Genomic DNA, 57,671 nt, shown 5'->3' with positions numbered 1-57,671 from the left:
AACGATGGATTTTCTTTATAAAATCTATTTAATACCTTAAAATAATTATGAACTTGCTTGTGGATTTCATATTGGTCAATTATCTGCCATTGTAACTGTTCATACTCTCTCCACTCTATGAATTGCCCAAATTCACTTCCCATAAATAATAGTTTTTTACCTGGGTGAGCCATCATAAAAGCTGCATACAATCTTAATCCAGCATACTTGCACCAATTATCTCCAAACATCTTATTTACTAATGATTTTTTACCATGTACAACTTCATCATGAGATATAGGTAAAATGAAATTTTCTGAGTACTGATACATCATTGAAAAATTCATCTTATTATGATGATATTTTCTATATATAGAGTCAAGCTCCACATAGCTCAATGTATCATTCATCCATCCCATATTCCATTTAAAATCGAAACCTATTCCCCCTTCACTTACAGGATGTGTTATCTTAGGCCATGTAGATGATTCTTCTGCCACAGTTACTATCCCTGGAAAGTTTTTATGAACAACTTCATTAAATTCCTTTAAAAAACTAATGGCTTCTAAATTTCCATTACCTCCATAAATATTAGGAATCCATTCACCATCATTACGTCCATAGCTAAGATAAAGCATATTTGATACAGCATCAACTCTTAATCCATCAACGTGGAACTCTTTTATCCAATACATAGCATTTGATATTAAAAAGCTTTTTACTTCATATCTGCCTAAATCAAAATTCCAAGCTCCCCAGCCTTCATTATTTGCCTTCCAATAATCTTGATACTCATAAGTTGCAGTTCCATCAAAATAGCTCAATCCATGTGAATCTTTACAATAATGTCCTGGAACCCAATCTAAAATCACTCCGATATCATTTTTATGCAATTTATTTATTAATTCCTTAAGTTCTGTAGAATCTCCATGTCTTGATGTTGGTGAATAATATCCTGTTGCTTGATATCCCCAAGATTTATCTAATGGATGTTCATGTAATGGCATAATCTCAACATGAGTATATCCCATTTCTTGTATATATTCTGGTAATACTTCACTTATTTCCCTATAAGTCATGAACTCTCCATCTTTTCTTCTCCATGAACCTAAATGTAATTCATAAATATTCATAGGACTACTTTGAATATCACTTTTCTCTCTTTTATTTAACCATCTTTTATCTGACCATCTAAATTTATTTTCCTTTACTAATATAGATGCTGTATTTGGCCTTAATTCAGACTTAAAAGCATATGGGTCTGATTTTAGAACTGTATTACTACCATCATAATTTGTAACTGCTAACTTATATCTTTCGCCTGGCTTTAATCCTGTTATAAAGGTTGTCCATAATCCAAGCTGATTATATCTTTTCATTTCATTTTCTTTTCTAATTTCCCAATTTGAAAAATCACCAACTACAGTTATTTTACTAGCTCTTGGTGCCCAAGTTGTAAATCTAACTCCATTTTTTCCTTTATATTTTACAAAGTGTGCTCCCATAAACTCATAACAACTTGTATGAGTTCCTTCGTGAAATAAATGCTCATCCAACTCAAAAATCTCTTTTTCTTCTTCTGTTTGAATTTTCTCCATTATTTTTCTGGAATCGGTGCCAAAAATCTTCTCACTTTTACATTCTATAATTTCTTTTGGCAATATTTCTTCGCTAATAATAGCTTTACTACTTTTTTTCGTGCTTTTTTCAATTTTACTAACCATACTCTTCTCTCCCTATGTTAACCTTTCTTTATTATCTTTTTGTATAATTATATATATTAATTGTACCATTTTTTGTACAAATAATCCATTTAAGTAAATATTATAATTTTACTCCAATTATTCTTAATATTAATATATCATATTATAATATCTTTCAAAATTATTTTTTAGTTCTAATAAATTAACATTTCTTCCTACTCTTAAAAATTCCTTTCCTTCTATAAAAAGTAGCATTATAGGTAAAGAAAATATACCATACTTAGCTGCTAAATCAATATGCTTTTCGCCATTAACCTCTCTACACTCTATTTTAGGAAATTCATTTAATATACTCTCAAGCTTTTCCTTTATGACTTCACATGCTCCACATGCACTACCAGTAAAATAAATAATACTCATTTTATTATTTTCAATTACTTCTTCTACTTCTTTTGGATTTTCTATATTAATCACTATTATTCACCTCTATATTTGTATATTAAATCTATTATATATAATTTTAACTCTCCCCTTCTCTTTTATACAAATAGAATTTTTCTATATAAAAAAAGAGCTTTAATATATAGCTCTTAATTTTATGTTAGACAATTATATATAAAATTTTTGATTTTTATCTTAAGAATACACATTTCCTTGCTCATAAAAATTAAATATTCTATCTAAATAGGAATGTAGTATAGAATCTCTTTCAAAATATAATTCATGTTTACCTTCATTTATATAAACTATTGCACAATCCTTAGCTATTGCTTTAAATTCATTATGAGCCTCATTTACTACAAAAGTATCATTTCCAGCTTGAAAAAGTAATATTGGAATATCTATTTTCTTAATATTCTCCTCTTTTAGTAGCTTCCTAGTTGCTTTTAGCCCTTCATTTACCCATCTAAAAGATCCACCACCTCTTTGACACTCTTTATTTTCTTTTAAATACGATAAATGATGCATATATCTGTATTTATCAGAAGTTCCTGACCCTTCTAAGTCATCTATACCATCAAAATCTTTATGTCCAAATATATAATTATCACCTTTTCCTATGGCAATATAGAACTTGGCTAACAATTCTGCTATAAAATTCGAATATTTTCCTGTATTTATTTGCATCATAGGAGCATTAAGTACAGCTTTTTTAAAGTAACCAGGATATGTTTCTAGAAATAATGTACCTATAGCCCCTCCCATAGAATGTGCATAAAGATATAAATCTTTTCCCTTTTCTTTAACAATTTGATCTAAAAAACGTTTTAAATCTTCAATGTAATAATCGAACTTTTCTACATTTACTTGACTTTTATATTTTTTACTTAAGTGTCCTGACCTTCCATGTCCACGATGCTCAATACCAAATACTGAATATCCTTCTTCTATAAAATAATAAATTATTTCTTTATATTTTTCTAAGCATTCACAAAATCCATGACTTATTACTATTCTTCCTTTTTCTCTTTCAACTATATAAGTTTCATAGTAAATATCTAAGTCATTTTCCCCTTTAAAATACCCCATTTTTTTGATTCTATTTAATCTTTCTTCTACTCTATTTATATTTTCTAAATCTCTTCCAAAATTATAGAAATACCCTCTCTCTAAATTATTAATCATATTTCACCCACATTAATATAAATTTTTTATATTTCTAGCATTTTTTACAAATTAGTAATGAAACTATTATAAACAAAAAAAGAGAATTATTGCAAAAGCACTAACTCTCTTTTTTCACTTATTTTTCTCTAAAATTATAGATTATCTATTGATATTACGTCATATCCTGCATCATCTATTTTTTCTTTAATTTCTTCATCATCTGAAGTTGTATCTACTTTAGCATACTTCTCTTGTAGATTTACCTCTATTGATTTTGCATCTTTAAGTTCTTCTAAAGCCTCCTTTACATGTGCAACACATTTATTACAGCTCATTCCTTCAATTAATATTTTCTTTAACATAAAATCTACTCTCCTTAATATATTTTTAAGCTTTAAATCTTTTTAGTCTTAAAGCATTTGTAAGCACAGATACTGAACTTAAACTCATAGCAGCAGCTGCTATCATTGGATTTAATAATGGTCCTCCGAATATATGAAGTACTCCCATAGCTACTGGAATGCCTAATACATTATATCCAAATGCCCAGAATAAATTTTGTTTTATATTTCTTATAGTAGCTTTACTTAACTTAATAGCTGTTGAAACATCTCTTAAGTCACCCTTCATTAAAACTATATCTGCTGACTCTATAGCTACATCAGTTCCAGTACCGATTGCTATCCCTATATCAGCTTGAGCAAGTGCTGGAGCATCATTAATACCATCCCCAACCATAGCAACTTTTCTGTTTTCTCCTTGAAGTTTCTTAACCTCATTAGCTTTATCTTCTGGTAAAACTTCTGATAATACTATATCAATTCCAACTTGTTTAGCTATAGCATCAGCAGTCTTTTTGTTATCCCCTGTAATCATTGCAACCTTAATCCCCATATTATGAAGATTTTCTATTGCTTCTTTACTACTTGATTTTACTGTATCTGCAACAGCAACAATTCCCTCTAACTTATTATCTATAGCTATATACATAGGTGTTTTACCTTCTTGAGCTAATTTATCTGACTCTGTTCCTAGTGTTCCGACTTCTATAGAATTTTCATTCATTAATTTTAAATTACCAAGCAATATAGTTTTACCTTCTATATCAACCTTTATTCCATGTCCAGGAATAGCGCTAAAGTTTTCAATACCCTTAAATTCTAGATTCTTTTCTTCAGCTTCTCTTACTATCGCTTCTCCAAGAGGATGCTCTGAACCCTTCTCTGCACTAGCTGCAATAACTAAAAGCTCATCTTTAGAATAATTAGTTGTTATGATATCAGTAACCTTTGGTTTTCCTTCTGTAATAGTACCTGTCTTATCAAATACTATAGTGTCTACCTTATGAGTGATTTCTAAAGCTTCTCCACCTTTAATAAGAACTCCATTTTCAGCTCCCTTACCTGTACCAACCATAATAGCAGTTGGAGTTGCTAGTCCTAAAGCGCATGGACAAGCTATTACGAGAACTGAAATAAATATTGTTAAAGCAAATACAGGAGTTTCTCCTGCTATAAGCCACCCTATAGCTGCAAATATTGCAAGTCCTATTACTATAGGAACGAAGTATGAAGATATTACGTCAGCCATTTTAGCAATTGGCGCTTTTGAACCTTGGGCATCTTCTACAAGCTTGATTATTTGTGCTAAAGCTGTATCTTTTCCAACCTTTGTTGCTTTATATTTAATAAAACCTGTTTTATTAATACTTGCTCCAACTACTTTACTTCCAATAGTTTTTTCTACAGGTATACTTTCCCCTGTAAGCATAGATTCATCAACAGCCGTACTACCTTCTATTACTTCTCCATCTACTGGTAGCTTTTCTCCTGGTTTAACTAATACAGTATCTCCAACAATAACTTCATCTATCGGAATAACTAATTCCTTATCATCTCTAATTATAGTTGCTGTCTTTGGAACTAGTCCCATAAGCTTTTTAATAGCTTCTGAAGTTTTACCTTTTGAAACAGCTTCTAAATATTTACCTAAAGTTATTAATGTAAGAATAGTAACAGCAGCTTCATAATATAAATGCATAGCATATGAACTATCTCCAGTATATATCTTATAAGTACCAAATAAACTATATATAAAAGCGGCTATAGTACCTACTGTAATTAAAGAATCCATATTAGGAGATAATTTAATTAAATTCTTTGTCCCTACATAATAAAATCTATATCCTATTATCATAACTGGAACTGTTAAAACAAGCTGTACCAATGCAAAATTCATCGGATTCATCATAGGATCAATAATATGAGGTAGTGGCATTCCTACCATATGCCCCATAGTTATTATAAGTAATGGTAGAGTAAATACAGTTGATGCTATAAATCTTATAAAAAGTTTCTCTTTATCAGTTTTCTTTTTCTTATCATCTTTTATTTCTTCTTCTCTTATAAGTTTATATCCAGCCTTTTCTACTGTTCGCTTTATATCACCATAGGTAACTAAATCTTCATCAACAGTAATTGTTAATTTTTCAGTTGTTAAATTAACTACTGAGTCAATTACCCCATCCATCTTTTTAGTAACTCTTTCCACTCTATTTGAACATGCAGAGCATGTCATTCCTTCAACTTTATAGGTATGAACCTTAGTATTTTTAATTACTGTATACCCTAGATCATTAACCTTCTTTTCTATATCTTGTTCACTTAATTTATTTTCATCAAAATTAACCGTTAAAGTTTCCGTTGTTAAATTAACATTTGCATCTATTATACCATCCATCTTTTTAACTCCCCTTTCTACTCTATTAGAGCATGCAGAGCAAGTCATTTCGCCTATTTTATATTTCTTATTCATTTTTTATATCACCTCTTATCATTACTTTGATATTTTCTCAAATATTTTCATAATTTCATCTATCTTTTCTTCACCTTTATTTTCTAATATTGCATCGGAAACACAGTGATTTATATGTCTTCTTAGGATTTGCATATTAGCTTTTTTTAATAATGATTGTACTGCTATTATTTGGTTTGAAATATCAACACAATATCTCTCATCTTCAATCATATTTATTATTCCTTCAATTTGTCCTTTAGCTACTTTTAAACTTTGAATAGCATTCTTTCTTTCGTCCATATTTCCTCCTTACCCCCTCCCAGGTGGGGGGTGTGTTTTAACCTCATTATACTCTTTTTTTTCTAACTGTCAATAATAGTTTTTCAACTTTTCAAATTTAAATTCAAATAAAAATAGAGTTATACAAAAATCTGTATAGCTCTATTTTTTATATAGTAATGATATTCTTATTAAACTGTGTGAATTAAAGTTAATCTATCTTCTAAGTATAATTCTTTATTTTTATGAAGCAGATTTTCTCTCATTTTTTATTGTTATAGTTAATGTAGTGATTAAACCACCCCAAAGGACTACTGCTCCTAATGCGAAAAATATTATTGATGTTCCTGTCATATTAAATCGCAACCTCCTCTTCTTCATCTACTTTATTCAAATCTTTATTTTTCCAAGGTTTCTTACTAATTAATAATCCTAATATTATTCCAAAGCCAATAACTGCCCATCCATATAGAAGCGTTGCCGCAAGTGGATATCCTGCATATGGATTCTTAAATTCAGCAGTTAAACTCTGTACTAGCATTATTATTAACATCATTGGTGTTACAAACTTAACTATAAAATCCCACCATTTTCCGATTCTAAAATATGATATTTTATTTACATGATTTCTTATAACTTCTGGTTTAATTATCCATCCTATTAATATAGCTTCAAGTAAGCCTACTCCAACTATAGCATAGCAATTTACAAAGTTATCAATTATATCTAATAAGTATAAACCTGCACCTGTAGCAAAAATAGCACTCATTGCCACACCTAAAATACAAATTCCTGAAACTACCTTTTTACGCTCCCAATTTGTTTTATCTATCACCGATGATGCTATAGCTTCGACTAATGATACTACTGAAGTTAATCCTGCAAAAACTAAACAAGCAAAGAATAAAACTGCTAATATAGTTCCCCATGAACCCATAGCTGTAAATACTTCTGGGAATACTACAAAGGCAAGTCCAACTCCACTTGAAACAACCTCATCTATTCCAACACCTTGACTTGTTGCCATAAATCCTAAAATAGCAAATACACCTATAGCACATAAGAACTCAAATCCACAATTTGCAAAAGCAGTCATGAAAGCACTATTATTTATATCTGTTTTCTTAGGTAAGTAACTTGAATAAGTCATCATTATTCCCATTGCTAAGCTTAATGAATAGAATACTTGTCCATAAGCTGATATCCAAACCTTCGGATCTGTAAGCCTGCTCCAATCTGGAGTAAATAATTTATTTAATCCTAAAGTAGCTCCTTCTAAAGTTACTCCTCTAACAACTATAATAACCATTATCCCTATTAATATCGGTAATAATACTTTATTTAATTTCTCAATTCCACCTTTAACACCTTTATAACATATAAACCAACCTATTCCCCAAACTAAAAATATTCCTATAAGAACAGCCCATATAATATTTCCTAGCTCAAACGGTGAACTAGTAAGCTGTAAAAAGTCATTATGGAAAAATGCATCTGTATTACTTCCCCAGCCTTTATTAAAGCTTAGTGTAAAATATTTCATAGCCCAACTTAATATCATTGAATAATAACTTAAAATAAAAAATGCTGTAACCACTGGCCACCATCCAAGCCATTCCCACTTTTTATTTGCTCTAGCAATTGAAAGAGGTGTTGATCCTCTAAATTTATGCCCCATTCCATATTCAAGTATTAATATAGGTATACCTGCTGTAAATATAGCAACAAAGTATGGAACTAAAAAAGCTCCTCCTCCATTTTCATAAACTACATATGGAAATCTCCATATGTTTCCTAATCCTACTGCCGATCCTACTGCAGCCAAAATAAATCCTAATTTCGATCCCCATTGTTCTCTTGAGTTATCCACTATTCGTCCTCCTTCGGTTAATAACTGGTTTTTTACCTCTTATTTCTCTTGTCTATATATTATATCATTTTGATAGTTTTTTCAAGAACTTTATGGTAAATTTATATATATCAGCATTTATATTTATCATTTTATTAATTATAGTTTATTTATTTAACCATTTTGTTAATTCGAATATCAAAAAAACTCTTTAAATTGAAGATTTATCAATTAAGTTTTATTTTTTATATACCTAACTTTTTTCTTTTTAAAATCATAAAAGAATACTACTTAAAATTGCTTAAAAAGTTTTTCAATAATATTAAAAACAAATAAAAAACTAGTAGAATTAAAATTAATCTACTAGTTTTTTTATTCCTATTTAACTTTTACCTAGTGCAACTCATCACTTTCAACGTCATTAAAAATATCCTGTGTATTATTTAAGAAAAATATTGCTACTTTATCAATATTTGAATCAGTTACATACTTCTCATAAATATCATACATTAACTCTGAATTACTTTTATCTGGCTGGTATTTAAGTAGTATATTTCCTATACTGGTTCCTTCTATATTAAAATCTTTATATATCTTATACTTTCTATCTGTTGGTATAGCTGTTATTCTTAAAACCTCATTTCCTGGATAAAAGAATATCTTAACCTTTTCAAAAACAACAACTCCATATCCATTATCAAAGTTTATATTATTATATCCTCTTTTATCTAAATAACTTTTTGTAATATTAATTATATTTGTTCTTCCCATATAAACCCTCCCAATTTTTTCATACCATTCATTTGTTCCTTATAAAATTCTACATATAAATTATATCATAAGCTATAAAAAAGAAGAACATTTAATATGTTCCTCTTTCTTTATCAACCTATTTTATATCTTTTATACATAGATACTTTTTACACGATACTTGTCCAACATTTAGCCTTATGCTTTATTTTGACAACCACAAACTTTTATCTTTTCTATTACAAACTTTTTAACTTCATCAATTCCTGCTTTATTATATTTCTTAGGATCTATTGTATCAGGATTTTCTTTAAGATACGTATTTACTCCATGCGTATAAGCAATTCTTAATTCTGTTGCATAATTAACTTTACAAATTCCTCTCTTAATTGCCTCTTGTACCTTCCAATCTGGAATACCTGATCCTCCATGTAATACAAGTGGAACTGATACAACTTTTCTTATTTCTGAAAGTCTTTCTAAATCTAACTTAGGTTCACCTTTATACATCCCATGAGCTGTTCCTATTGCAATAGCTAATGAGTCAACACCTGTTCTTTCAACAAACTCTTTAGCTTCTAATGGATCTGTATATAAATCTCCATCTCCACCATCTAAATCATCTTCTTTGCCTCCAACTTTTCCAAGCTCAGCTTCAACCGCTACTCCTGAAGGTTTACACATATCTACAACTGCCTTTGATATTTCTATATTACTCTCAAAATCACTATGAGATCCATCTATCATAATTGAAGTATATCCTGCTCTAAGTGCTTGAGCTGCTAACTCAAAGCTTGACCCATGATCTAGATGCATAACTACTGGAACCTTCGCTTTACTAGCAGCAACTTTTGCATTTGCTAAAAAGTAATCAAGACCTGCATATTTTACTGTAGATGGAGTAGTTTGCATTATAACAGGAGCATTCATCTCCTCAGCTGCACTAATAACAGCCATAACCATCTCCATATTTTCAACATTAAATGCGCCTATAGCATAATTCCCTTCTTGAGCTTGCTTTAAAATTTGTTTAGTTGTAATTAATTCCATAATACCTCTTCTCCCTCGATTTTTACTTTGTATATGCTAACTTTATATTTTTTTCATTTTATTAACAGCTACTATATTAAGAACTCCTGAATAGATACTATATATAGCTACTATTCCACTTAAAATCATAAAAACTATATTAAAGTTTTGTTGTATTGCATTTAGTACGATTAATATACTTAATAGCATATATGCACATGCTTTCATCACTATTTTTTCTTTTTCTTTGCTTCTAACAATAACTTCTAACTTAGAAACCTTTTTATCTCTCTTAAAATCCTTTATTGATTTTAGCTTTTTTAGATATATTCCTCTAAAATATAGTTCTACTAAAACTACAGCTCCAACTCCTATAATAAGAGTATTCTGTAATGACTTAAAATAGTCTCCTAATAAGATTAAAACTATAACAATAATTGAATATCTGTAATATAACAATCTAAACTTTTGCTCTACTTCTTTTGATATAATATAGCCTTTCTTATCAAAGATATTGTAATAAACCGTATTTCCATATACGTCTAAATACAAATTATTTCCTGCCAAATTAGTAACATGTTTCTTCATTACAACATCGCCTTTCCTAAACAATATGTTTGATGTACGGAATAGTCATGATTAAGAACTACCAAATCGCTATCATACCCGACCCCTATTCTTCCCTTACGGTTGTCAATTCCTAAACATCTTGCAGGATTTACAGTACATGCATTAATTGCATAATTAAATGGTACCATCGCTTCTTCAACTAATATTCTAAGACCTTCATTCATCCTTAATGTAGATCCAGCCAATCCTTTAGTATCAACTAAATGAGCACTACCATCTTCATATATTTCTATTTCATTTCCACCAAAAATAAATTTAGTTCCAGGCTCATACCCTTTAGCCATTAATGCATCTGTAACCATAATTCCGTAATCTGGTCCCTTAGCATTGAAAAAATTATATAGAGCTGCTAAACTTGAATGATTTCCATCACAAATAACTTCACCATACATTCCTTTAATTCTATAAGCTGCTCCAACTAGTCCATTTTTTCTATGATTAAATGGAGTCATTCCATTATATACATGGGTTTGTGATCTAGCTCCATGTGCAAAAGCAAGTACAGCTTCTTCATAAGTTGCTGCAGAATGTCCTATACTTGCAACTATTCCATTTTTAAACAAGTACTCTGTAAGCTCATAATCCTCATCCGTTTCAGTTGCCAAAGTTACATATTTTATTAATCCTTTTGCTGCTCTTTGATAAGCTTGAAATTCTCTTACTGTAGGTTTAGTAATAAACTGCTTCGGTTGAGCTCCTTTATACTCCATATCAAGATATGGTCCCTCAAAATGTATTCCTAATATTTCGGCTCCATCATATCCTTCCTCTACAACCTTAGCTACATTAGCCACAGCTTTAGTAAGAACTTCATTACTTTGAGTTATAGTTGTTGGTAGTATTGATGTAACTCCCTCACTAACTATACCCTTTGTCCAATTTCTAAGACCTTGTTCATTAGCATCATTTGTATCAAAGCCATATGCTCCATGACAATGAACATCTATAAATCCTGGAACAATTCTCCTATCACCATAATCTAGAGCTCCGCTCTTTTCATTATAGTTATAAATATTAATTATTTTATTATAATCAATCTCAATTTGAGCTGGAATAAATTGATCTGCTATCCAAACTTTTTTACTTTGTATTAACATAGTCATCCTCCTTGTATATCATTACTTTAATTATACATAAGTTTATTTTTCTAATATTTGCACTTTTTAACATACATATTATATCTTTCAGCACTTCCATTGTATTTAAATAGCTCTTCATTATAATTAAAATTAATAAAGCTCAGCTTAAAATTTATAAAGTTTAAAATACAGTGGAGGGGATATTTTTATGAATATATTTAATATTAATGAAGAGCAAATGAAGAAAACACTTTCCTCATTTACTTTAAAAGAAATTTACCAACAACCTAAAACATGGTTAAAAACATTAAATCAAATTAAAGAAAGCAAACAAGCTATACAATCTTTTATAGATAAAGTTATCAAATGTGATGACTTTGATGTTATCTTAACCGGTGCTGGTACTAGTGAGTTTATTGGTAACTCATTATATTCTTACTTAAATAAGGAATTAAATTACAAGGTTAAATCTTATGGAACAACAGATATAGTTGCTACACCTGAAAATTATCTTTCAAAAACTAAGCCAACATTATTAGTAAGTTTTGGCCGTTCAGGTAATTCTCCAGAATCAATAGGTGCTGTTGAAGCTGCTTCTGTAGTTTGTAATAATTTATATAATTTATTTATTACTTGCAATAAAGATGGTGCACTTTCTAAAATGGCAGATGAACTTGATAATTGCTATGCAATAAATCTTACTGATGAAACTCATGATCAATCATTTGCTATGACTTCTAGTTTTTCAAATATGTATCTAGCTGCATATCTTTGCTTTAACCTAGATGAACTAGAGCAAAAAGAATCCATGTTAAATAAAGTTTGCTCTTCTACTCAAAATTTCTTAGATAATAATTATGAAATTGCATCTAAAATAATTGATGAATTTAATTTTGAAAGAATAGTTTATTTAGGTAGCAATACATTAAAAGGTATATCACAAGAATCTTCATTAAAGATGCTTGAATTAACTGCTGGAAAAACAGTTGCAGTGTTTGATACTCCATTAGGGTTCAGACATGGTCCAAAATCTATCATTGATGATTCTACATTAACAGTCATTTATGTTAGTAACGATGAATATACTTATAAATATGAATTAGATTTAATTAGAGAGATCAGTTCTCAAAGAAAGAATAATAAGTTAGTAGTTGTATCAGACAAGCATTCAGAAGAATTAGACACTTTAGCTGATTACACAGTATCTTATAATATTAATTCAAATGCAAATAATGCTGAGTTAGGTTTAGCATATATTACATTTGCACAAACTTTAGCAGTATTAAAATCTTTATCAATGGATTTAACACCAGATAACCCTTGCCCATCTGGAGAAGTAAACCGTGTTGTTAAAGGTGTTACATTATATCAATATACATGTAAATAAAAATAACTTATAAGGAATTGAGAGAGGATGAATAAATATGGTTGGATTAATAATTAGTGGTCATGGAAACTTTGCATCAGGTTTACGTTCTTCTTTAAAACTAATTGCAGGGGAATCAATTAATGTTGAATATGTAGATTTTGAAGAAACAGACTCAACAGAAACTCTTAAAGAAAAATACTATACTTCTTTAAAATCTTTAGATAATTGTGATAGTATCTTAGCTCTTGCTGATTTAGCTGGAGGTTCACCTTTTAAAACTCTAGTTGAAGTGAAAACAGAAATTAATAAACCTATGGAAGTAATAGGTGGAACAAATTTACCTATGGCCCTTGAAATATCTATGACTAAAGATATGATAGATGATTTATCTTTATTATCAGAAAGTGCTTTAGAAGTTGGAAGAAGCGGAATTTTAAAATTTGAATTTATTGTACATGAAGATGTTGAATGCGAGGATGGTATCTAATATGATAAATTGGGAAGTTGTTATGTGGACATGTATCACAGTAGCAGTATTAGTAGGAATAGCAGCTATGATATTATTATTTATCTCAGCAAAAAACCTTAAAAAAAGAACATCTGAAATTAAAGAATTTCATATTGAATTAAAACCTGGAACTAAAGTTATGTTCTGTGGTGGCGTTTATGGTAAAGTAGTTAAAGTAGGAAATGATACTGTAGATGTAGAAGTTGCTAAAAATGTAGTAGTTACTGTATCTAGATATGCTATTCAAAGTGTTGCTTAAAAAATAAAGTGCGAGCGAAATTCACTGGTGAAAGGTCGACTTCACGAAGTGAAAAGGCTACTAGCGTAGCAGGGAAAAGTTAACTTAACTTAAAGTGAAAGGTACTAATGTAGACACTTTTTACTATTGCCATAGGCAATATTTTCACTGTCACGTCAGTGACATTTTCCCCTTTTACGAAGTCAAACTTTTCACCAAAGTGCCTCGCACTTTATTTCAATTGCTTAATTAAGACTTAAATACAGTTTGTGCATATTCACTAGGACTTATCTCAAAGTGTTGAGTAAAAGCTCTTGAAAAGTAATGAATTGAACTAAATCCTAACATAAATGCTATTTCACTAATAGTATATTTATTTTCTTTTATTAATAGTTTACTTTTAGCTAACTTTAAATCATTAATATACTTTTTAGGCGAAGTATTTAAATTATTTTTAAATAATGTTTGTAATGAAGACCTAGATACTGAAAACTTACCACAAAGTTCTTCAATTGTAATAGGTTCACAGACCATCTTATCAATATAAGCTAAAATTCCTTCTAATAGTTCGTCTTGAAAATATTGCTGAGTTTCAGTGGGTAATTTATCTGACTCTGTACCTAAATAATCATACTGGAATAATCTAATAATTATTTCATGAAAATTACTTAATATTAAATTCTGCGTATAAGGCAACGTAGATGATATATTTTTTGCAAAGGTTCTTATTGCCTTGTATAACTCTTTTCTACAGTGAAATACTCTATTGCAAATTAAACTATCATCTTTACATTCCATATCAAACATAACAGTTAAGTATGAACATGATGAATCGCTATTTACATTCTGAGTATGAAGCTGATTTTTTCCATAAATAATCAAGTCATAAGAATTCAAAGTATAACTTACATTATCAATTGATGTTTCTAATGTTCCGTTATCTACAAAGGTTAATTCATATATATTATGTCTTTCACCTTTAAACTTATAGTTTGGACTTTTTATTGTATAATAATATGCCATTATTTCTGGTATATTAATTGTTGGTAAAATTCTATTATACTCATATGGTGGATTTAGAAATTCAATGTTTAAATTATAGTTAGGTGGAATTATTAAATTAAATTTTACCTGATCCATCATAGGAATTATATTGAAATACATATTAGCCTTAATTTCTAAATTCCTATGTATTCCAAATAATTTAAATTCTCCATCACTTGAATCACCAATTAATATATAAGCCATTCCATCCTTGACCTCTACATACACTGGTTCTGAAAAATGATACAAACTAGAAATTACTCTATCAGTAGTTACCACTTCCCTTTGTATCAATTCATCACTATGCAGATCCTTTGGTTCATCATAAATAGAACCGTATTTTTTAAATTGAGCGCTTGATGTTTTATCATACATAGCAAATCCCCTCTCTCATTTTAAATATTTATCATATTGGAACTCGAAAATCTTCTCAACGGAAGGTTGTCCTAACATAATATATTCATAATTTCACTTCATTATGATATACATAATATTTTTAATAAAAACCCTTACGATAAATATATAAATACCCTATTTAATTCTATTCTTTTATACAACTATATTGTAATATAATTATAATCTTTGTCAATTATTTACTATCATTACAATAATGCCTATTTTTCGCGTTTTATGCTTTGAAATTATATTTAACATAAAAAAATCATCGTATTTTTAACCTTTTTGTAAACGTTGTTAAAAAACATAAAACAATTATTAAAAAATCCAAAGATTCCATCTTTTGTTAGTTTTATAATAAATATAAAGAGTTAATAACTTTTTACAATTTGTTAATAAAGGAGGTGAAAATATGCCAAATATCGTTTTAACAAGAATAGATAACAGATTAATTCATGGACAAGTTGCAACTCAATGGTGTAGTTCCATCGGAGCAAACCTAATTCTAGTTGCTAACGATGTTGTTGCTGGGGACAAGCTTAGACAAGGTTTAATGGATATGGCTGCTCCATCTTATGCTTCAACTCGTTACTGGACTCTTGAAAAAACTATAAGCACAATTCACAAAGCTAGCGCAAAGCAATTTATCTTCATAGTTTGCGAAACTCCTTCTGATGTATTAAAGCTAGTTGAAGGCGGTGTTCCAATAAAGAAAGTTAATATTGGAAATATGCATATGGCTCAAGGTAAGAGACAAGTTGCTGGTTCTGTCGCGGTAGATGATAAGGACGTAGAAGCATTTAGAAAATTAAAAGACTTAGGTGTAGAACTTGAAATTAGAAGAGTTCCTACTGAAAGTGCAGAAAGCCTTGATAAACTATTCAAATAATACCTTTTTAAGGTCATTATAAAAAAAACTAAATATTAAATAAGGGGGATTACAATAATGGATTTTAATGTAGTACAAATCTTATTGGTTGCAGTATTTGCATTTATTGCAGGTATAGACCAATTCAGTTTCTTAGAATCATTATACCAACCAATTGTATCTGGTGCTGTTGTCGGTGCAATTCTTGGTGATTTACAAACCGGTCTTATAGTAGGTGGTACTTATCAATTAATGACAATCGGAAATATGCCAATCGGAGGAGCTCAACCTCCAAATGCTGTTATTGGTGGAATAATGGCAGTTGTATTTGCTATTTCTTCTAAACTAGATCCAGCTGCAGCTGTTGGACTAGCTGTTCCATTCGCATTAATCGGCCAATATTGTGTAACTTTACTATTCACAATCATGTCTCCATTAATGTCAAAAGCTGATAAATATGCTGAAGATGCGAATACAAAAGGAATTGAAAATCTTAACTATCTAGCAATGGGTGCTTTAGGATTATTCTTTGCTTTAGTAGTTGTTATCGGTTTAATCGGTGGTGCTGCTGCTGGTAAAACATTAACTGCATTATCTGAACAATTTGCTTGGTTCATGAGCGGACTTAGTGCTGCTGGTGGAATGATGCGTTATGTTGGATTTGCAATACTTTTACGTATCATGTTATCAAACGATTTATGGGGTATTTACTTCGCTGGTTTTGCTCTAGCAACAATAATTGGAAAGATAGACGGATTAAGTGGTTCAGCTCTATTAATTATCGCATTTATCGGAATCGCTGTTGCTATCTATGACTTCCAAACTAATGTAAAAATGAAGAGCAGTGCAGCTTATGCACCAGTAGGGGGAGGAGATGACGAAGATGGAATTTAATTCAACTCAATATAAAGATTTAACTCCAGCTAAACAACTTGACAAGAAAACTTTAAACAAAATGGTTTGGCGTTCATTATTCCTACAAGCTTCTTTTAACTATGAAAGAATGCAAGCTGCAGGATGGTTATATGGTATATTACCTGGATTAAAAGAAATTCATACTAATAAAGATGATTTATCTAAATCTATGAAACACAACCTAGAATTCTTTAATACTCACCCATTCTTAGTAACTTTCGTTATGGGTATAATTCTTTCTTTAGAGCAACAAAAAGCAGATACAAATACTATCAGAGCCGTAAGAGTTGCTGCTATGGGACCTTTAGGTGGAATCGGAGATGCTATCTTCTGGTTTACACTAGTTCCAATTACTGCTGGTATCACTGCTAATATGGCAATCAATGGTTCACTAGCTGGTCCAATATTATTCTTATTAATCTTCAATGCTGTTCAATTTGGTGTAAGATATTGGTTAATGCACTGGTCTTACAACCTAGGTTCTAAGGCAATTGATATTTTAACTAAGAATGCTAAAGAATTTACACGTGCTGCTTCTATGCTAGGTGTATTCATAGTTGGTGCTTTAACTTCTAACTATGGTGCAACTAAATTAGGAATCGTAATACCAAATGGTGAAGCTCCAATCGATATTCAAGCTATATTAGATGGTGTATTACCTCAAATGATTCCTCTAGCTTTAACATTATTATTATTCTTCTTACTTAAGAAGAAAGGTTGGAAGCCAGTTACTTGTATAGCTCTTTTACTTGTAATCGGAATCGTTGGTGCATTTATTGGTCACTTAGGTGGCTTCACAATGTGGGGATAAAATAATATCTTTTTAACACTTAAAAGGAGTTGTTAATAACAACTCCTTTTATTTGTACATACTATAATTTTTTTACTATTTCAATAAACTCATCATCGCTTTCAGCTTGGATAAATGTTCTTTTAGTATATCCAAGTACTATTCCATCTCGTCCTCCACATTCTCCAATACATCTATAATCAATATTATCTTTTCCAAATTCCTTTTCTAATCTATCTATATTTATTCCTGAACATTCTGGACATACACTTATCATACTACACACCTCTTTTTATATTTCCTTCTTTATTATAAGAATATACTGTTTAAATAGAAAAGTAAAATTAAATATAATTAAGTCACAAGTGTTCATTTTAAATTGTAGATTTATATAGCAATTCTTTTTAATGAAGAAACTACTATTTTAAATAAGAATATACCTGCTATTGAGTTTATTATTACTGCTGGCAATACTACAGTTGTAAATAGTATTCCAAAATTCATAGGAAGTCCAACTAAAATTTGTGCTGATACTAAAAATGTTGTGCCACTAATTAAAGTTCCTAAACTAAATATTATTGCTATTATACTTAACTTCATATTATTAATTTCAAATCCTCTTTTTACGAATTGTTTCATAAATATCATTAAGATATATATTAGATTTACTGTAACTATCTTATCTATTATATTAGGAACTTGTCCTAAAGGAAACTTTGTGGTTAAAGCAGTAAAAATTCCAGTTACTATTCCAGCAATTAATGATGTTTTATAATCTCCAAAATTTATAATCATTACAATAAACAACATAGCTAATGCAAAATCTGGTTGCATAGGTATTCCTAAAGCAGGTGTAATTTGATGTAAAATCGCTCCTATTCCTAAAAGTAAAGCATTGATAACTATTTTTTTTGTATTACTATTTCTTTTCATTTTATTATTCCTCCAAATATATTTATATTCTTTTTTAATTACTTCCAAGTCTTCTTTACTTGATAAGAAACTTCAAACCATAAACTCACCTCCAAAATAAACACCTATAATTAAATATAGAATAAAAAAACTCCGTCCTATAAAAATAGGACGGAGTTATAATCCGCGGTACCACCTAAATTGCTATTATAAAAATATAATAAGCCTCTCAATTTCGAATACTAACATATTCTATCTGCTATAACGTGCAGCTCACGGTGCCAGTACTTTACAAAACTGTATTTCCCTTTACTTCTAAGAGGCCCATTCACAAAATTTCTTCTTGTTAGGATCTCACCATCCCTAACTCTCTTTAATGAAGCTTGATTTCGCTACTCTCCCTCATCTCTGAATTTGTAATATATTATATATTATATTTGAAATTCTTTATTTTGTCACAATAAATTTTATAAATAGTATAAATGCTACACTTTCCTATTTAGTGTGCAATTACTTAAAATTATACTTTGTCATTATACTTTCTCTATTTTTAGCTATATCATTATAATATTCATAATAAGATAATGCTAAATAACTTCCTGTAATATTTACTACATTGCCAAACCCTAAATTTTGTAAGGCTAATACTGCATTATAACTTCTTTGTCCTGTTCTACAGTGTAAATATACAGGTCTATCTTTAGGTATTTCGTTTACTCTATCTCGTAATTCACTTAATGGAATATTAATCGCTCCTTTTATATGACCATTTTCATATTCCATTCTTTCCCTAACATCAATTATATAAGCTTCTTCCTCAACCAGTTCTCTTACTTTATCAACATTAACTTGTTTAAATTCTCCATTTAAAAGATTTGATGCTACATAGCCAGCATAATTAACTACATCTTTTGCTGTTCCAAATGGTGGTGCATAGCATAATTCTAAATCTTTTAAATCTTCTACTGTAGCACCAAACTTAATAGCTGTAGCTATGACATCAATTCTTTTTATTGCATCGCCTTTACCTATAGCTTGAGCTCCTAACACTCTTCCTGTAGGAACTTCAAATATAAGCTTAAAATGCATTGGTGATGAGTCAGGCATTATTCCTACTTTATCTGACGGAATAATTCTAACTATATCATATTTTATCTTCATATCTAAAACTTTAATTAAAGATTCATTTAATCCAGTTGATGCTGCATTATAATCAAAGACTTTAATGGCAGATGATCCAATGTATCCTTTATTAGCAGTTGTTTTACCATTTATATGATCTGCTACTGTTCTAGCAGCTTTTTGTGCAGGACCCGCTAATGATAATTTTGTGCTCATGCAAGTTAATGCATTATATACTTCTATTACATCTCCTACTGCATATATATCTTCATCATTAGTTCTATAATTACTATTTACTTTTATTGCTCCAGTTTCTCCAATTTCTAATCCAGCAGCTTTTGCTAATTCAACTTCTGGAGTTACACCGATTGCCATAACTACAGCTTTTGCATCTATCTTCTTTCCTGAAGCTAAAACGATCTTATCCTTTTCAAAACTCATAACCTTATCTTCAATTATTAAATTTATCCCATGATCCATTATCTCTTTATGAAGAATTTGAACCATATCATAATCAAAAGGTTTTAATATTTGAGATGTTGCTTCTATTAATGAAACGTTATATCCGCCTTCAATTAAATTTTCAGCAGCTTCAACTCCTATATATCCACCACCAATTACAGCAACATCCTTAACTTCTATTTCCTTAATAAATCTATTTAATTTATCAATATCAATAACGTTTCTTATAGTAAATACATTAACATTTTCTATACCTGGAATATTAGGCACTATTGGTCTTGCTCCTGGTGAAAGAATAAGTTTGTCATATTTCTCTCTATATACCTCTCCAGTAAGTATATTTTTCACTTCAATCTCTTTATTTTGTCTATCTATTGATACAACTTCACTATTTACCCTCGCCTCAATATTATATTGAGCCTTAAATTTTTCTGGACTCATAAGCACTAATCTATTTGGTGCTTCTATAGTTCCACTTAAATGATATGGAAGTGCACAGTTTGAAAATGATACATGAGGCCCCTTTTCAAACATTATGATTTTATCTTTTTCACTATTTCTTCTTAACCTAGCCGCTGCAGATGCCCCACCAGCAACTCCACCTACAATTAAAATTTTTTTATTCATCTCAATATCACCTCTTTAATTTCTATTTTTTCCTAAATATGACCCAATACCACCAGATACATTAATAACATCATATCCCATCTTAGCTAGCTCACTACATGCCATAGAACTTCTTCCTCCTGATTGACACATTATATAGTACTCTTTATCCTTAGATAAATATTTTGATGGATTTCCTAAAAGGGTTTTCATCGGAATATTCTTTGCACTAACAATTGAACCACTATTATATTCATAAGGCTCTCTTATATCTATAAGTTCAACCTTTCCTACTAAACTATCAATATCATTTACATTTATTGATTTTCCTGTATTTCTATTAAAAAATCCAAACATAACTTTTCCTCCTAAAATGTTGTTATTTATGTTTTTGAAATTTATTTATCTCTTGTATATCTATAGTTTACTCATAAATTTTTAAAACTTTTGTGACTTGATTACATTAATTCATTTAAATCTTTTATTATTTGTATTTTTCCTCTTGTAAGTTTTACATATCCCTCTTTTTCTAATTCCTTAAGCCGTCTGCTAATAACCTCTCTAGCTGAATCTAATTCAAAAGCTATCTCAGCATGTGTTGCATAAATATTTTTACTTTTTTTACTTATTAATAACTTTACCAACCTTTTTTGTAATGATTCATGCTTCACTTCTTCCTTAGTCCCAATTATTAAATTAAATTTAGAATGTAAGTCTCTATACATTTCTTTTAAAAAATCCACATTATTCAAAAGGTAATTTTCAACTATATCAAATGGTATAATACAAATTCTAGAATCTTGTGTTGCTTTTCCTATTATATTTAATGGTTCACACTTCAAAAAGCAACTTAATGCCTCATGGCAAAGCTCCCCTCTTCCAATATTATAAAGATTAGTTTCTTCACCATCATATCCTATCCTTTGAATCTTAATATCTCCACTTAAAACAAATAAAAAGCCTGTACAACTAGTTCCATTGGTAGTTAAATGTTCACTGGCTAATAACTCTTTATAAATTACTTTTTTACTTATTACTCCATTAAAACTTCTATCAACTTTTTTTAAAACTGGATAAGCTTCATATAAATCTTCTATATTATAAGTCATTTTTCTCTATCACCTCATATTAAAAATATACCCTTTTTCTACTTATACTCTTAGTGATTAAATCACATACAATATATATATTATAACCGTATACTTATATTAAATTTTGTGAAATTTTATTTTTATGAAGGGAGATTTAATTGTGGAAAAAAAATTTATTAGAAAAAAAGCTTATGTAGATAAAACATACTGTGTTGCTTGTGGAATTTGTGAAAAAGCTTGTCCTTTTAATGCGATTACAATATATAAAGGAATTTACTCTAAAGTAGATTTTGATAAATGTGTAGGATGTAGTAAATGTGCAAAAGCTTGTCCTGCATCTACTATAGAAGTTAAATAGGAGGTTTTATACATTATGAAGAAAAATAAGAAAAAACATTGGTCTGAATATATGTGGATTTTATCTACCGTGTATTTATTTTTAGGACTTTTTAATATTTTATTTGCTTGGCTTGGTTTATTATGCTTCTCTATTCCATTGTTAATATCAATATTCGGTGGTGGAAAAACATATTGCAATAGCTACTGTGGTAGAGGTCAGCTTTTAAACATGCTAGGAAATAAATATAAACTTTCTAGAAATAAACCTATGCCTAAGTTTTTGAAGCATAAATACTTTAGATACGGATTCTTAATCTTCTTTTTATCCATGTTTATTAATATGATATTTAACACTTACTTAGTGTTTAATGGTACCAACACACTAAAAGAAGTTATAACACTTCTATGGGCCTTTAAGTTACCTTGGAATTTTGCCGATTATTCTCATGTAACTCCATGGATTGCTCAATTTGCATTTGGATTTTATAGTATAATGATAACTTCAACAATTCTTGGAATAGTTACTATGCTTATTTATAAGCCTAACTCCTGGTGTGTGTATTGTCCTATGGGAACTATGACTCAAGGAATATGTATAATTAAAGATAAAATTGAATTCTAAAAAAGAAGTGAAGGGCTTAAAATTATAGCCCTTCACTTTTTTTCTATTTTAATATTCAATTTCGTTAGTTTCAGATACTTCTTTTATCCATCTTCCTGATTTCTTTACAGTTCTTTTTCCTGATTCTAAGTCTAAAGCTACAAATCCATATCTATTCTTAAATGAATTTGCCCATGACCAACAATCTATAAATGTCCATAAATGGTATCCGAAGCAGTTTGACCCTTCTTGTATTCCTTTATGAAGATATGTTAAGTGTTCTTTTACGAAATCTATTCTGTAATCATCATTTATTACACCATTCTCATCTCTAAATCTTTCTTCACCTTCAACTCCCATACCATTTTCTGAAATATACCATGGAATATTATTATAATTATCTTTTATGTTAACAGCTACATCATACATTACTTGTGGTGCTATTTCCCATCCTCTATATGGATTCATTCTTTTTCCTGGCATATCATAATAATCAAAGAAAGTTTCTGGCATTATAGGTGCATTAACGTCTACTTCTGTTTCCTTAGCCTTTACTCTTCTTGGTTGATAATAGTTAACTCCTAAGAAATCTATTGGATTATTCTTAATTACTTCTAATTCTTCCTCAGTATATTCAGGCATTAAATTATTTTCTTTAAGTAATTCTACTAAATCACTTGGGAATGTACCATGAACTACTGGATCTAAGAACGATCTATTAAATATTCCATCTGCAATTCTTGATGCCTCTAAATCTTTTTCATCTTGAGATCTTGGATATGATGGAGTAAGATTTAAAACTATTGTTATTTCTCCACCTGTATTTAACTTTCTAAAAGCTTCAACTGCTTTTGAATGAGCTACTATAGTGTTATATCCAACTTGAATAGCTCTCTTGAAATCTACTATATTAGGATACATAAATTTATAAAGATATCCACCTTCAGCTGGAACTATTGGTTCATTAAAAGTACACCATTTCTTAACTCTATCCCCAAATAGCTCAAAACATTTAGTCGCATACTTAACATATAAATCTATAACCTCTTTATTTTCCCATCCACCTCTATTTTGTAATTCTATAGGCATATCAAAATGGAAAAGATTTATATACGGTTCTATTCCTGCTTCTATTATTTCATTAATATAATTATTGTAAAACTCTACTGCAACTGGATCTACTTCACATGTATCAAAATCTTTTATAAGTCTTGTCCATTGTATTGATGTTCTAAAGCTAGTTAAACCGATTTCTTTCATAAGCTCAACATCTTCTTTATATTTTCTATAAGTATCACAATTTATCTCTGGACCTACACCATTATGAAATTTTTCTGGTTCAATTTGGAACCAATAATCATATATACTAAAGTTCTTTTTATCTGTCCATCCTTCAGTTTGTGGGCCTGAAGTTGCTGCTCCCCAAGTAAAATTTTCTGGAAATTTATATTTAGCCATAATCGTACCTCCAAATCTATTTTATTATCCTAATTCTAATATTTATCATAAAGATTTTCAGCATTTGTCTATACAAAATGAAATATAAATAACCTCTCACTGATTTATTGAAAATATTTTCTTACTGTAATATTATTAAAATATACTAAGCTAAAGGAGAAGTTAAATTTTGAAAAGTAAAGATATATTAAAAGATTTAATAGAAAGCATAGTTTGTGGTGAATTAGAAGTAAATTCAAAATTTCCTTCTGAAAGTAATCTTGCTCAAAAATATGAATGTAATAGACATACTATAAGAAAAGTAATGGATGTGTTAATAGAAAGAGGTTATGCTAGGAAATCTCATGGTGGCCCAACTTTTGTAAATGAATTACCTTGCACATATTCTTTAAATTTAAGTTCTCAATATGATCTTTATTCTGCTAAAGATATACATACTAAGGTTCTAAATTTAAAACAAATAGTTGCTGATGATAATATTTGTGAAAAATTACAAATAGATAAAGGGTCAAAGGTTTGGTATATAACTCGATTAAGATGTATTAATACAAAAATAGATCATATTGAATATATATATATGCCTATATCACTTTTTCCTAATCTTACAAAACAAAATTGTGAAGCAAGTCTTCTTTCATATATTGAATATGATAATGATTATGAAATTTCTCATGGCATAAAAAATATCTCTGCAGTAATCCTTACTAACGAAGAGATGGAGCTTTCTAATAAGCAAGATTCAAATCTAGCCATTCAAGTTGAAAATATAGGATATCTTACTAACGGACGAGTTTATGAATACTCTATAAATAAGCATTTTAATAATTCTATAGTTTATTATGCTAAAAGATAGTTTTTTCACTTCATATAGTTATTGAACAAATTAAGTAAGTAAATTATACCATATAAAAAATGATAAAATTAATAGTGTAAGAAACATAGGCTTTAAAACTTTAACTCCTCGATTGATTTCTATAGCTATTAATTTTATCATTTATAATATCATATTAGTTCACGTTTCGTTTAACTTGTAGTTATACTATGCACTTTTTTCTTCTTTCTCTAAGTCACAATTTCTCTTATCTAATGCCATTAAGAATGGGAACCATATAACTAATACTATTGCCATCTGTACTAATTGAAGTATTGAACCTGCAATAGAATTTGTAGCTAGGAATCCACTTATTAATACTGGTGTTGTCCAAGGAACTGCAACTCCTGTTGTTGCTGGTACTAATCCTGATGCCATTGCAAAATATGCTACTAAAGTTGCTACAACTGGTGCTATTATCCAAGGAATAGCTATTATTGGATTTAAAACTATTGGTAATCCAAATGTAACTGGTTCATTTACATTAAATAATCCTGCTGGTGCTGCTAGTCGTGCTATTTCTTTTAATTGTCTACTCTTCATAAATATTAATATAGCTAATATTACTATAAGAGTCATCCCAGTTCCACCAAGCCCAACTGTAAAAGTTTCTATAAATTGCTTTGTTATTATATTTGGCATTTCTGCTCCAGCTTGGAAAGCATTTAAATTTTCAAGTGATAAAGTATTCCATATAGGATCCATTACTGAATTTACTATAATTTGTCCATGTAATCCAAAGAACCATAGAATTTGAACTGCAAATATTGCTACTACTGTTGCTGCAATTCCACTACCTAATTTAGTTAAAGGTGTTTGTATTATTTCATATATAAAATCATGTGGATTTCCCCATGGAGTAAATGTAAATATTATATTTATTACTAAAAAAGTTGATAATGTAAAAACTGCTGGTATTAAAGCTGCAAAAGACTTAGATACCGCCGGTGGTACTGTATCTGGCATTTTTATTGTCCAATTTTTCTTTACAAAGAATGTATACATATATGCAGATAAAAATGCTGCTATCATACCTATAAACATTCCCTTAGCACCTAATCTATCTATTTGTAATACACTTCCTAAGTCTCCACCATCAGCAGTAGGAGTTAAAAGTAAGAAAGATACTAAAGAAATTGCTGCTCCGAATATAGGATCTACCCCTTCTTCTTTACTAAAGTAATATCCAATACCTAAAGTAACAAAGATTGTTGTTATTGACATAGTTGTCATTGATGCTGGTCCTAAGAAAGTTTTTAAAGAGTTTAATGTTTCTGGACTTAATATTTTATCTAAAAATGGTAAGTTAGCTATAACTAACATTATTGATCCAAATATTATTAATGGAAATGATATCATAAATGAATCACGTAAAACCCTTAATACCTTTAGATTATTAAGCTTTGTCCCAAATTCCATTATTTTACCTTCAAATTTTTGATAAAAGTTCATTTCGTCCCCTCCATATTGTAAACGTTGTTTTGATGAAACAAATATACCAAATACTTTTAGTAATAAAAATAATTGTATAGACAGATACATAATAAACATTGTCTATACAATCATTAAATTAATCTTAATTAACTTCTAATTTTTCAGTTTTTACATTCTCTTTAACTACCTTCATTAATACTCCTAATATCATTCCAACTGCCGCTGGAACTATCCATCCTAATCCTTGAGAGTAAAGTGGTAATCTTTCAAATAACTTTGTAAGCGCCTCCACTCCAACTCCAACTTGACCTAATGCATCTACTACACTAACAACACCAGTAAATATAATTGTTAATCTATACGCCATTGCATTTCCTGTAAACACTCTGTTCATCATTCCTAAAACTATCAGCATAATAGCTATTGGATAAATTGCATTTAATACCGGTACTGATATAGAAAGTATTTGTGTTAATCCCATATTTGCAATTCCCATACTTAATAATGCTAATATTCTAACAAAGCCTTTATAACTAACCTTAGACGTTAAAGTTGCAAAGTATTGGCTACAAGAAGTTATTAATCCTACACAAGTTGTTAAACAAGCAAGTGTAAATATTATTGCTAACAACACAGCTCCCGGTTTTCCAAATATATATGTTATTACATTAGTTAATGTTTGTGCACCATTTGCAGTTGTTCCAAATCTACCTCCGCTAGTTGCTCCTAAGTGACCTAAAACTGCATATATAGCTATTAATAAACTTCCAGCAATCACTCCGGCTTTTATGGAATTTGACACAACTAACTTCTCATCAGATACTCCTCTAGACTTTATAGCTAATGATATTACTATTCCAAAGTTTAATGCTGCTATAGTATCCATTGTTAAATATCCTTCTAGGAACCCTTTTACAAACGGAGATGTCACATACTCTCCTGTTGCTTCTCCATATGCTCCAATAGGTCTAAAAATACTAGCTATAAATATTAGTGAAATTAATACTAATAATGTAGGAGTTAAAACCTTCCCCATACGGTCTACAAGCTTAGCTGGTGATAAAGAAAGCCAATAAGCAACTGAAAAAAATATTAAAGTAAATAAAAATAGTGCTAATGTTGTTGATATACTTTCTGGCAAATATGGCGCAACTGCCATTTCAAAAGGTAAACTTCCAGCTCTAGGTATTCCAAGTCCCGGTCCTATTGATAAATATATTAAAACTGTAAATACTGCAGCAAATACAGGATGAACCCTTTTAGCTAATGAATATAATCCTCCAGATTTTGCAACTGCCACAACTCCTAAAATAGGAAATCCTACTGCCGTTATAAAGAATCCTGCCATTGCCACCCAAGTAGCGCTACCTGCTGCTTGTCCTAAAAAGGGTGGAAATATTAAATTTCCTGCTCCAAAAAATAATGAAAAAAGCATTAAGCTTACTAATACTAAATCTTTTCTTGATAAATTCTTCATGATAATTCCCCCAATAATCTAATCTATTATTCTTTATATATATTACCTATTTTTATAATATCAATGTCTGTCTCCATTCGACCGCCCCCTTTTTCAGTTATCTAAATCACATTTGCCAATATAGGTATATATTTAGAGTTTCACTTAAATATAAAAAACCCGTCCCTTAATACAAAGGGACGGGGTTAACCGCGTTACCACCCTAATTCTATAAAATTAGCTTATAAAAAATAAACCTATTATAGCACTTAGTAAACGTACATTATAATACGCCTCTCTTTTAACGGTGAGCCTCCGGTAAAGATTACTCAATAACTTTTCACCTTTACTTCTCAGAGATGATTTTTCAGCTATATTTTGAACATTGGCTTGCAGCAAAATGCCAACTCTCTGTAGAACAAATCTATACTTACTTTTTCTCTTCAACGAATTTATTAAAATCAATTTCTAAATATAGAATATATTACCATTAAATCAATGTCAATACTATTTTTACATTTTTTAATCATTATTTATGTTATTTTATTATAATATTAAATATTTTTTAATTAATATATTCACTATAACTCATTTTTAATATCATTTTATTATATATAGCTTTATCGATTTTTAAGTGTTAAACCTTTTAAGCAATCCTATAAATATTTTTAAGTTATTTATAGTGATTCTTAATAATTATTATATATATCCTCATAAGTAAAATCTAATATCATTACTGGATTACTATTCGGATCTAACCATGTTAACAAATTTACTAAATTATTTTGTGGTATAGCTACACATCCATAGGTGTAAATTCCCATATCACAATGAAGGAATATAGCTGAACTTTTTCCTGGTATTACTGGCCATCTATTATAATCTATTACAAGAGAATAATTGTAGTACCCCGGAAAATCTACTAGCTTTTCTGCAGAGTTCCATCTTCCATTTGGATCACCAAATTGCATTGTATTATAATATTCTGAATCTACATCATCAACCCAATATTCAGAACCATCTAATTCTCTATAAGGCACTCCACTTCCCGGATTACCATTAATTCCAAAAGCCTCTGTAACAGTATAAATACCTGTCGGTGTACATTTGTCCATTTCATATACTTCACTTGCATACTTCATTCCATTTTGACCTAATCTTGCAGCCACTCTATCTACTTCAAACCAATTGCCATTTCCATCCTTTTGCCACATAACTAGTTCTCCATATGACCCTCCATTACTTACTACAGTAATGATTTGACTTGAATTTTGCGCTGCTACTGTATTAGCTATACCTAATTTATTTTCTTGAATACCAGTAGAATTATTTATATCTTTTTCATACTCTACTTCTTCTATTACAGTTTCATCTTCCTTTAAAAGTTCTTTTTCTTTTTCGATATTACCAATTTTTTCTTTTAATTTATTTTCTAATGCCAAAATATCTTCATCTGGATAATCTCTTTTAAAAATCTCTATTAATGTTTTAGCCTCTTCAATATCCCTATCTATAGCTTCCTCGATTTGCACTTTAAAAATATTGATATTTTCCATTTCTTTTATATGATTATCTATATCACTCTGTTTTTGTAATAAACTTTCATTTAATTTTATAAATATATTATCCTTTAGCAATTCACTATAATCTTCTTTTAATAATTCTATAATTTCTTTTATTTCTATGCTATCTTTACATGAATCAATGTATCTATATGTTTCTAATATACTTCGATAATCTGTAATCTTCTTATCTAATTTATAACTATACTTTTCAGTAAGTTCATCTATTTTTTCAATTGCATCATCATAACTACCTTCAGATATCAAATCTTCAATTATAGAAATTCTTTTTCTTTCTTCAGCTTTAGCTACCCCAACATTAATTATACCAACTCCAGCTACTATGATTACTAACAGTATAATTATTAATAGTCTTCTCTTAATAATATAATCTTTTATTCTCCCCATATTCCCTCCACTTTTTGTATTTGTGTATAACTAACTTTATTTTAACATCTTATTATTATGTTAACCATAACCTAATAAATTTTAAAGGAGTTACTTTACGTAACCCCTCAAAACTTTTTAACTTTATATAATATTATCATTTTTTAATAAATTATATAAAGTTGGACTCAAATTAAATTGTTTCATAAGATTCTCAACTTCAACTAATACTTTCTCTTTTTTCTCCATAGATATATTACCCTTAGAAGCTCTTATTAAAATATTCTTTGGAGAATGAGCAATATCTATAAACTCTAATAATTGAGTTTTATAACCTAAAGCTTCTAAAATATTGGCTCTAACTGAATCTGTCATAAGTGCAGCTATTCTTTCTTGAACTATTCCATATCTAGTTAAAATAGATAATTCCTCTGTTTTCATTTGAGCATTAAACTCATGCTGACAGCAAGGAACGGAGAATATCATCTTTGCATTCCACTTTACTGCATTATATAAAGCATAATCTGTAGCCGTATCACAAGCATGTAAAGTTATTACCATATCAACTTTATTATTATATTTAAATCCATTTATATCCCCAATTTCGAAGTGAAGATTTTCATAATTATATCTTTTAGCAATATCATTACATTTTTTTATTACATCTTCTTTAAGATCTAATCCTATCATCTTAACATTAATCTTTTTAATTTCAACAAAGTAATAATATAAAACAAATGTTAAATAAGATTTACCACATCCAAAATCTAAAATAGTAAGTTCCTTTTGATCAATCTTTTTAATTTCATCATCTATGATTTCTACAAATCTATTTATTTGTTTATACTTATCATATTTCGAATTTACAACCTTACCTTCTTTAGTAAATACTCCTAAATCTATAAGTGGCTGAATTAACATTCCTTCTTTTAAAATATAATTTTTTTCTTTATTATGAGATTTATTAGCAACTTTTTTATTATCAGCACTTTTCTTACCTAAAAATACTTTTCCCTTTTTAGAAATTTTCATATCAAAAGTAGAATTTTCACTCCAAGCATTTACCTGCTTATATCTAGATTCTATATTTTCAAAAAGACTTTCTTCCAATTTTTCTTTATCTATATTTTCATGGAATACTTGTTTATCAGTATATCTTTCTATTTGATAATACTCTCTTCCCTTTTTCTCCTTTAATAAAAATACTATTTTATTATATTGAACATCACTTTTCATCTTGTTACTTATTACTACTTTAACGATATTTTCAGATACCATATCACAAATAGCTTTTCTTAAATCGTTCATATTAACACACCTTATCACTTCTAAATTTCTTATAATCTATACGATATATTATATCGTTATTTCTCTAAAAAGAAAGAGTATTCTTAACTAAAAAAGGTGCTTTCGCACCTTTTAATGACTTATCTCTATTTTGTGATGTGCATCAACAGTAGCTTCTCCTGCTTTGAAGATTGCTATCTTTGTGCACAATGGTCCTATAAGCTCATATATAACCGTACCTGCTAGTATTATAGCTCTTATTGATGCTCCACAACTTGGCAATGCTTCTTGGACTATCATTGTAAGTCCTATTGCAACCCCTGCTTGAGGTACAAGCGTTAATCCTAAATACTTCTTAACTACAGGTTGACTATTAGCAAGTTGTGCTCCTATATAAGCACCTAAAACTTTACCTATTACTCTAAATACAACATATCCTATACCAATTAACCCAACAGTAAGTAATACTGATAAGTCAAGCTCTAATCCTGATATGGTAAAGAACATTATAAATATTGGCGACGTAATATTATCAATTGATGATAATAACTTTGATTTACTTAACACTAAATTACTTACAGTAGCACCTAGTGCCATACATGCTAATAAATTTGAAAGATCTAATAAATCTGCTAATCCTATAACTAAAAATATAGCTGCAATTACAAGATTCATAGCATTTTCTTTTTGCTTAGAAAGTTTATTAAAATAAGTTAATGCAAATCCAACTGCACATCCTAATACTATAGAGAAGAATATTTCTATAAATGGATTTAAAAATGCCATTATTGAAACACCATCTGATCCTTTAGAAATAATTTGTGCAATAGCTATTGAAATACCAAATGCTATAACTGCAATAGCGTCATCTATAGCAACTACAGGAATTAATGTATCTACTAATGGCCCCTTTGCCTTGTATTGCTTTAAAACCATAATAGTTGCTGCCGGTGCAGTAGCTGATGCTATTGCTCCAATTGCTAAACTAAATTCCCATGTTTGTCCAAATATAAACTTCATTGCAAGCGTTACTACAAAAGTTGCCATTAACGCTTCAAATAAAGCAATTATTATTACGCCTTTACCTATATTTTTCAATTTATTATAATTTAATGAACTACCAATGTTATAAGCTATAAACCCTAATGCAGCTTCAGAAATTATAGTTAAACTTTCTATAGCCTCATGTGGTACTAGCTTTAAAACAAAAGGTCCTATTAATACCCCAGCTATTAAGTATCCTGTAACTCTAGGTAATTTTAAATAAGAAACTACCTTTCCCATTAGTAATCCAAAAATTAATATTATTGCTAGGTAATAAAACCAACTCATTCTGTTTTCCTCCTTTATTATTACATAATCCTCTCACTCAATTACTGCAATTATAAAGGTATACCCTCAACTCTTCCTACAGGAACTGTAAATATTATTCCACTTCCTGGCGAATCAATATCTACAAATTTCTTAATTGCTGATATTGCACTATCTACCATATTACTCTTCAAAACAGTTAAAATTGTTTTCTTTTGAGCTCGTCCATCATTCATTAACAACTTTAATGAACTAAATAGACTAAACTCTTCACATTCACTTAAAATATTTGCCATTCCTTGAGAATCAATTATCGTAGAGCCTTTAATTCCAAGTTTATTGAACTCTAACATTATATCCTCAATATTTTCATTTTCTTCTAAAATAGTTACAAGCAATTCCAATTCTATCCCTCCTAAAAATATACACTATTTTAAATTATATAATTGCAAGTATGATTTTTCAAACTTGCAAATTTGCTAATTAATTCGATTTAAAGTCATATTTACCTATAATAACGATATCATTTCATTTTAAGTAATATTCATAAAAAACTTGAATGTATTTCTATATTGTATTAATAAAAAATGCGCGTATCTATAATTTTATGATACACGCATTTTTATTATTAAGATATCTTATTAAATTTTATACTAACCTTAAATAAGTCGCCGTCTACACTTATGTTAAAGCTTCCACCTTGAAGCTCTACAAAGCTCTTTGCTATAGCAAGACCTAATCCTGATCCTTCAGTATTTCTAGATTCATCTCCACGAACAAATCTTTCTGCTATAGTTTCTACATTAAAGTTAATTTCCTCCGCTGCCATATTTTTAAGAACAATTTCTACATAAGTATCATTTTCAAATATATCAATATATACTCTTGTTCCTCTCATAGCATACTTAGTCATATTTATTACTAAATTTTCAAATACTCTAAATGTACGCTGACTATCAAGAGGTAAGATTACTTTTCCTTCTGGAAAGTTATTTCTGACTGTTAATCCTGCTTCAAGAAGCTTATCATCTAATTCAAGTATAGTCTGCTTCATCAGTGATACTACATCAACATTTTCTATATTTAAAGTTATATTTCCACTGCTTGCCTTACTCATTTCAAATAAATCTTCTATAAGAGCTTGAAGTCTTTGAGCTTTTTTATCTAAGGTATCTAAATATTGTCTACGTTTTTCTTCTTCTAGATTTTCATCCTTTAAAAGATCGGTATAAGTTATTATAGCTGTTAAAGGAGTTTTTAAATCATGAGATACATTAGATATAAGGTCAGTCTTCATCTTCTGACTCTTAACCTCTTCATCTACAGCCTTTTTAAATCCTGATTGAATCTTTTCTAAATCTTCTTTAAAAGGCTCAAATAATCCTAAATCCTCTTCAATAGTTACATCCAGTTTTCCTTCAGCAATTTTATTTGTAGCTTTCTTTAGTATCTTATACTTCTCACTTATTTTATCAACATATTTTCTTATTACAAAGAACAATATTACCGAGTAAAGTATCACTACAGGTATTCCAAATAACCATATTGATGTTATACCTATTAATATTGCAGCATTTATTAAAACAACTTTAATTATAAGTTTACTATTATTATCACTTAAATCTATACTAGTTACAGCATCTAAAGTTTTTCTGATATATCTAACGATTAATGTAATAACTCTACCAACTATAGTTCTTCTCTTAAAGTATTCCTTTATTCCAATATTAAAAATATACTTTATAACTAATATAGCAAAAAATACAACGCCAAAACATATAAACCAATTTACAAAGTTAAGGAACCATATTGTATTATTAGATAATGTAATTCCATTTACAAAGAATCCAAATAAATACTCTAAATTTCCTTCTAAAGTTGGTTTTACAATATATCTAGGAGATACAGCCATAAGCATTGCTGCAAATGTACATATTACTATCCATATTTCAAACGGTATTTTTGATAATCCATTGAATAGGGCCATTTTTTTAGCCTTTTTAATTGGGAATATTAATGCAGCTAGCAATATAACTGCCGAAATTATCATTACTGCTGTAGTACCAGCCATTTCATATCCTATCATATTTGAATCTTTTATTCCCCAAGATATCGAATCATCATAAGTTAATGACTTAGGCACTGCATACACAAAAGACATATTTTTAATAGGCTTCATTGTAATATCATAATATCCATCTAAGTCACTTAAATTTTCTTTTAAGATATATTCAAAATTTTGCTTATCTGCACCTTTAATATCTGATACAGTCAGGACTCCATTTTCATCAAAATTCAAAAGTACAAAAAACTGAAATTGCTCCTTATCTAATGAAGATATATCCATATTCTTCTCTTTGATAGTTATGCCTTCACCTATATTAGTTTTCTTTATATCATTTTCTTTATCGTATGAATAATATAGTAAATTTCTATAGCTTTCATTTATATTCCTACTCCAACTGCTAAACCTTGAATTAAATCCATTAGCATACGAATCTTCATAATACTCTTCATCATTACTGTATATATTGTTACCAAAATCCAACAAACTCTCTGCTGGATTAAGATTCCCACCTGCTTTTTCTGATAATGAATTAAAATAATTTACATAGCTTGTTTCTGCTATAATGTCTGCAAATCTATAATCATCAAAATAATTATCTCTTATATTTTGTGCATTCCTATCTATTATAGGGTATGATTTGCACATCGCTATTGCTGCCATTGATATAATTAATATAGCTACTATAGTAGCAATTATCCCTTTGCTAGTATTATTGTTTTTCAATTTTGTATCCAACTCCCCACACCACCTTCAAATATTTTGGATTTTTCGGATTAACTTCAATCTTTTCTCTTATTTTTCTTACATGAACCATTATTGTATCAGTATTTATAGCCTGCTCATTCCAAACTCTTTCATATATTTCCTCTGCTGAAAACACTCTTCCTGGATTTTTCATAAGCAAAGCTAATATTTTAAATTCAATTGGAGTGAGTTTCACAGCTTTTTCATCTACTGTTACCTCTTTAGTCTCAATATTTAATTCAAGACCTCCAACTGAATATATATTTTCATTTATCTCTTTATTGCTTACCATATTTAGAAATTTAGAATATCTTCTAAGTTGTGAATTAACTCTAGCTAAAAGTTCTAATGGTCTAAATGGCTTTGTTACATAATCATCAGCACCTATATTTAATCCCATTATCTTATCTACCTCTTCTGATTTCGCTGATAACATTATTACAGGAAAATCATGTTTCTCTCTAAGCTTCATAACAAAAGTTATCCCATCCATTCTGGGCATCATTACATCTACTATAGCGAGATGTATAGTTTCTTTCTCTAGAACTTCTAATCCCTCTATTCCGTTATTAGCTATAAAAACTTTATATCCTTGATTTGTTAAATAAGCCTCTATCGCTACTGCTATATCATTTTCATCTTCAACTACTAAAACACTATATAAATCCATCTTAATACCTCTTTCTATAAGTGAGTCATGAAATCTTAACCTTAGCAAAAACAAACTACGTTTATGAATATAAGTAACTATTTTTCCTATTCTTACTCACTAAATTCTTTTATTATATACTAACATGGAAAGTATTATTTTCCATAATTCATTTTCTTATTTTCTCTTGTTCTAAACTACCTTTTATATAGACTGATTATTTAATGATATTTCTATTTAAGATAATATCTTTATAACCCCATCCCCTAATATATATCCAGAACATATAAGAGTTGAATCCCATATTAAAATTCCTATAGCAGAATATGCAGTATATTTAAGAAAATTAAGTTTCAGTACCCCTGCTGGTACAGGTATTATAGTTCTTGCCATTGGAATCATTCTGCTTATCATCACTCCAACATTCCCTTTTCTTCTTAAGTATTCTAGTTTTTCATCTATATATTCACTTTGCTTTGGAAACCTCTTTGTATACTTATCTAGTATATAATTTCCTCCATAAAAACCTATAAAATATAATATCCAGCTTGCTAATAATGATGCTATTACTGATAGTATCACTATAAAAATAATATTTTCATTATGCTTAGATGCCCAAAGACCTACTATCGGCATTATTACACCTGCTGGAAACCCTGGCATATTTAAATTTTCTAAGAATATTATCAAAAATATAACTATAGTTCCATATTGAGTTATATTATTCATAATACTGTTCCCATCCATATTTTCTCCATCCCCCTTTCTTTACTATACTTCAATGATATCTTTTAAAAGTTAAGAAGAAGCTAATACATTTCTAAAGAAATTCTTAAGATTAAAAAAACGGCTAATTTAGAATTAACCGTTTTTTATTATATTTATATTTAATTATTAGGCTTCTAGCTTTAATGGCACAAAGAAAGTTTCATCATTAGTCTCATTTATAAATCCACCTATATTATATACCTTATTTAGCATATCCATAGTTATAACCTTCTTAGCATTACCTTCATTTATTATCTTACCATTTTTCATTATTATAATATTATGACTATACTTAAGAGCCTGATTAATATCATGAAGAACCATAACTACTGTTAATTCTTCTTCTCTATTTAACTCTTCTACAAGTTCTAATATTTCTATCTGATGATAAATATCTAAATATGTAGTTGGTTCATCTAAAAATAATATTTTACTCTTTTGAGCTAAAGCCATAGCTATGAAGGCTCTTTGTCTCTCTCCACCTGACATACTCATAACTGTCTTATCTTTTAAATTAGTAAGCCCAGTTTTTTCAAGTGCCCATTCTACTATATCTTCATCACTTTCATTATTTCCTCGGAAATACTTTTTATGAGGTATTCTCCCATAAGATACTAATTCTTTTACAGTAATATCTCCTGGTACTGTATTTTGCTGATGTACTGTTGCAATTTCCCTTGCGATATTTTTATATTTAAGTTTTTTTATAGACTTTCCATTTATTATAACATCTCCAGATGTAGGTTTATTAAGTCCTGTAAAAATACTTAATAATGTAGATTTACCGCTTCCATTAGGTCCTAATATAGTAGTTATCTTACCTTTTTCAATTTCAACACTTAAATTTTCTATAAGTTTTTTATCTTTTTCATAAGAGAACTCTAGATTTTTTACTTTTATCATTACTTTAAGTCACTCCTTCTTAAAAGATATAAGAAGAATGGTGCTCCAAAAATACATGTTACTACACCAACTGGTATTTCATTAGGTCTCATGGCCATTCTTCCAACTGTATCCGCAAATAATACTAATAATGCACCGATAATCCCACTGCAAGGAATAAGATATTTATGGTCAGAACCTATTATCATTCTGCATATATGTGGAACTACTAATCCTACGAAAGATATTACCCCAGCTATAGCAGTTGATATACCTGCTAAAAATACAGCTACTGCAGTAACTACAATCATATATACATCTGCATTAAATCCTAAACTCTTAGCATTCTTGCTTCCTAAAGCTAATACATTACATATTTTACTTAACATAAATGCTGCAGCAATTCCTATTACTGAATATATAGCTAATACATATACATTACTCCAATTTACAGTAGCAAGACTTCCCATCATCCATTTTTGAATATTGCTTGAACCTAATCCTGCACTTACTGTAATCATAGATGAGAAACCACCTAATAATGCATTGCAAGCTGCTCCTGCTAAAACTATTCTTATAGGAGAAAGTCCTTTTTTATATGCCATAAAATAAACTAAACCACATGATACTAATCCTCCTAAAAAACCAAATATAGGTCTTGAATTAGTAACTCCAGGCATGAATACCATTAAAAATACAGTTACTAAGCATGCACCTGTAGATATACCTGTTATATATGGATCTGCTAATGGGTTTCTTATTACTGACTGTAATAGTACACCTGAAATAGCTAAGTTAGCTCCAACAAGAACAGCTATTATAACTCTAGGCATTCTTAAATCTTTTATTATTCCTATATTACCATCTGTTTGCCCTGTGAATAATCCTTTTATAAGCTCACCAAATGTAATATTTATACTTCCTAATTTTAATGAGATTAATATACCTGCTACTAATATTATAAGAGCAACAGCTATAAATAATCCTCTAAATTTTTTATCTAAAGTTTTCATAATTACTCTCCATTACCGTGGACTATATCACTTAAAATATCTAATCCTTCTATAGCTTTAAGATTTGCACTCATTCCAAAATATGAAGTGTCTAAGTATACAACATCACCATTTCTTACAGCTTCAATGTTTTGCCATGCAGCATCAGTTGCCATTTCTTTTTCTAATGCAGCTTGTGTTTCTTCTGGAAGGGCATGTACCATTACTAAAATCTTATCTGGATTAAGCATTGATAAATCTTCTTTATTATAAGTAGTAAATGACGTACTGTTATCAGCTATTATATTTTTACCTCCAACCATTTCAACTAAGCTACCAACATAAGATTTTGATGTTGCAATCATAGTTGATCCTGGTGCTGCAAATAAAACTAATATTTCAGGACTCTCTAATTGTGCTGCTTTTTCAGCAACCTCTTTTTCCTTAGCTTCTAAGTTTGCTAATAAACTTTCAGCTTCTGTTTCTTTATCGAATCTTTTTCCTAAAGTATTTATTGCTTCTTTTAATCCATTTAAACTTTCTAAAGATACGAATTCACTTGGTATGTTATTTTGAGTAAAAAGTTCCATATAATCTGACCCTAAAGTATCAACTGAAACTACAACTGTAGGATTTAAAGATTTAATAATTTCTAAATCTGGGCTCATAGGGCTTCCAACCTCTACTGCACCTTTTGTGCTTTCAGGAAGCTCATATGATGTTTGAGGAATTCCAGAAACCTTTACCCCTAAAGCATCTAAAATTTCTGTAACTGCAACAGATGTTGCTACAACTACTTCTTCGCTATCAGCTTCCACAGCTACTTCTCCACCATTAGCTTCAACTACAACATTTTCTTCAGCAGCTTTAGAACCACAGCTAATTAAACCTAAAGACATAATTCCAGCTGCTATTATTGACATAATTCTTTTATATTTCATAATAAATAACCTTCCTAACTACTATTTCTTTTTCTTAGCCTTAATTACTAAAACTGCAACTATACCTGCTATAACTACAACTGCTACTCCACCAGCTACAGCCATAGTTTTATAATTTTCTGAAGCTCCTGATGTTGCATCTACTTCTGTAACAACTTCTTCTATTAAATCTTCTGCAACTACTTCTTCTATAACCTCTTCTGCTTCTTCTATAGCTTCAATTAAAGTTAAAGTTTCCATCTTAGGAATTACCTTAAACTGTACATCTCTTCCCATTGGTGCTACATAAATTAAAGCATCCATATCTGCATCTACTTTATCTACTTCAACTTTAAGTTTAACTATACCTTCTTCAGTTACCTCGTCTACCATTTCAACTGCAGTATCTTCACCATTAACTAACATTCTGTAGTTTTCCATATAGTCACTTCCTGAGAAACCTATAGTATAAACTATTCCGTCCTTAGTCACTTCTACTTCCATTGTAGGTAGTAAGTAACTTCTTGACATTGCCATCCCTGTTTCTGATTCATGATAAACCTCATTTTCAACTTCATAAATACCACTTGCTATGTCAGCATCTGCTGCATATGCACTCTTAGTTCCCATAGCGAAAAATACCCTTAAAACCATTACGGCTGTTAATATACTATTAAATTTATTTAATATTTTCATATCTATTTCTCCTTTATAGCAAATATGAGGTAAATAAATAGTATTACTATTTTATTTACCCCGCACATTATTTTATTTTTTCTTTTTAGTTAAAACTGCACCTGCAGATGTCATTAGTAACCCTAATCCTGCTACTACTGCTGAGCTTGCTGCAGCTCCTGTATTTGGTAATGTTTCTACTGTATATTCTTTAATGAAAGTTAATGTATCTGTTAGTAATTCCACACCAAATTCAACATCTCTTTGCATTGGTACAACATACATTTTTACTTTTATAGAATCATTTAAGCTTCCAACTGCAAATCTAACATAAGTTTCATCACCACTTGTACTCTTGCTTACGCTTACCTTGCTTCCATTTACATAGATTTCATGATTTTGCATGAATTCTGCCCCTGTAAATGTCAGAGTAACATAGTATTGTCCTTCAACTTCTTCAACTCTTGAAGTAGCACTTAAGTACATTCTTGCCATAGCTACTCCTGTTTCACTTTCATGAGTAACGTTATTTTGAATAGAATACAACTTTCCAACTATTATTTGTGGTTCTTCTTCTTTTTCAGTTTCTTCTGTTGTTCCTGAAGTTTGTTCATCTTGTGTAGTTCCTCCAGTTGTACCACCAGTCGTTCCTCCAGTAGTACCATTAGTTGTACCACCTTGTGTAGTTCCACCTGTTATTCCTTCATCATCATTCTCAACTTCAACTAAAGTATCTTGTAATACTTTAAGACCAAATGAAATTCTTCTTCCACCCATAGCATTAATTTTAGTAGATATTTCTATTGAATCATCTAAGCTATCTAATTCAAAGCTTAATCCAGCTAGAGTTGTTCTTATCTCTTTAGTTTCAACTTCTTTACCATTTACATAAACTATAACATCGCTCATTTGCGCTGCACCAAATTCAGTAAAGTTTATAGTTACACGGTATTTTTCACCTATCTTTTCTATCTTCATATCTTCTGATAATGCTTGTCTAGCCATTGCCTTACCAGCTTCGCTATCAGAAACTATTTCATTTTTACCTGTATAAGTTTTATCTGTTTGAGTTTCTTCAGTAGATCCTGAACCTGTACCTTCTGAAGGCTTTTGAGTTGCTCCTGTACTTCCATCAATGTCTCCGTTTCCAGAATTATCATTGTCAGGTATTTCTGGAGTCTCCGGAGTCTCTGGAGTTTCTACTGTATCATCTTCTACCTTTACTAATTCTCCCTTATGTAATATCTCCATATCTACTGTGTGCATTCCACCTGGAGCGATAAATTCAGGGATAAATTCATTATAATAAGTTAGGTTAACTTTAATTCTTGAATTTAATACATCTGTTGATTCGATTTCAAAACTTATTTCTTCCTCATTTGCTATAAATTCTACTTCTTCTCCATCTATAGTAATAGAACTTATTGTTCTTACTGTATCAGTTTCTAATTCTAAATTAGTATATTTAAGAGTTACAGTTATCTTTCCATCTTCTACTGTTACAATAGATGTTGTATCTATATAATCTCTAATTCCGCTATCTTCAGTACTTCCTACTTTAAACGCATCATTTTCTATTTTATAAGTTCCATTTTCTAAAGTATTAACTTCTTCTTTATCATCTTCAACCTTTGATAATTCTCCAATGTGTAATATCTCCATATCTACTGTATGCATTCCACCTGGTGCAATAAATTCTGGAATAAATTCATTGTAATAAGTTAGGTTAACAGTAATTCTTGATGTTAATACATCTTTTGATTCAATTTCAAAACTTATTTCTTCTTCATTTGCATTAAATTCTACTTCTTCTCCATCTATAGTAATAGAATTAATTGTTCTTACTGTATCAGTTTCTAATTCTAAATCAGTATATTTAAGAGTTAAAGTTATCTTTCCACCTTCTACTGTTACAATAGATGTTGTATCTATATAATCTCTAATCCCGCTATTATCAGTAGTTCCTACTTTATATGCACCATTTTCTATTACATAAGTTCCATCTTCTAAAACTTCTGGTGCAGTAGTTGACGCCTTAGTCACAGTATCTACATTATTTAAAGTTGATGCACTAGCTGTTACAGTTTGTCCACCAACACTTAAAACCATTGCTCCTAAAACAAAAGTAGCAATAATTTTTTCTATCTTTTTCTTTAACATAATTACTTCCCCCTATAAAAACATATTTATTTGACATTCTTTAATTTATATTCCATAATAATTGATATTGATTCTCACTCTCTGCAATTATAATAACATATATTTTTTTAATATGTTTTAACGATATTTATATTTTTTTTAAATATATTTTGTTAGTGTTATAAATTTTAAATAATAGTATATCTCAACTAAAAAGGCGGTCTAATTATGAATACTTATAATGTATTAAATGATTTTTTTACTTGCTTATCACTACCAACTTTAGTTTTAAATAACAGCTTTAAAATTGTTCATTCACATAAATATAACGCTGAATTAAAAAATAGCTTTTATACATCCAAAGCAATTGATATTTTAAAAAATAGTCTTTCATATTCGAATCCAATTGCTATAAATATACCTAATAATATTTCATATTCAGCTATTGCTTTTTATCATTATGACAATATGCCTGCATATATCTTGATAGGTCCTTATATTATCCAAGATAATAAAAATACTAAAGTTAACACTTGTGATTCTAGTATATTAACTATAAATAAATCTCTATTAGATGATGTTATAAACCTATATTCAAATCTAATAGTAAATAAATATAAAACTACGACTCCAAACGGAACTCTTTCTCCCTTTGTAAAAAGAGCCATTGAATATATAGAAAAAAATTATAGTAAAGAAATTTCTATAGATGACCTTTGCTCAGAGCTTAATATAAATAAATGCTATTTCTGCTGTGTCTTTAAAAATGAAACTGGTCAAACATTTATAAATTATTTAAATAATTATAAAGTAGAAAAAAGCAAAGAACTCCTTGCTAACACGGATTATTCTTTGCTCGATATAGCTTTATCTGTGGGATTTAATAATCAAAGCTACTATAGTACAGTTTTTAAAAAATTGACCAACCAAACTCCTATTAAATATAGAGAAAGTTTAAAAGAGTAACTCCTCTTGTTATTTTAAATCATTCACCCGTAATCGGGTGATTATGATTTAAAATAAAATAAAAAGATGCTTTGAACCACTTCAAAACATCTTTAAATAAAATTTAATTATTCAATTAAATATTAGTCAAATTTTTTTATAAATCTTTCTATTCTCTTTAGAGCTTCTACTATATTTTCCATAGAAGATGCATAACAACATCTTATAAATCCTTCTCCACATTCCCCAAAGGCATTTCCTGGTACAGCTAGTACCTTTTCTTCCATAAGTAACATCTCGCAGAACTCATCTGAAGTCATTCCGGTAGATTTAATACATGGAAATACATAAAGTGCTCCCATTGGTTCAAAGCAATCTAATCCCATCTTTCTAAAGCCATTAACCATAACTCTTCTTCTTCTGTTATATTCTTTTGCCATATGTCTTACATCATCATCACCATTTTTTAATGCTTCTATTGCTGCAAACTGTGCAGTTGTCGGTGAACACATTATTCCATATTGATGTATCTTCTTCATAGCATCTAATATAATAGGATGAGCGCAAGCATATCCCAATCTCCATCCAGTCATTGCATAAGCTTTAGAAAATCCATTTATGACTATAGTTTTTTCCTTAACCTCTGGGAAGCTTGCAATAGATACATGTGGCTTGTCATATGATAATTCTGAATATATCTCATCAGAAAGTATTATTACATTTTTATTTTTTAAAACTTCAACTATTCCTGCTAACTCCTCTTTAGTCATAATTGCTCCTGTAGGATTATTAGGAAATGGAATTATAACAACTTTGGTCTTATCTGTTATTGCATCCTCTAATTGTTTTGGAGTAAGCTTAAAATCATCTTCAGCTTTTAAATCAATAATCTTTGCTGTCGCTCCTGTAAAGGCTGTACATCCTTTATAAGCTACGAAACTTGGCTCTGGAATAATTACTTCATCTCCAGGCCCTACTAAAGCTCTTAGTGCAAGATCTATACCTTCACTTCCACCAACTGTTACTAATATTTCATCTTTAGGATTATATTTTAAGTCGTATTTTCTATCTAAATACTTAGCTATTTCTTCTCTTAATTCTATAAATCCAGCATTTGCTGAATAATGAGTTTCTCCCATCTCTAAAGAATATATACCAGCCTCTCTAACATTCCAAGGGGTAACAAAGTCTGGCTCTCCTACCCCTAAAGATATTACATCTTCCATCTCATTTATTAAGTCAAAATATTTTCTAATTCCTGATGGAGGCATATTTTTAACATCATCTCTAATCATATTTTCTAATATCATATAAATATAGCCTCCCTTGTATCAACTTTCTTTTCTTTAAATATAGTTCCATGATCTTTATATTTCTTTAAAACAAAGTGTGTTGCTGTTCCATTAACAAACTCTTGTACTGCAAGTTTATCTGATACAAACATAGCAACTTCCTTCATTGTCTTTCCTTCTATTATTACAGTTAAGTCAAATCCACCTGAAGACATTAAATAACATGCCTTAACTTGAGGGAATTTATATATTCTTTCTGCAACCTTATCAAAGCCTACTCCTCTTTGTGGTGTAATCTTAACTTCAATTAATGCTGTTACAGTTTCCTTACCTGTATTCTCCCAATTAATTAATGTTGTATATCCTGCAATTATGCTCTTTTCTTCATAATCTCTTATTGCTTCTCTTACTTCTTCAACAGTTTTTCCTGCCATTACAGCTATCTCTTCATCAGTATATCTACTGTTTTGTTCTAAAATTTCTAAAATTTCTTCCATATAAACTATTCCTCCCCATATTAATTAATAATTAATAGTTTTAATTTAATAATTAAATATGAAAATTCTATAACTTTTCTTTAATTATTTTTAAAATACAAGCAAGAATTCTTCATAAATTATTAATTGCTAATTTTTCATTATAAATAAAAAAAGCCTCATCCCTAGAAAGGGACGAAGCTAAAAATTTCGCGGTACCACCCTAATAAGTAAAAAAATTTACTCACTCAGTAGGAATACATCAGCATTCCATTCCTTATAACGTTAGGATATCCGGCTTTACCTACATTAAGATAACTCTTAGTTCTCAGCAAGCAATTCAAAGGCTGCTTCTAAAAAGTATTATTACTAAGTCTCACCATCCCTTAGCTCTCTATAAATAATATCTTTAAATACTCTTCCTCATCATAATCTTTTCACATATTAAAATTTGAATTTTCAGTTAATCTTACAAATATTATCTATCATAAATAATATTTAGTCAATAAAAAATATTTCAATTAAAGTCAATTTCAAATTTTCAAATTTAGAAAATGCGTAATATATTCTTTAATTTTTAAAACTAATAAGATAATATAATACTATGATTACGCTTAGAAGGGATGGACACAAAATGATGAATATAGAACTAGTTATATTTGATATGGATGGATTAATGTTTGATACCGAAACTGTTTCTAGAGAAGCTTGGAAAATTGCTGGTGAAAAAGTAAATATGCCTGTAGATGATGAACTTTTTTCAGAATTTTTAGGTACAAACAGTAAATATATCACTAATCTTCTAATTAACAAATTCGGTGAAAAAAGTCCTTATAAGGAGCTTATTTCTGAAAGAAATATTATGGCTGATAAACTTATTGATATGAATGGTTTAAGAGTAAAAAAAGGATTAAAAGAATTACTTGCTTATCTAAAAGAAAATAATATCAAAAGAGCTGTTGCGACTTCTACATCAAGAGCTAGGGCATTAAAACTATTAACTCTTGGTGAGGTAGTTAATGAGTTTGATTATATAATTTGTGGTGATGAAGTAACTAAATCAAAGCCAGATCCTGAAATATTCTTAAAAGTAGCGGAAAAGCTTAATGTTCTTCCTGAAAATTGTATAGTTCTTGAAGATTCAAGATTTGGTGTGTATGCTGCTAAAAATGCTGGAATGTATCCAATTATGGTACCAGACTTATTAACACCAGATGAAGAACTATTAGGGATGATTTATAAAAAGGCAGATGATTTAGGACAAGTTATAGAACTACTTAAATAAAGTGCCGAACACTTTAGTGAAAAGTTTGACTTCGTCAAAAGAGAAAGGGTCACTAACATAACAATGGAAATATTACCTTTAGTAATAATGAAAAGTCTTCTCAATAGTACCTTTCACTTTAACTTAAGTTAGCTTTTCACTGCTATGCTATAGCCATTTCACTTCGACAAAGTCGATCTTTCACCTGTGAGCTTCGTGGACAATTTATTTCAGTCATTAATTAAAGAACTTCTATTTGAAGCTTTCCTAAAGACTTCTCTCTTCCATCATTACCTACTCTAGTCATAGCATATATTTCATAGAAATCACCTTTTACTTTAATATTATTTTCTCGTATATAATTCATAATTTTCGTATAATACTTTTTAGTATCCTTATAATCATCATCAAAATTTATAGTTAAATATTTTCCTTTTGGAATTATAAACTTCTCTTTCTCATCTATACTTATCATATCAGTAAAGCTTAACATCATTGCTTTATATATAGTTTTATCATCTCTTCTAAAATCATTAAATGATGTTACAAAAGCTAATTCCTTATTGAAATTATTATATTTTCTTTCTGCATCTGCTAATGCTTTACTTAGGTTTATTTCAAATTCTACAGTAAATCTATTTGTGTTATTATACTTTATAAATTCCCTTTTAGGATATTCCTTTATAAATATTACGTTTATGCCTTCCTCTAATGATTCATTAATTCTTTTTTCTAAAAAAGATATATTATTTTTTATGGTATTTAATTCGTTTATCTTTTTATCTATTATATCTTTTTGTTTTTTCATTATATCCAATATAGAATCTAATGATGTGTAGTTATGAATTATATCTTTTATTTCATCTAAAGATAATCCCATAGATTTACATTGTTTTATAAGGTCAATTATTACAAAATCTTTTGATGAATAATATCTATAACCAGTTTCTTTATTTATATAAGAAGGTGTTAATAATCCAATCTTATCATAATGTCTTAATGTTTGAACTGAAACATTATGAATTTTTGCTATTTCTCCTATGGAAAATTTTGATTCCATAAATTTACCTTCCTCCAACTCTTTATTTTATGAGAAATGACAAATAGCAAATTTAGTTTTCAACTTATTTGCTATTTGTCATCAAAATACTTTTTAATATTATATATCTCTATGCAGCTAACATTTCAGCTGTAGATTCCTCTATATTTGTTTTTAATCTCATTGTTATATATGTAGCAGTTTCAGCTACTATAGCTGCTGCCCAAATTCCATTTATACCGAATAACTTTGATAATACAAATATACTTATCGGTAAATAAGCTACTGATCTCAATATACATACTATATTTGAATACTTAGGTTTTTCTATAGCTTGATAGTAAACTAAAGTATTTAAATTTAATCCTACTGCAAAATAACTAAATATGTTTATCTTTATTGCATTAAATGCTATATTTGCCAGACTATTATCATTAGTAAAAATATTAATTAAGTTAAGTCCAAATAAATATATTATAACAGTAAATACTGTAGTTACTAAAATAATTGATTTACATGTTATCTTATAAAATCCTAACATTTTTTCCGATTTTTTTCTACCATAATTATAGCTTATAAGTGGTTGTACTCCTAGAGTTATTCCATAAAGCACCATATACACATTAGTTGTTAGATAATTCATTATACTATAAGCAGATATACCAATCTCTCCAACAAGCTTAACAATAGCTATATTGTGTAATAAAACTATTACTGAGTAACTAGCTTGTGCAAAAAATGATGGAAATCCTATTGTACAAAATTCTTTTATTTTCTCTTTTTCTATTTTAACATTTCCAAAAGATAAATATCCTTTTTTCATTAAGAAATGAGGTAATAAAATTGCAACAGTTACGATTTGTCCTAGACCTGTAGCTATTGCTGCTCCTTTTATTCCCATTCCTAGTGGAAAAATGAACACATAATCTAATATAACATTTGTAATCGCACCACTAATAGTAGAAATCATAGCAAGCTTTGGTCTTCCGTCATTTCTTACAAAGCTATTTAAAACTATTCCCACTAAGTTTGGAATACAGAAAAGTGCATAAAATCTTAAATATTCTACAGCCATAGGTTTTAAGTTTTCTGTTGCACCTAAAACTGTTACTATTTGATTAGTAAAAATAATACAAAATAAACTTATTCCAATACTTATTATAAATAAGAACTTAAATACTTGTCTAAAAATATTAACAGCTTTATCTATCTTTTTAGCTCCAATATTTTTAGATACTAAAGACCCTCCTCCAATAGCAAACATATTAGCAATACCAAATAACATTACAGTAAAAGGTAATACTATATTAACTGCTGCTAAAGCTAAAGAACCAACACCTTGTCCTACAAATATTCCATCAATTACAGTATATAAAGCCGAAGTAAACATTGCTAATGCTGATGGAATAGCATATTTTAAAAACTCTTTAGTCATAATTACCCCCATATTTTAAATTTTCCTTCCATATTATAAAGTCTATTGTTACTATAGAGTCAATATATTTTATTATTTTTTTATAATAATGGCTATGTATATTTTATTTAATAAAAACTTTTATATTGGTAAATAATACTACTATATTACAAACTGGAGGTATTACCTTGTTTTTCTTACTTAAATCTATAGGCTTTATTATAATACTTTTAACTAAATCATTTTTTTACATTTTATTATTCACTTACAAAGCTATTATATTTGCATTTAAAGCAATTATCTTTTTATTTAAAAATAAATTTTTGCGAGTACCTACTATATTATTAATACTTGGTATAGTATTCGATCTTAACTTTTCAATATTATCTTCAATATACTTCATATATTTGATGCATATCGTTGCTTTGCATAACGGAATTTATCATAATATTCACAGTAATATAATGAGATTTTTTAAAGAACTTAAAGAAAATGATAATATAAAAGATATTCTCAAGTTGCTTCCATCTAATAATATAGTATTAAGCAATCTTTCTTTAGAAAATGATGATAGAACTCTCAATATATATCATCTAGCTATTACTCCTAATGGATTATATAATATAATTCCATTATCAAATTTTTTAGATAATAACAGCTCAAAGGATATTGCAAATAAGCTTATTTATGATATATATAACGAAACTGAAAATATTAAAAATCTTCTAGTAGATATTATTGAAGAAGATGTCCCTTTAACTACATTAATATTATCTCCTGAAAATGATTTTGATAATACTATTAATATTGACACTTTTAAATTAATTCAGGAAAATCAACTTCTATTTATGATAAATTCAAATAAAGATAATGGTAATTATTTAGACATAGATACCATAAAAGATCTTATTTTAGACAACAAGGCATGGTTTTTAGATAAGATTTGGTTTAAATTTGTATATTTTATAAATAACAATAGAAAAATATTATCATTTTTTATGTTATGTCCTATAATTTATTGCATTTACATGATTATATTAACTATATTTTATAGCGGAATAACAATAATGATTGATGATATAATTAAATTTCTTTCTAATATTATTAACATATATAAATAAGCTCTTAGTCAGACTCACAAGCTGATGCTCAACTAAAATGAACAATAGCCTGTGAGTTTTATCTAAGATTATTACTCTTTATTTTGTTTAGATTTTAAGTTTTTTAAATATTGCAGGATATACTCCAATTCCTACAAATGTTACTATAGTATATCTTATAAAATGAAATATTAATTCATTAGGAAAAATTACTTTTAATCCTGATTTAATTATAAGTAAAATTGCTATTCCAATAACTACTCTCAATATTTTATTAGCTAAATTCCCCTCAACAGAAAAATTAATATATCTCTTTTCTACAATTACACCTATAATAAAGCCTAGATATGTTCCCATTCCTTTTATAAAATCTGGCGATTGTGCAAATATTAATGCTGGTATAAAACAAATAAAAGTTATTATATAAAGTAAATTTCTATTATTCACTGTTCTAAATAATTTATATGAGATAATTGATATCAAAAGCCCAAGTGCTATCCCAACTAATACATCTTTAGGATAATGAACCCCTAAATATAACCTAGATATTCCAACTAAAAAAATTATTATAGTTGCTAAAATATAAATAATTCTCTTTTTAAAATATATAGCTATACTTCCATAAAAAGATGCAGCCCCTTGACTATGACCACTTGGAAATGAATATCCTGTTGCTGTCTCAGCTCTTAGTGTTCTTATTCCTTCTTCTCCAATTGGTCTTTTCATTTTAAATATATCCTTTAATGCATTATTAAATAGCAAACTCGTTAATGATGAATATGCAATATACTCTCCAAACTTTTTATCATACGCCCAGTATATAGTAGTTATTATCGATATTAATATCAACTCTTCACCAAACATAGTAAATATTTGAAATAACACATCAAAAAATAGATTTGAAATACTTTGAATAGTTCTTATTATCTCTAGTTCCATAATTCCTCCTTTACATTTCTCAATATAATTTTTAATATAATTTTATATCATTACTATACTTATTATCAACATTTTCAATTTAGTAGTATAATAATTATTATAGTAATTTTAATTTAAGGAGAACAATTATGAACATTAATAGAAATGCACCTTGTTGGTGCGGTAGCAATAAAAAATATAAACATTGTCATCTTGAATTTGATAAGAAACTAGCTTCTTATGCTCAAAGAGGTGCTATTATTCCTCCAAGAAGCATAATTAAAACCCCTGAACAGATTCAAGGTATTAAAGAAAGTTCTAAAATCAATACTGCTGTTTTAGATCTTGTATCCACTAATATAAAAGCTGGTATGAGTACAGAAGAAATAAATACTCTAGTTCATGAATTTACAATTTCTCAAGGTGCTATTCCTGCTCCATTAAACTTTCAAGGTTATCCAAAAAGTGTTTGTACATCAATAAACGATGAAGTTTGTCATGGTATTCCAAGCCCTGATGTGATATTAGAAAATGGAGATATTATAAATGTAGATGTTTCTACAATATATAATGGATATTTTTCTGATGCTTCAAGAATGTTTAAAATAGGAGAAGTTCATCCTAACTTAGATAAACTAGTAGATGTAGCAAAAGAGTGCTTAGAAAAAGGATTAGAAGCAGCTAAGCCATGGGGATTCATGGGAGATATAGCTGAAGCAGTTCAAAAACATGCTGAAAACAACGGTTACTCTGTTGTTAGAGAATTTGGAGGACATGGAATAGGATTAGAATTCCATGAAGAACCTTTTGTATCTCACGTTGGAAAAAGAGGTACTGGAATGCTATTAGTTCCTGGTATGGTTTTTACAATTGAGCCAATGATAAACATGGGTACTCCTGATATATTCATTGATTCAGATGATGACTGGACTGTATTAACAGAAGATGGATACCCTTCAGCACAATGGGAATATACTGTGCTTGTAACTGAAACAGGCATAGAAATTTTAACTTATTAATTCCAACATAGATAAAGTGTCAACACTTTATTTAGATATAAATGAAAAAATGACAAGTGATAAGTTTTGAAGCAGCTTAAGCTGCTTCAATTTTTTAACTCATCACTTGTCACTGTTAATTTATAACCTTTTAAAGTTTATTTCCACACTCACTACAGAATTTAGAGTTTCCATCTTGTTTTGCTCCGCACTCTGGACAAAATTTCTTTTTTGAGTTTTGCTCTTCTGCTTTTACTACTTTCTCTCCACAATTTGGACAGAACTTAGCATTGCTATCTATATTACTATGGCAGTTAGGACAAATACTAGAGTTAGAGACATTAGACTTTGAATTTTCTATATTGCTTTTCATTTCTTTTGCCATTTCCATACCCATTTGTATTCCTATACCCGCTTGAGCCATATTCCCCATAGAACTTCCTGGATTTTTCTCCATTGATTCAACCATGGCTACATTTTGGTAATGTCCTATATTCCCCACCATACCATAAGCTGCATTTTTATCAATCATCTTTTGAACTTGCTCTGGATAATTGAAGTTTTCAATAGTTACGCCAGTTACAGTCAATCCTATTTGTAAAAGCTGCATATCTAAATCTACTTTTAATCCTTTAGCTATCTCAGCTGAATTTACTTGTAGATTAAACATATTCTTTCCTTCTTTTACTATCCATTTCATAAGAAGTCCATCCATTATAGCTGATGTACGAATCTTGATATCATCTACTGTAAATTGACTTTTTATACCTGCAACCTTATCTATTAAAGTCATATAATCATCTACTTTTACAGTGTAAAATCCAAAGCATCTTATTGGCATTCCACCAGGCATACCTGGAGCTGGAATATTAATTGGACCTTTAGTTCCCCATCTTACTAAAAACTCCTTAGTATTAATAAATAACACTTCTGCTCTTAGTCCACTATTAAAACCAAATTTAAAGCCTTTTAATGTTGAGAGAAATGGAATTATTTCTGTTTCGACTTCGTAATTTCCCTCCTCAGTAAATACACCTTCAACCTTACCATTTTGCATAAAAATCGCATCTTGTCCAGGCCTTATTATTAATCTACTATTCTTTTTTATTTCGTTATTCTTCCACATCCAAAAAATAACGTCATCTCTTGTCTCATTCCATTCAATTACATTTAAAAGTTGGTTTTTAAATAATCCCATCTTTACCTCCGTTATATCCTAAAAGATAATATGTTTATCATGAGAATATATTATTCACCTTTTAACTCTCTTAACATATCTTCAACAGCATCATTATTACCTTTTAAAGCTGCAAGTTCATCTTCTACAGCTGAATTATTACTATTATATTTGCTCATTAAATCATCAATATCATCTACTGGTTTTGAATTTAATTCAGCCATTGCGTTTGCCTCATCAAGCATTCTGTTAGCCTTTTCTTCCATTCTTGCAAATGAATCCATATTAGCAGTTGATTTATTTACACTATTACCTAAAGTATTAACTTTTTCTTGTATTTTTGCTGTTGTCATTTTAGCTTTTATTACTGCTCTTCTTTCATTAAGTTCTTCAATTTGATTCGAAACTTTATTGTACATAGATCTCATTTTTTCTGAATTTGCTTTTGCTGAATCATATTTTGTTTGCAATAAAGTTAACTTTTCTGAAAGAGTTACTTTTTTATCTAAAAATCTTCTTGCATCATCATCATTTCCTGCTGCAACAGCTCTTTTTGCATAATCTAACATTTTGTTAACTTGCTCTTGACATTCATCAAGTTCTCTTTTAGCTCTATTTTCTTCTGCCATAACTGAAGCAGTTTCTACTTTTATCTCATTTAAATCTTTATTTAAATTTCTCATTAGTTGATCTACCATTTTTACAGGATCTTCACATTTATCAAGCATAGCATTAATATTAGAAGACATTATATCTGTGAATCTTTTTAATATTGACATATTGATTCCTCCCTCTAATTATATATTTTATATTATAACATATAATATAAACTTATTATATTTTTTTCCAACCTTACATATTACATATAACACCTGTTTTAACTGTTATAAAAAAGATAACTTTAATAATGCTTAATATATTACATCTTCTATGATTATTTCTAAATTTATCTATAATTAATCATATTTTCACCATAATATATAAGCAAGTTAAAGTTATCATATTTCAATATTAGGTTTATTTACTTATACTCTTTCTTAACCTCTTTAGCTCTTGTATTGAAGGAAATGGATTTGGATTTTTCAAAGCTCTATTTATATTATCAATAGCCTCTTTCTTCTTTCCCGCTCTACATTGAGCTTGAATTAAATAGTATAGATATTGTGGTGTTTCCCTAGATTTATTTATCAAATTTTTATAATACTCTTCTACCCTTAAAAAATACTCTTTATCATCTTTGTATGTTTTTTCTAAGGTTTCTCCTCTTAATGTATATATTTGTACATTATAAGCTTCTCCAGTTTCATGAGTCCATAATGCTATATTCTTTCCACCCCTTGTATTACTTGAATCACAAAGCTCTATCTTAGAGTAATTTAATTTATCCCCTTTTAAAGCCTTGATAAATTTACCTTCTCTAAAATCTAATATATCTAATACTGACCATATCCCCCCAATTCTCCATCCTACTATTATGCTTTCTCCACCTTTTTGCTTTATCTTATCAATTATTAAATCTGATATATCATACCCTGTTCCATCTATATTATCTAAGAATTTAACTGCTCCATCTATTTCTCTAAATGCACTTAAATATTGTACATCTTTATACTTATATGCACATAATATTTCTTCATTACCATCCCCATCTATATCAGCTTTAATTAATCCATTTCTTCCACCAAACTTATTTAGATTTATCAAAGTTATATCATCAGGCAACTTGCTTATAATATCATCTCTTAAATCATTACCTCTTGAAAGTTCTGAAATATTTTCTCCGTCAGTTGCTGCAAATTGTTCTATAACCTTTGTTCTACATTCTTCTAGAGAAATAATACTTATTATTTCTCCAATAGTACTTGCGTTCACTATTCCAATTACTCTTTGGTATGCTTCAACCCTCATAAGATTTGTATTTAAATCTATTATTGGATATATGTCAGTTACGTATGATACTGACGGATCACTATCAGTAATTATTTTGCCATCTATAGAATATATTTGTTCTAAATAATTCTTATCTATAGTACCTATATCTATAATATATTTCTTTTGTAATTTATCACAAATCAGTTCAATTTTACAATCTTTTAAGTATCTACACTTATATTTATACTTATCAGAGAAAGTATCTGAATTAAATATTTCAAGTAACTTCCCATCTTGATAATGATAAATATTTGCTATAGCGTAATTGCCACTACCTCCACTTTCTCCACAAATAAGTATATCTTCAATATATTCATTACAAAAATGACCTAAGAAAAGCTTAAAATTATATCCACCTATCTTTAACGGAAACTCTTTCTCCCCTATCACATCTGATTTAATATCAATACATAAGTTTTCAATAAAATTACTATCTTCATTAATTTTATTACCTTTTAAGCATACAATATCTTCTTTTTCTTCTCTTGTTACTCTACCATTTTTTGAATCAATAATTACTTCACTTTTCAAACTTATTACCTCTTATAAATCACTATTTAATATATATTATTCACTTGTCAATTTATCGTGTATTAACTTTAATATCCTCCATTATGTTTTCAGATCTTTCATATAAAAAGATCTGATAATGTATTATTATCAGATCCTTTTAGTAGTCTTATTTTAATCTAACAATAGAAATAGTTGCTGCATAAATTCTTATTGGCAACCTTCCTTCTGTTAAATTGGTTAATCTTATAATTCTATCTTCACATAAATTTACTATAGTATGATTAGCTATATTATTTAAATTTATATCTTCTGAAACTGAAGCCGCAAATTGTGATGCTGCAACTTTATCTCCGTTTCCATAAGTTAAAGTAAATTCTACATCTCTTCCTTCCTCAGAACTACATCTATTTTCTGCTGTAAAAGATACTGAATATTTAACTAAATATGATGCATTACCTTTTAATAATATATCTCTACTATTAGTTTGATGAACTATATTATCTCCTACTATTTCATCAGTAGTAAATGGTACATGCTCTCCAGTAGCTAAAGCTATATTAGGATCATCTACAGTTCTATAAACTATACCAAAATCTCCAATTGTTCCTGCTGGCCCTTGTGGTCCTGTTGCTCCTACTGGTCCTTGTGCTCCTGTTGGTCCTTGTGCTCCCACTTCACCTTGAGGTCCTTGTATACCTTGTGGTCCTCTTGGTCCTATATCACCTTGTGGTCCTTGTAATCCTCTTGGTCCTCTTGGTCCGCATGGTCCTTGTGGTCCTGTTGCTCCTGTATCTCCCTTTGGTCCTTTTGGTCCGCATGGTCCGCAGTGTCCACATTGTCCGCATGGTCCGCATGGTCCACATGGTCCTGGTTCTCCCTTTGGTCCCCTTGGTCCGCATGGTCCTTGTGGTCCTCTTGGTCCGCATGGTCCTTGTGGTCCTCTTGGTCCGCATGGCCCTTGTGGTCCTCTTGGTCCTCTTGGTCCTCTACAAATACAGCATTTTTCATACTCATCACATTTATTAGAATTACATTCGTTCTCTTCACATCTATTACTAGAATACTCCTCTACTGAATTATCATCTTCATCTTCATAGTAATAATATCTACGTTCTTTATTCATCTTTTCCTCCTAACAAACACCTATTTTTTTATCTTTTGGACATTCATTTATAATATAAAATATGCTGAACAATTTTTTTTGTGCTACATCTGTACAAACTCGTATATTTTTATGCATTTTTCAACATACCAATTGATAAAATTTCAGGAAATACAGGATTATATTTCTCTTATTTTTTTCTTGACATATTTAAGTTTTATCCTTCTTAATCCTTTTAATCATCTTACATAAGCAACTATTGGATAATATAACCAATATCACTTTTGGAATATTATTCATTTCAATATTTATCCATGGCTATTTGACAAGCTTTAAGGCCTATGTTTATACTAAATACGCAATGGACACAAGCTAGTTTTTGGAGGTGTAATTTTGTTTAAAAAACTTTTTGTATCATTAACCGTTATTACCCTATCAGCACTAACTTCTTTTCCGACATTTGCAAATGCATTATCTACAACAGTTGATATAAATAATCACAAATTTAAATATAATGAATTTAAAGAAAATGTAGATAATGTCGAGAAGTTAAATAAAATCTTAAAAAATCCAACATCAAATGATGTTGTTGAGGAAGTTTCTAACACTGATGTTACGGTTAAAAATATTGATAGTAGTGACACTACTGATGAAAATAATCACTCTGGATATATAAGTAATTTTATAATGGAAAGTACAGCCTATACAGGAGATGGTATAACTGCTACTGGTACAGTACCTACAAGAAATGAAGGGGGATATAGTACCATAGCTGTTGATCCTTCTGTGATTCCACTGGGATCACTGTTATATATAGATGGGTATGGCTATGCCGTTGCTGAAGATACGGGTGGTGCAATACAAGGAAATATTATAGACTTATATCTTAATTCTCATGATGATTGTATGAATTGGGGAAGAAGAGATGTGTCAGT

At 29.2% G+C, this 57,671-nt stretch carries 55 protein-coding genes, 1 pseudogene and 3 other annotated features (2 of these 59 running past the window's edge); of the genes and pseudogenes, 14 read left to right on the top strand and 42 right to left on the bottom strand.

What is annotated here, in order from left to right; all coding sequences use genetic code 11:
* The 12 genes from glgB to nagA form a co-directional block, all read right to left on the bottom strand.
* Positions 1-1,577, bottom strand: the 5' portion of a protein-coding gene (gene glgB / locus ARA56_RS04085) for a 1,4-alpha-glucan branching protein GlgB (RefSeq protein WP_055264306.1). It extends 334 nt beyond the left edge of the window; only the first 1,577 of its 1,911 coding nucleotides appear in the window; the start codon lies at positions 1,575-1,577; its stop codon lies beyond the left edge, outside the window.
* A 255-nt stretch (positions 1,578-1,832) separates the two neighbouring features.
* On the bottom strand, positions 1,833-2,156 hold the full coding sequence (locus ARA56_RS04080; RefSeq protein ID WP_084758947.1) for a thioredoxin family protein: 324 nt from the start codon (positions 2,154-2,156) through the stop codon (positions 1,833-1,835).
* A gap of 162 nt (positions 2,157-2,318) precedes the next feature.
* Entirely contained in the window at positions 2,319-3,308 is a 990-nt protein-coding gene (locus ARA56_RS04075) for an alpha/beta fold hydrolase (protein ID WP_055264236.1), read from the bottom strand.
* 134 nt (positions 3,309-3,442) lie between these two features.
* Complete coding sequence (locus tag ARA56_RS04070) at positions 3,443-3,652, bottom strand: heavy-metal-associated domain-containing protein (RefSeq protein WP_055264234.1); 210 nt, start codon at positions 3,650-3,652, stop codon at positions 3,443-3,445.
* A gap of 25 nt (positions 3,653-3,677) precedes the next feature.
* Positions 3,678-6,104, bottom strand: a complete 2,427-nt coding sequence (locus ARA56_RS04065; protein ID WP_055264232.1) for a heavy metal translocating P-type ATPase — start codon at positions 6,102-6,104, stop codon at positions 3,678-3,680.
* 21 nt (positions 6,105-6,125) lie between these two features.
* The gene (locus ARA56_RS04060; protein WP_055264230.1) at positions 6,126-6,386 is read right to left on the bottom strand and encodes a metal-sensing transcriptional repressor; all 261 of its coding nucleotides are present in this window, start codon (positions 6,384-6,386) and stop codon (positions 6,126-6,128) included.
* Positions 6,387-6,608: 222 nt separating this feature from the next.
* Positions 6,609-6,719 (bottom strand): MetS family NSS transporter small subunit, encoded by a 111-nt coding sequence (locus ARA56_RS16590; protein ID WP_148315740.1) that lies wholly within the window; start codon positions 6,717-6,719, stop codon positions 6,609-6,611.
* 1 nt (position 6,720) lies between these two features.
* A complete protein-coding gene (locus tag ARA56_RS04055; RefSeq protein WP_055264228.1) occupies positions 6,721-8,235 on the bottom strand; it encodes a sodium-dependent transporter in 1,515 nt (504 codons plus the stop codon).
* A gap of 372 nt (positions 8,236-8,607) precedes the next feature.
* Positions 8,608-8,985, bottom strand: coding sequence for a hypothetical protein (locus ARA56_RS04050; RefSeq protein WP_055264226.1), 378 nt, complete (start codon positions 8,983-8,985; stop codon positions 8,608-8,610).
* 177 nt (positions 8,986-9,162) lie between these two features.
* Positions 9,163-10,014: a class II fructose-bisphosphate aldolase gene (locus ARA56_RS04045; protein WP_055264224.1), complete on the bottom strand. Its 852-nt coding sequence runs from the start codon at positions 10,012-10,014 to the stop codon at positions 9,163-9,165.
* Between the two features lie 42 nt (positions 10,015-10,056).
* Entirely contained in the window at positions 10,057-10,581 is a 525-nt protein-coding gene (locus tag ARA56_RS04040; protein WP_055264222.1) for a hypothetical protein, read from the bottom strand.
* Entirely contained in the window at positions 10,581-11,720 is a 1,140-nt protein-coding gene (gene nagA / locus ARA56_RS04035) for an N-acetylglucosamine-6-phosphate deacetylase (RefSeq protein WP_055264220.1), read from the bottom strand. The genes ARA56_RS04040 and nagA overlap by 1 nt, the downstream gene beginning before the upstream one ends.
* A 190-nt stretch (positions 11,721-11,910) precedes the next feature.
* On the opposite strand from nagA, the gene ARA56_RS04030 reads away from it, so the two are divergent.
* Genes ARA56_RS04030 through yajC form a run of 3 tightly spaced genes read left to right on the top strand, consistent with a single transcriptional unit; the run spans position 11,911 to position 13,838 of the window.
* Positions 11,911-13,089: an SIS domain-containing protein gene (locus ARA56_RS04030; RefSeq protein ID WP_055264219.1), complete on the top strand. Its 1,179-nt coding sequence runs from the start codon at positions 11,911-11,913 to the stop codon at positions 13,087-13,089.
* A gap of 37 nt (positions 13,090-13,126) precedes the next feature.
* Positions 13,127-13,558, top strand: coding sequence for a PTS galactosamine/N-acetylgalactosamine transporter subunit IIA (gene agaF / locus ARA56_RS04025; protein WP_055264217.1), 432 nt, complete (start codon positions 13,127-13,129; stop codon positions 13,556-13,558).
* 1 nt (position 13,559) lies between these two features.
* Positions 13,560-13,838: a preprotein translocase subunit YajC gene (yajC, locus tag ARA56_RS04020; RefSeq protein ID WP_055264215.1), complete on the top strand. Its 279-nt coding sequence runs from the start codon at positions 13,560-13,562 to the stop codon at positions 13,836-13,838.
* Between the two features lie 228 nt (positions 13,839-14,066).
* On the opposite strand, the gene ARA56_RS04015 is transcribed toward yajC, so the two are convergent.
* The gene (locus ARA56_RS04015; protein ID WP_055264213.1) at positions 14,067-15,236 is read right to left on the bottom strand and encodes an AraC family transcriptional regulator; all 1,170 of its coding nucleotides are present in this window, start codon (positions 15,234-15,236) and stop codon (positions 14,067-14,069) included.
* 433 nt (positions 15,237-15,669) lie between these two features.
* On the opposite strand from ARA56_RS04015, the gene agaV reads away from it, so the two are divergent.
* Genes agaV through ARA56_RS04000 form a run of 3 tightly spaced genes read left to right on the top strand, consistent with a single transcriptional unit; the run spans position 15,670 to position 17,851 of the window.
* Positions 15,670-16,146 carry a PTS N-acetylgalactosamine transporter subunit IIB gene (gene agaV, locus ARA56_RS04010; protein WP_055264211.1) on the top strand — a complete coding sequence of 159 codons (477 nt, stop codon included), beginning with the start codon at positions 15,670-15,672 and terminating at the stop codon, positions 16,144-16,146.
* A gap of 57 nt (positions 16,147-16,203) precedes the next feature.
* A complete protein-coding gene (locus ARA56_RS04005; RefSeq protein ID WP_055264209.1) occupies positions 16,204-17,019 on the top strand; it encodes a PTS mannose/fructose/sorbose/N-acetylgalactosamine transporter subunit IIC in 816 nt (271 codons plus the stop codon).
* The gene (locus ARA56_RS04000) at positions 17,009-17,851 is read left to right on the top strand and encodes a PTS system mannose/fructose/sorbose family transporter subunit IID (RefSeq protein ID WP_055264207.1); all 843 of its coding nucleotides are present in this window, start codon (positions 17,009-17,011) and stop codon (positions 17,849-17,851) included. Before ARA56_RS04005 ends, ARA56_RS04000 begins: the two co-directional genes overlap by 11 nt.
* Positions 17,852-17,912: 61 nt before the next feature.
* Here the strand turns inward: ARA56_RS04000 and ARA56_RS03995 are convergent, their stop codons facing one another.
* The 5 genes from ARA56_RS03995 to ARA56_RS03975 form a co-directional block, all read right to left on the bottom strand.
* Positions 17,913-18,107: a hypothetical protein gene (locus tag ARA56_RS03995; RefSeq protein WP_055264205.1), complete on the bottom strand. Its 195-nt coding sequence runs from the start codon at positions 18,105-18,107 to the stop codon at positions 17,913-17,915.
* Between the two features lie 110 nt (positions 18,108-18,217).
* Positions 18,218-18,763, bottom strand: a complete 546-nt coding sequence (locus ARA56_RS03990) for a tryptophan transporter (protein ID WP_055264203.1) — start codon at positions 18,761-18,763, stop codon at positions 18,218-18,220.
* A 143-nt stretch (positions 18,764-18,906) separates the two neighbouring features.
* Positions 18,907-19,160, bottom strand: a binding site (T-box leader).
* Between the two features lie 92 nt (positions 19,161-19,252).
* Positions 19,253-20,953: an FAD-dependent oxidoreductase gene (locus ARA56_RS03985; RefSeq protein ID WP_055264201.1), complete on the bottom strand. Its 1,701-nt coding sequence runs from the start codon at positions 20,951-20,953 to the stop codon at positions 19,253-19,255.
* Between the two features lie 15 nt (positions 20,954-20,968).
* The gene (locus tag ARA56_RS03980) at positions 20,969-21,289 is read right to left on the bottom strand and encodes a rhodanese-like domain-containing protein (protein WP_055264199.1); all 321 of its coding nucleotides are present in this window, start codon (positions 21,287-21,289) and stop codon (positions 20,969-20,971) included.
* Positions 21,290-21,390: 101 nt separating this feature from the next.
* Positions 21,391-22,041, bottom strand: a complete 651-nt coding sequence (locus ARA56_RS03975; protein ID WP_055264197.1) for a Crp/Fnr family transcriptional regulator — start codon at positions 22,039-22,041, stop codon at positions 21,391-21,393.
* A 142-nt stretch (positions 22,042-22,183) separates the two neighbouring features.
* On the opposite strand from ARA56_RS03975, the gene ARA56_RS03970 reads away from it, so the two are divergent.
* Together ARA56_RS03970 and ARA56_RS03965 are read left to right on the top strand one after the other, a co-directional pair.
* Positions 22,184-22,381, top strand: coding sequence for a 4Fe-4S binding protein (locus ARA56_RS03970; protein WP_055264195.1), 198 nt, complete (start codon positions 22,184-22,186; stop codon positions 22,379-22,381).
* A 15-nt stretch (positions 22,382-22,396) separates the two neighbouring features.
* The gene (locus ARA56_RS03965) at positions 22,397-22,984 is read left to right on the top strand and encodes a 4Fe-4S binding protein (RefSeq protein WP_055264193.1); all 588 of its coding nucleotides are present in this window, start codon (positions 22,397-22,399) and stop codon (positions 22,982-22,984) included.
* Positions 22,985-23,032: 48 nt separating this feature from the next.
* Here the strand turns inward: ARA56_RS03965 and ARA56_RS03960 are convergent, their stop codons facing one another.
* Complete coding sequence (locus tag ARA56_RS03960) at positions 23,033-24,424, bottom strand: glycoside hydrolase family 1 protein (protein ID WP_148315739.1); 1,392 nt, start codon at positions 24,422-24,424, stop codon at positions 23,033-23,035.
* A 166-nt stretch (positions 24,425-24,590) separates the two neighbouring features.
* Between ARA56_RS03960 and ARA56_RS03955 the strand changes: the two genes are divergently transcribed.
* Positions 24,591-25,274, top strand: coding sequence for a GntR family transcriptional regulator (locus ARA56_RS03955; protein ID WP_055264189.1), 684 nt, complete (start codon positions 24,591-24,593; stop codon positions 25,272-25,274).
* Between the two features lie 186 nt (positions 25,275-25,460).
* Here the strand turns inward: ARA56_RS03955 and celB are convergent, their stop codons facing one another.
* The 14 genes from celB to ARA56_RS03885 all read right to left on the bottom strand — a co-directional run bounded on the left by celB (position 25,461) and on the right by ARA56_RS03885 (position 42,587).
* A complete protein-coding gene (gene celB / locus ARA56_RS03950; RefSeq protein WP_055264187.1) occupies positions 25,461-26,744 on the bottom strand; it encodes a PTS cellobiose transporter subunit IIC in 1,284 nt (427 codons plus the stop codon).
* Positions 26,745-26,868: 124 nt separating this feature from the next.
* Positions 26,869-28,203 (bottom strand): branched-chain amino acid transport system II carrier protein, encoded by a 1,335-nt coding sequence (gene brnQ, locus ARA56_RS03945; RefSeq protein WP_055264184.1) that lies wholly within the window; start codon positions 28,201-28,203, stop codon positions 26,869-26,871.
* A 172-nt stretch (positions 28,204-28,375) separates the two neighbouring features.
* Positions 28,376-28,638 (bottom strand) — a binding site (T-box leader).
* Positions 28,639-28,871: 233 nt separating this feature from the next.
* Positions 28,872-30,152, bottom strand: coding sequence for a L,D-transpeptidase family protein (locus ARA56_RS03940; protein ID WP_055264182.1), 1,281 nt, complete (start codon positions 30,150-30,152; stop codon positions 28,872-28,874).
* A gap of 123 nt (positions 30,153-30,275) precedes the next feature.
* Entirely contained in the window at positions 30,276-31,439 is a 1,164-nt protein-coding gene (locus ARA56_RS03935; protein WP_055264180.1) for a class I SAM-dependent methyltransferase, read from the bottom strand.
* A gap of 111 nt (positions 31,440-31,550) precedes the next feature.
* A complete protein-coding gene (locus tag ARA56_RS03930) occupies positions 31,551-32,750 on the bottom strand; it encodes a cation:proton antiporter (RefSeq protein ID WP_055264178.1) in 1,200 nt (399 codons plus the stop codon).
* Positions 32,751-32,800: 50 nt separating this feature from the next.
* The gene (locus ARA56_RS03925; protein WP_055264176.1) at positions 32,801-33,133 is read right to left on the bottom strand and encodes a P-II family nitrogen regulator; all 333 of its coding nucleotides are present in this window, start codon (positions 33,131-33,133) and stop codon (positions 32,801-32,803) included.
* Between the two features lie 224 nt (positions 33,134-33,357).
* The gene (locus tag ARA56_RS03920; protein ID WP_055264174.1) at positions 33,358-35,532 is read right to left on the bottom strand and encodes a sensor histidine kinase; all 2,175 of its coding nucleotides are present in this window, start codon (positions 35,530-35,532) and stop codon (positions 33,358-33,360) included.
* Positions 35,507-36,211 (bottom strand): response regulator transcription factor, encoded by a 705-nt coding sequence (locus ARA56_RS03915; protein WP_055264172.1) that lies wholly within the window; start codon positions 36,209-36,211, stop codon positions 35,507-35,509. The genes ARA56_RS03920 and ARA56_RS03915 overlap by 26 nt, the downstream gene beginning before the upstream one ends.
* A 216-nt stretch (positions 36,212-36,427) precedes the next feature.
* Positions 36,428-36,937 carry a DedA family protein gene (locus ARA56_RS03910; protein ID WP_055264170.1) on the bottom strand — a complete coding sequence of 170 codons (510 nt, stop codon included), beginning with the start codon at positions 36,935-36,937 and terminating at the stop codon, positions 36,428-36,430.
* Between the two features lie 147 nt (positions 36,938-37,084).
* Complete coding sequence (locus tag ARA56_RS03905; RefSeq protein WP_055264168.1) at positions 37,085-37,861, bottom strand: ABC transporter ATP-binding protein; 777 nt, start codon at positions 37,859-37,861, stop codon at positions 37,085-37,087.
* Positions 37,861-38,853 (bottom strand): FecCD family ABC transporter permease, encoded by a 993-nt coding sequence (locus tag ARA56_RS03900; RefSeq protein WP_055264166.1) that lies wholly within the window; start codon positions 38,851-38,853, stop codon positions 37,861-37,863. The genes ARA56_RS03905 and ARA56_RS03900 overlap by 1 nt, the downstream gene beginning before the upstream one ends.
* Positions 38,854-38,855: 2 nt before the next feature.
* On the bottom strand, positions 38,856-39,773 hold the full coding sequence (gene isdE, locus ARA56_RS03895; protein WP_055264164.1) for a heme ABC transporter substrate-binding protein IsdE: 918 nt from the start codon (positions 39,771-39,773) through the stop codon (positions 38,856-38,858).
* A 21-nt stretch (positions 39,774-39,794) separates the two neighbouring features.
* A complete protein-coding gene (locus ARA56_RS03890) occupies positions 39,795-40,448 on the bottom strand; it encodes an NEAT domain-containing protein (RefSeq protein ID WP_055264162.1) in 654 nt (217 codons plus the stop codon).
* Between the two features lie 72 nt (positions 40,449-40,520).
* Positions 40,521-42,587: an NEAT domain-containing protein gene (locus ARA56_RS03885; RefSeq protein WP_055264160.1), complete on the bottom strand. Its 2,067-nt coding sequence runs from the start codon at positions 42,585-42,587 to the stop codon at positions 40,521-40,523.
* A gap of 207 nt (positions 42,588-42,794) precedes the next feature.
* Between ARA56_RS03885 and ARA56_RS03880 the strand changes: the two genes are divergently transcribed.
* Positions 42,795-43,532, top strand: coding sequence for a helix-turn-helix domain-containing protein (locus tag ARA56_RS03880; RefSeq protein WP_084758946.1), 738 nt, complete (start codon positions 42,795-42,797; stop codon positions 43,530-43,532).
* A 122-nt stretch (positions 43,533-43,654) separates the two neighbouring features.
* Here the strand turns inward: ARA56_RS03880 and ARA56_RS03875 are convergent, their stop codons facing one another.
* Together ARA56_RS03875 and ARA56_RS03870 are read right to left on the bottom strand one after the other, a co-directional pair.
* A complete protein-coding gene (locus ARA56_RS03875) occupies positions 43,655-44,821 on the bottom strand; it encodes an aminotransferase class I/II-fold pyridoxal phosphate-dependent enzyme (protein ID WP_055264153.1) in 1,167 nt (388 codons plus the stop codon).
* Positions 44,818-45,300 (bottom strand): Lrp/AsnC family transcriptional regulator, encoded by a 483-nt coding sequence (locus ARA56_RS03870; RefSeq protein ID WP_055264150.1) that lies wholly within the window; start codon positions 45,298-45,300, stop codon positions 44,818-44,820. The genes ARA56_RS03875 and ARA56_RS03870 overlap by 4 nt, the downstream gene beginning before the upstream one ends.
* Positions 45,301-45,467: 167 nt before the next feature.
* Positions 45,468-45,718: a binding site (T-box leader), on the bottom strand.
* Positions 45,719-45,913: 195 nt separating this feature from the next.
* On the opposite strand from ARA56_RS03870, the gene ARA56_RS03865 reads away from it, so the two are divergent.
* The gene (locus tag ARA56_RS03865; protein ID WP_055264147.1) at positions 45,914-46,564 is read left to right on the top strand and encodes an HAD family hydrolase; all 651 of its coding nucleotides are present in this window, start codon (positions 45,914-45,916) and stop codon (positions 46,562-46,564) included.
* Positions 46,565-46,784: 220 nt separating this feature from the next.
* Here the strand turns inward: ARA56_RS03865 and ARA56_RS03860 are convergent, their stop codons facing one another.
* Together ARA56_RS03860 and ARA56_RS03855 are read right to left on the bottom strand one after the other, a co-directional pair.
* On the bottom strand, positions 46,785-47,603 hold the full coding sequence (locus ARA56_RS03860) for a MerR family transcriptional regulator (RefSeq protein ID WP_055264144.1): 819 nt from the start codon (positions 47,601-47,603) through the stop codon (positions 46,785-46,787).
* 109 nt (positions 47,604-47,712) lie between these two features.
* Entirely contained in the window at positions 47,713-49,017 is a 1,305-nt protein-coding gene (locus ARA56_RS03855; RefSeq protein WP_055264140.1) for an MATE family efflux transporter, read from the bottom strand.
* 443 nt (positions 49,018-49,460) lie between these two features.
* Here ARA56_RS03855 and ARA56_RS03850 point away from each other — a divergent pair, with 443 nt between their 5' ends.
* Positions 49,461-50,117, top strand: a complete 657-nt coding sequence (locus ARA56_RS03850) for a hypothetical protein (RefSeq protein ID WP_148315738.1) — start codon at positions 49,461-49,463, stop codon at positions 50,115-50,117.
* Between the two features lie 87 nt (positions 50,118-50,204).
* Here ARA56_RS03850 and ARA56_RS03845 read toward each other — a convergent pair whose 3' ends face one another.
* Positions 50,205-51,035 carry a phosphatase PAP2 family protein gene (locus ARA56_RS03845; protein WP_172675736.1) on the bottom strand — a complete coding sequence of 277 codons (831 nt, stop codon included), beginning with the start codon at positions 51,033-51,035 and terminating at the stop codon, positions 50,205-50,207.
* A 128-nt stretch (positions 51,036-51,163) separates the two neighbouring features.
* On the opposite strand from ARA56_RS03845, the gene ARA56_RS03840 reads away from it, so the two are divergent.
* Positions 51,164-52,033: a methionyl aminopeptidase gene (locus ARA56_RS03840; protein ID WP_055264135.1), complete on the top strand. Its 870-nt coding sequence runs from the start codon at positions 51,164-51,166 to the stop codon at positions 52,031-52,033.
* 130 nt (positions 52,034-52,163) lie between these two features.
* On the opposite strand, the gene ARA56_RS03835 is transcribed toward ARA56_RS03840, so the two are convergent.
* From ARA56_RS03835 to ARA56_RS03820, 4 genes are all read right to left on the bottom strand, one after another.
* A complete protein-coding gene (locus ARA56_RS03835) occupies positions 52,164-53,210 on the bottom strand; it encodes an SPFH domain-containing protein (RefSeq protein ID WP_055264133.1) in 1,047 nt (348 codons plus the stop codon).
* 50 nt (positions 53,211-53,260) lie between these two features.
* The gene (locus ARA56_RS03830; RefSeq protein WP_055264131.1) at positions 53,261-53,968 is read right to left on the bottom strand and encodes a PspA/IM30 family protein; all 708 of its coding nucleotides are present in this window, start codon (positions 53,966-53,968) and stop codon (positions 53,261-53,263) included.
* 238 nt (positions 53,969-54,206) lie between these two features.
* Entirely contained in the window at positions 54,207-55,652 is a 1,446-nt protein-coding gene (locus ARA56_RS03825) for a hypothetical protein (RefSeq protein WP_055264129.1), read from the bottom strand.
* 148 nt (positions 55,653-55,800) lie between these two features.
* Positions 55,801-56,757, bottom strand: coding sequence for a collagen-like domain-containing protein (locus tag ARA56_RS03820; protein WP_055264127.1), 957 nt, complete (start codon positions 56,755-56,757; stop codon positions 55,801-55,803).
* A gap of 669 nt (positions 56,758-57,426) precedes the next feature.
* Between ARA56_RS03820 and ARA56_RS16370 the strand changes: the two are divergent.
* A pseudogene (locus tag ARA56_RS16370) lies at positions 57,427-57,671 on the top strand (3D domain-containing protein); its annotated part runs 31 nt beyond the window's last position; the annotation flags it as partial.

The organism is Clostridium disporicum, from assembly GCF_001405015.1.
GTDB lineage: Bacteria > Bacillota > Clostridia > Clostridiales > Clostridiaceae > Clostridium > Clostridium disporicum_B.
This window is presented reverse-complemented; position numbering and strand designations above follow the sequence as displayed.

Bases quoted from the DNA above. Each gene is read 5' to 3' on its own strand.
- ARA56_RS04075 (WP_055264236.1), bottom strand. From the start codon at position 3,308: ATGATTAATAATTTAGAGAGAGGGTATTTCTATAATTTTGGAAGAGAT.
- ARA56_RS04070 (WP_055264234.1), bottom strand. From the start codon at position 3,652: ATGTTAAAGAAAATATTAATTGAAGGAATGAGCTGTAATAAATGTGTT.
- ARA56_RS04065 (WP_055264232.1), bottom strand. From the start codon at position 6,104: ATGAATAAGAAATATAAAATAGGCGAAATGACTTGCTCTGCATGCTCT.
- ARA56_RS04060 (WP_055264230.1), bottom strand. From the start codon at position 6,386: ATGGACGAAAGAAAGAATGCTATTCAAAGTTTAAAAGTAGCTAAAGGA.
- ARA56_RS16590 (WP_148315740.1), bottom strand. From the start codon at position 6,719: ATGACAGGAACATCAATAATATTTTTCGCATTAGGAGCAGTAGTCCTT.
- ARA56_RS04050 (WP_055264226.1), bottom strand. From the start codon at position 8,985: ATGGGAAGAACAAATATAATTAATATTACAAAAAGTTATTTAGATAAA.
- ARA56_RS04045 (WP_055264224.1), bottom strand. From the start codon at position 10,014: ATGGAATTAATTACAACTAAACAAATTTTAAAGCAAGCTCAAGAAGGG.
- ARA56_RS04040 (WP_055264222.1), bottom strand. From the start codon at position 10,581: ATGAAGAAACATGTTACTAATTTGGCAGGAAATAATTTGTATTTAGAC.
- nagA (WP_055264220.1), bottom strand. From the start codon at position 11,720: ATGTTAATACAAAGTAAAAAAGTTTGGATAGCAGATCAATTTATTCCA.
- ARA56_RS04030 (WP_055264219.1), top strand. From the start codon at position 11,911: ATGAATATATTTAATATTAATGAAGAGCAAATGAAGAAAACACTTTCC.
- agaF (WP_055264217.1), top strand. From the start codon at position 13,127: ATGGTTGGATTAATAATTAGTGGTCATGGAAACTTTGCATCAGGTTTA.
- yajC (WP_055264215.1), top strand. From the start codon at position 13,560: ATGATAAATTGGGAAGTTGTTATGTGGACATGTATCACAGTAGCAGTA.
- ARA56_RS04015 (WP_055264213.1), bottom strand. From the start codon at position 15,236: ATGTATGATAAAACATCAAGCGCTCAATTTAAAAAATACGGTTCTATT.
- agaV (WP_055264211.1), top strand. From the start codon at position 15,670: ATGCCAAATATCGTTTTAACAAGAATAGATAACAGATTAATTCATGGA.
- ARA56_RS04005 (WP_055264209.1), top strand. From the start codon at position 16,204: ATGGATTTTAATGTAGTACAAATCTTATTGGTTGCAGTATTTGCATTT.
- ARA56_RS04000 (WP_055264207.1), top strand. From the start codon at position 17,009: ATGGAATTTAATTCAACTCAATATAAAGATTTAACTCCAGCTAAACAA.
- ARA56_RS03995 (WP_055264205.1), bottom strand. From the start codon at position 18,107: ATGATAAGTGTATGTCCAGAATGTTCAGGAATAAATATAGATAGATTA.
- ARA56_RS03990 (WP_055264203.1), bottom strand. From the start codon at position 18,763: ATGAAAAGAAATAGTAATACAAAAAAAATAGTTATCAATGCTTTACTT.
- ARA56_RS03985 (WP_055264201.1), bottom strand. From the start codon at position 20,953: ATGAATAAAAAAATTTTAATTGTAGGTGGAGTTGCTGGTGGGGCATCT.
- ARA56_RS03980 (WP_055264199.1), bottom strand. From the start codon at position 21,289: ATGTTTGGATTTTTTAATAGAAATACAGGAAAATCAATAAATGTAAAT.
- ARA56_RS03975 (WP_055264197.1), bottom strand. From the start codon at position 22,041: ATGACTTATAATATAGAAGATTTATATGAAGCTTATCCAGTTTTAAAA.
- ARA56_RS03965 (WP_055264193.1), top strand. From the start codon at position 22,397: ATGAAGAAAAATAAGAAAAAACATTGGTCTGAATATATGTGGATTTTA.
- celB (WP_055264187.1), bottom strand. From the start codon at position 26,744: ATGAACTTTTATCAAAAATTTGAAGGTAAAATAATGGAATTTGGGACA.
- brnQ (WP_055264184.1), bottom strand. From the start codon at position 28,203: ATGAAGAATTTATCAAGAAAAGATTTAGTATTAGTAAGCTTAATGCTT.
- ARA56_RS03940 (WP_055264182.1), bottom strand. From the start codon at position 30,152: ATGGGGAGAATAAAAGATTATATTATTAAGAGAAGACTATTAATAATT.
- ARA56_RS03935 (WP_055264180.1), bottom strand. From the start codon at position 31,439: ATGAACGATTTAAGAAAAGCTATTTGTGATATGGTATCTGAAAATATC.
- ARA56_RS03930 (WP_055264178.1), bottom strand. From the start codon at position 32,750: ATGAGTTGGTTTTATTACCTAGCAATAATATTAATTTTTGGATTACTA.
- ARA56_RS03915 (WP_055264172.1), bottom strand. From the start codon at position 36,211: ATGGATTTATATAGTGTTTTAGTAGTTGAAGATGAAAATGATATAGCA.
- ARA56_RS03910 (WP_055264170.1), bottom strand. From the start codon at position 36,937: ATGGATGGGAACAGTATTATGAATAATATAACTCAATATGGAACTATA.
- ARA56_RS03905 (WP_055264168.1), bottom strand. From the start codon at position 37,861: ATGATAAAAGTAAAAAATCTAGAGTTCTCTTATGAAAAAGATAAAAAA.
- ARA56_RS03900 (WP_055264166.1), bottom strand. From the start codon at position 38,853: ATGAAAACTTTAGATAAAAAATTTAGAGGATTATTTATAGCTGTTGCT.
- isdE (WP_055264164.1), bottom strand. From the start codon at position 39,773: ATGAAATATAAAAGAATTATGTCAATAATAGCAGCTGGAATTATGTCT.
- ARA56_RS03890 (WP_055264162.1), bottom strand. From the start codon at position 40,448: ATGAAAATATTAAATAAATTTAATAGTATATTAACAGCCGTAATGGTT.
- ARA56_RS03885 (WP_055264160.1), bottom strand. From the start codon at position 42,587: ATGTTAAAGAAAAAGATAGAAAAAATTATTGCTACTTTTGTTTTAGGA.
- ARA56_RS03880 (WP_084758946.1), top strand. From the start codon at position 42,795: ATGAATACTTATAATGTATTAAATGATTTTTTTACTTGCTTATCACTA.
- ARA56_RS03875 (WP_055264153.1), bottom strand. From the start codon at position 44,821: ATGATATTAGAAAATATGATTAGAGATGATGTTAAAAATATGCCTCCA.
- ARA56_RS03870 (WP_055264150.1), bottom strand. From the start codon at position 45,300: ATGGAAGAAATTTTAGAAATTTTAGAACAAAACAGTAGATATACTGAT.
- ARA56_RS03865 (WP_055264147.1), top strand. From the start codon at position 45,914: ATGATGAATATAGAACTAGTTATATTTGATATGGATGGATTAATGTTT.
- ARA56_RS03860 (WP_055264144.1), bottom strand. From the start codon at position 47,603: ATGGAATCAAAATTTTCCATAGGAGAAATAGCAAAAATTCATAATGTT.
- ARA56_RS03855 (WP_055264140.1), bottom strand. From the start codon at position 49,017: ATGACTAAAGAGTTTTTAAAATATGCTATTCCATCAGCATTAGCAATG.
- ARA56_RS03850 (WP_148315738.1), top strand. From the start codon at position 49,461: ATGAGATTTTTTAAAGAACTTAAAGAAAATGATAATATAAAAGATATT.
- ARA56_RS03845 (WP_172675736.1), bottom strand. From the start codon at position 51,035: ATGGAACTAGAGATAATAAGAACTATTCAAAGTATTTCAAATCTATTT.
- ARA56_RS03840 (WP_055264135.1), top strand. From the start codon at position 51,164: ATGAACATTAATAGAAATGCACCTTGTTGGTGCGGTAGCAATAAAAAA.
- ARA56_RS03835 (WP_055264133.1), bottom strand. From the start codon at position 53,210: ATGGGATTATTTAAAAACCAACTTTTAAATGTAATTGAATGGAATGAG.
- ARA56_RS03830 (WP_055264131.1), bottom strand. From the start codon at position 53,968: ATGTCAATATTAAAAAGATTCACAGATATAATGTCTTCTAATATTAAT.
- ARA56_RS03820 (WP_055264127.1), bottom strand. From the start codon at position 56,757: ATGAATAAAGAACGTAGATATTATTACTATGAAGATGAAGATGATAAT.